This window comes from Pseudoalteromonas shioyasakiensis, assembly GCF_024518675.1.
GTDB classification, from domain to species: Bacteria; Pseudomonadota; Gammaproteobacteria; order Enterobacterales; family Alteromonadaceae; genus Pseudoalteromonas; species Pseudoalteromonas shioyasakiensis_B.
This window is the reverse complement of record NZ_JANIGL010000006.1, coordinates 57672-115342: the sequence shown is the minus strand read 5'-3', so window position 1 is coordinate 115342 and position 57671 is coordinate 57672. Positions and strand designations below refer to the sequence as shown.

The window sequence follows — 57671 nt, the reverse complement described above, 5'->3', positions numbered from 1 at the left end:
GCCTGTGGAGTAAAAAATAAGGGCGTTGGCGCGCTCATCAACCACTAGGCGTATGCCATCCCCTTCGATACTGCTTACCGAGTTAGTTGTACTTTGGTTTGATGCGTTACTGGGTGTTGGTGCATCGGTTGCGGCCTTTTCGGTGGTTTGTTTATTATTAAAACTGCCTCCGCCTAACAAGGGGGCTAAACTTTGCCCTAAATCTGACGCGCGAGCATATTTGGGGTGATATATGTAAAAGCTTTGCTCAGAGCCGGTTGCTGGTTTATCGAGTTGCTGTTGCCAATATTCTACTCGGTCAATAATTTCATCGGCAGTTGCAAATACCACCACCTGGCCTAAATGTTCTATTGGAATAAAATGCACACTAGAGGATGTCGTTCTGCTACTCTGCGCAGAAATTCCTTCCAGTGCTAATAGCTCTTTGGCTTTTTCAATAAATGTTTGTGAGTCGATATAGTTAAACTTCATTAATGCAACTGCTTTTTTGTTCATTGCGGCGCTGTCAATAATATTAATTAAGCTAATTGCTCTAAGTACCTGCTCACGTTTACCTTTAATAGTTACCATGCCTTGTGAGGGGTCAATACTCACTTGCGCATCAACTAACCCGCCAACAGCACTACGTAGCCCTGTGGATACCCCGTATTTAATTGGCACTAATTGTACAATATCACTCGCTACATTAGGCACAGAGCTTTGAGTACGGCCAAAACCAAATGCTACGTCTGACTTACTGCCTTTAGGGTCTGCAGGAAAGATATAATAAATGCCATCATTTAATGTGATACTAACCTTGTTTTGAGCAAAAATTTCTTGCACTAGTTGGAACAACCTTTGTGCGGTTACTTGTTCTTTAAGCTCTAAAGTGATTGGGGTGTTTTTTGCCTTAATCGAAGGTTCTATTAAATAAGACACCTGTAATAGCTCACCTAAGGCATAATGTATAAAGTCATTCAGGGGTAATGCGTTTACTGAAACCTGATATTTTTTACTGTTATCAAACTGCTTTGACAAATCAATTTCTAAGGTCAGTTGTTCGCCACCGTTTAAGCTATTTACCCGTTCAAAACTGGTTTTATTCTCTGACTGGTCTGATGTTTCAACTTTTTGCTCAGCCTGAGTAGTGTCGTTGGCTTGATCACGTAGATATGAATTTGCAATATCGACCTTTTTCGCTTCTACATTATTGCCAGGATCAGTAAGTGACGCACAACCTGTACCTAAAGTTAGAACACCTAAAAGTAAAATAATTGATTTATGAACTTGTTTTATCATTAGACTGCCGTTGAAAAAGTTTAAATTCTTTAGATTGCTCTGTATTAGCAAGCGTTATAGTGTTGCTGGTTACTGCGGTTAATTTTACATCGCCGCCCAGTGTATCACCTATACGGGCTTTTACTAGTTGCTGCTGGCTATTTTTTACTAATACAAATACTTGGTCTGCTTGGTTAAATATGCCTAGTAATAAAAAAACCTGATCTGAAAAAACTAGTTCATTTTGTCCCGCAATAGGTTTTTTAGCTGATTTACTGGCTTTTAACTGCGCTTGTTGTTTTTTAGCTGCTTCGGCTTCATGTTGCAGCCGTGCAAGCAACTTAGACTCTGTTACTTGCTGCTGTGTTGGATTAGTTAATGTTGTAGCACGAATATGGGTGTCGTTTGACTTATCCGTTTGCGACTCGGCTAATAACTCAGGTACAGCTACAAAGGCTACACTAATAAAAGACACCACCATTATTAACCAATTCATGCTTGTGGCTCCTGCTCTGGTGGTTGGGGCTGCTTATTATTCCACATGAGGATATCAATATCACCGGTAAGGCTTTGGTCATGTTTACCTTCCCAACGACGGGCAATGTAATTATATTCGGTAAAACGAACTAGCGGAGTTAGTAGTTCAAGCTGCTTGGTGACGTTAAGAACACATAATGAGCTACCTTTAAAACGGACATTTAAACGCCATTGTACAATTTTATCATTTAATGGCGTTTGGCCTTGCCAACCGAGCCTGTCGATTTCACATTGGGCACTATTAAAGGTTTTTTCTATTAGCTGCTGAGCTGTCAGTTTAAAATCACTCTCTGAGTTTTTAACAAACACATAGTCCAATATTTGCTCGGCATTATTGTGTACAACTTCCAGCTGCTCAATTAAAGTTTGTTGTTGTTTTAATAACTCAGCTAATTTATTCGCACGCTTTTGCTGCATACTGTTTTGTTGCTTTAATTCTTGGTAGCTGATCCATAATGGGTCGGTAACATATAAAGCAAGTAGTAAGGCAGCTACAACTATAAAGTAGTGCTTATACTTTTCTAATTCTTGCATCAGCCGCTTGCTCCATTGCTATTTGTGGAATTAAGAATGATTTCGATCTCAAACCTTTCGCTGCCTCGATATTTGCGCACGCCGCTGGCAAAAATAGCACTTTTCACTTGTGGTAATTTAGATATTTCACTAATTGTTGCATTGGCATTTGCCGACTCACCAGATAGTGTTAGTTGCCCTTGACGAAATGAAAAGCGGTTAATAATCATACCTGTACTCAACGCACTATTGACCACCTCCCAATCTGACAGTACTGATGGGTGTTTAGCTATATGTTGATTAAATAACACAACTTTACTATTTAATTGATCTAGCTGTTGTTTTTGTGAAAGCAACTGATTGGCATTTTCGCTCTGGCTTGCTATTAATTGCTCAGTCTGATTAATACTAAACCATTGCCAACCTGCCGCTACTGCTAAAAACAAGGTAATACTTAGTAACGGGCCCCAATATAGAGCATGTAGCTGCCATGAAGTTATTTTATTTTTTTTATTGATAGTTGCTATTTTAGGCAAGTTAGCAAGGTTCAAAGCATTAAGCTGCTCGGCTAAAAAGTTGAAATAATGTTGCTGAGAGATTTTATTTACGGTTACATTATCTGCTACACCAATACTATGCTTATAGGTTGTAATATTATGTATTAATCCCCCACAGTATGCGCTGTGGCTGGCAAAATCAGACTGACTGTAAAACAACAACCCAGCAGGTGTATGTAACTCATATAATTGTTTATCAGCTAATTGTTGATTAAGTACTTCTGTTTCTGGGATCAGCAGCCAAGCTTTTGATAATTGTTCAACATATTCATTATTAAAAGTAATCGTTTTCACATCAAAGCCATCGATCTCTTTGTTAATCGTGACTTCAATTAACGATTTCAGATCACTTTGATGTTGTTGATTTATCTTTAATAATGATTTGAGTTCAGCCAAACTTAAAGCAGGGTAGCTCTTATACTGTATAGAGTAATGCTTGCGCGCTACAATCAATAACCAAGGTTTAAAGTTATTACTGCTTTCATACAGAGGGGTTACATTACCATTAGCAAAATAACCCAAACCATTCATTAGCTGTTTTTTTAGCAAGCTTGATTTAGTAAGTTGATTTATTTTCACGATTTATTCCAGCTAACCTTATAAAATGACATAGGTTTTCTATATGTGCGAGGTGATGCATCAAGCGTATATTGCTTAGTCAGTTGTGCGCCATTTAATACTGTTCTCAATTGTACTCTGATTTTATTAGCGGTTGCAAAAGTTATAAACTCCCCTTCATCAACCCCTGTTAAACGATAAAAATCAAGACTGTTAAGGGTACCGTTTTTCCTTCGCTCAATCACTTTATTTGTTATTGTATCATCTTTAATAAACGCATGCAGGATAAGCTCTGGCGCATTTAATGGGTTAAAACCACCAACAAAGTCAGTTGTAAAATATTGCTTAAATTGTTTTAAAGCAACCTGTTCAGCTCCACGTATTAACTTGACTTCGTTTATACTTTGTAAGTAATGGTCTCTTGGTTGATAATGCTTACCTTGGCCACTATAATAAGCGGATTCAGCCCCATTCATTAGATGGTTATCGTTTTCATCAATCCAATCTAATAGCGAGCTTACAAATTGCTCAGCTTTAGCTTCATCAACATTTAGCTGTAACAAGGTCTTTTTTACTAAACTGGCATTATTAATATTTAACCCAACCAAAGCTCGAGTGTCTGTAAGCGTTGCATAAGTTGAATCTGTTAACTTAAATTCTTTACCATAAAAATTCCAGTTTTTAACTACTGAATTCTCACTGCTTGTGTTTGGGTACTTATTGTATGCAAGCAATGCTGTAAACAATTGAGTTTCAGCTTCTTCGAGCTCCAAACGCATCGCAAATTTATTTTGAATTTGCTTAGTCACATCGACTTGCTGTTGTACAGATTGATTAATAAAGATTCCTAGCAGCGCTAAAATAAATGAAATAATAAGCACTTGGACTAATGCAATTCCTTGCTGCATAGATGTATTACGCTCCATTACGAAAGTACCTCGCTAATTCACGGTATGAATCAGTTACTAAATCCACTTGTACATGGGTAGTTTGCTGTTGCGGGTTTTCGAAATATAAAGCTAACTTACTTGGTAAAATACGATTTTCTTCTATGCTATGGGAAGTGTACCACCTTCGTTTTGGCTTTTGTTGACCGGGCTCTAAATCGATAGCAGACAAAGTGCTATTACCTGCATTTTCGGTTGTTTGCCAACCATAAAATTGAAAATTCACTTTATTGATATCGGTTAGTAAAATATGCTGGTACTGCCACTGTGGTTCTTGTGGATACTCTAACAACATTGTGTCAATCAATGGCATTTCATTATAGAGCAAACTTTGTAGACCATTATCTTGCTCAATGGTTTGCAATTGGATTAACGCAGTGGTGTTTGAATATAAGCCAGTGTTCGTCACTAAGGTTATGCTAGTTTGTTGCCCTGAAAACAACACTGAAAATTTATTATTTCGATCTTTTACTATATATATACTGGCAGCTTCAAGTGTTCTAATTAAAGCCTCTGTACCAAGCGAGTTTTGATTAAGCTGCCAAAAGTGATCAGCTCGCTTTTGCCATTTATCGGTATACAAACTATACGCAAAATAGCCTGTAAACATCACCATAGACAACAAGGACGTTGCTATCATTAATTCAATTAAGGAAAAGCCTCGCTGAGTTTGGTTTACCATGCAACAACCCTAAATTCAAATGACTTATCCCCTTTAGAGGAGTTAACCGTTACTAAAAACACCGGATACCTAGGTAACTGAGGAACATCATCATCTATTGATGCTGGAGGAGTAATTTTACTTTGTGTAATTGCATGCCATTCATACTGGAATCCAAATACAGTGGTTAAACCGTTATACTCTTCTTGCTTGGTATCTTCAAAACGCTCTCTAAGTTGGGACTTTATATTTGTGATCACCAACTCAGCGCTCTGATAGTATTTTGCTGCATTCGCGGCTTTTTCAGCGGATAAGCTGCTAGCACTATAAAGTTGTGCCGTTATTGCCAATGATGAAAACAAAATAACTGCGGCAATTAACACTTCGATTAATGTAAAACCTTGGTTAGTTTTCATATTTTTTAAACATGCTATCTAGCTGGAATTCTTTAATCGTATCGTTCCAGAGGACTTTATAACTAGTTGGCGATATTTGAGAGTTGGTCGCAATTAAATAATCATTTGGGGAAAAAACCAATTGTTCAAAATCCATTATGGTGACTTGTTCGTTTACTGTCACTTTAATTTGACTACCTTGCATGCGCAACGCAATCGGGTAACCGGAGTAATAAGCTTGGTAACTCAACCGCTTGAATAACTGCCGTACTTTTTGTAACTCAACTTGACGAGTTTGCTGATCAACTGCTTTGGTAACTAAGCCACCGGTCAGCCCCATTACAATAGCCATTATTGCCATAACGACCATTAACTCAATCAGTGAAAAGCCTTTAGCGTTAGAATGGGACATCATTAATCGACACCATACTCATCAACATCGTGATAACGATACCGCCAACAAAGCCGCCCATAAAAATAAGCATGATTGGCTCCAACATGGTTGTGAGCTTTTTTATTACGCTTTCGAGTTCGGCTTTACTACGCTGGGCAACCTCAGAAAACACCCGAGGTAGGCGCCCGGTTTCTTCACCGACTTTAATAATTGATAAAAAGAAGTCTGGAAAAATACGTGTTTTACTCAGCACTTGACTTAATTGCTTACCCGTTTTTAGTTGTTTTAGTGCTAATTTAGCATCGCGCTTGAGTTCTGGGTGTTTTAAGGTATTAGCTGTGAGCTCTAAGGTGGTATCGAGTTGTAGCCCGGCCTCTAGCATCATCGCCATGGATTGCGAAAAACGAATACGCTCTGCAGTTAAAATAACATTGCCAATGCCTGGTAAACGCGAAATTTTTATATAAAACCAGTTTTTTACTTCAGGGCGTTTTAAGGCGTACGTCAACCCTACAACTGCAGTAATAATGGAGCCAATAATCATTACTTGGTAATCAACAAAAAAGTTACTCACTTTAATGATCATTTGCGTATACCAAGGTGCTTGGCTTAGGTCGGTAAAAATACCTGACATTTTTGGTACAATAAATGTTAGTACAAAGTACACAGCCATAATACATACAAAAAAGATCACACTTGGGTATGTTAAAGCAGTGCTTATTTGTGTACGGAGCTCTTTTTGAAACTTTAAATCGCTAGATAACCGCGCAAGTACCTCTGGTAAGTTACCTGAGGTCTCACCTATTTTTAATAAGCTGATATACAAGGGGCCAAATAACTGCTCATGCTCTGAAAATGCTTCACTTAATGAAGACCCCTTTTTTAACGAGGCTGATATTTGACTCAGTAACCGTGTTAATGCAGGGTGACCATTTGCTTTTTTAATGATGTCGATACCGCGGTCAACACGTATTCCGCTTTCTAGTAATAGTGCTAGTTCGCTGGTAAAAAATTCAAGCTGATCAAGGTTTACCTTTTGCGAGAATAAACCGCTCAAACTTGAGGCGTTTGCTATTGGCTTGATCGACAGTGCATTTAGGCCATCAGCAAGAAGCTTTTTTTGCGCATCAGCTTGGTCGCTCGCGTCAATAACTCCTTGATGACGTGCCCCTTGATTATCAATGGCCTTAAACTCAAACTCCATTAGCCTGCTACCCGCAATACTTCATCAATGGTTGTAACGCCAGTAATAACTTTATAAAGGCCATCTTGCATTAGGTTACGACGTTTTAACTGCGCATTATGCGCTTGCGCTTTAGCAATAAATTGATCATTTTTAGGTAACTGTTTTATTTCATCATCACAGCGAAGGTATTCGTTAATTGCGATACGCCCTTTAAAGCCGCTGTGATTACAGTGTTCACACCCTACTGCTTGTTTTATATTAAGTTCAAGGCCTGCATTTTTTGCTACTTGCTCAATTGGGTAATTTGCTAATAGTTCGGCAACATCGTCTGCAGGTGCGGCACAATGTTGGCATAAGCGCCTTGCTAAACGCTGTGCAACAACAGACACTAGAGCGGCATTAAGTAAAAACTCTTCAACGCCTAAATCAAGTAAACGTGTATACGCACTTGCCGCATCATTGGTATGCACGGTACTAAACACTAAGTGACCGGTTAATGCCGACTGTAACGCAATACGCGCGGTTTCAGCATCTCGGATTTCACCAACCATGATAATATCGGGATCTTGTCGTACAATTGAGCGTAAGCCCGCAGCAAAGTTAAAACCAATATCGTTATTAACCTGAACTTGGTTAACCCCTTCGAGCTGGTACTCTACTGGGTCTTCTAAGGTAATAATTTTTACATCAGGGCGATTAAGCTCATTCAAAAACGTATACAGGGTGGTTGTTTTACCTGAACCTGTTGGGCCGGTTAATAAAATAACCCCAGTGGTTTTACGTAAGTCTTGCTGTATCAGTGATTGGGTGTCATTTGATAAACCCAATACAGACATATCGTAACGTATTGAATCTTTGAGTAAGAAGCGCAATACAATACTTTCACCATCATTAAGCGGCAATGCTGATACACGTATATCAAGCTCTTGATTGGCAATACGTAGCTCTATTTTACCATCTTGCGGACGGCGCTTTTCAGCGATATCCATGCCGGATAATATTTTTAGTCGCGTGGTAATAGGTAGTTGCATTTTAGGGGCAAGTTTATCTACTTCATGTAGTACACCGTCTATGCGATATCGCACCCTAAACCGCCCTTGGTGAGGCTCTAAATGCATATCAGATGCACCGCGCGCTAAGGCTTTAGTAATTAAAGAGTTAAGTAAATTAACTGTGGGGGCTTCTGAGGCTAACTCTCTGAGTCGGGCTTCTTCATCACCGGTTAATTCTTCATCTTCAATGTTACTTTCTGAGATGCTTTGAATTTCATAAAAAAACGTTTGTAACTGTGACTCTGTAGCAACCTGTATTTTTACATCAACATCATGCTGTTGTATGTATTGCGCTAGCGCTAATGAAAGTGGATCTTTACAAGCTAGTAACCACTCACTGTCACTTCCGGTTACCAATAAACAATCAAGTGCTTTTAATTCTTGTAAAATAGTAAGCTCGATTGAATCTGGTATTTGCCAGTTGGCGAAGTCATCTGGGGCAAACAAAGGGTAGCCTAAAAGCTGACTATAAAGCGGTGCTAAATCATCTTCAGTTAAGCAGCCCATGTTCACTAAAATTTGCTCTAAGCGACCGTCATAACGGCTTTGATAAGACTTTGCCTTGTCTAAATCCGCTTGAGAAACGTTAAACTCAGTTGCTAATAACTTCGCCAAATCAATCATTTATGAACAACATCCGCATTTTCGTCTTCGCCACCTGGTTGCCCATCTAGGCCGTAACTCATGATGCTATACGGGTTACCTTCTTCACCTGGTACTTTATATATGTACGCTTTTCCCCACGGATCGAGTGGAATATCTTTTGGTAAATATGGGCCATCCCAGCTTGCGCCAGTGCTTTGTCTAAGCGCCTCTAATGTTGGCGGCACAGTGCCCATATCTAAGCGATAGGTATCAATTGCTGTTTCAAACATTTGCATTTGCGCAACAGCTGTTTTGACTTTTGATGAACTTACTTTAGAAAATAGTTTTGGAGCAACAAGCGAACCAAGTAAACCAAGAATAATTAGTACAATCATCAGCTCCATTAAGCTGAAACCTTTATTTCTTTTCATTGTGGACTCCGAATTAAATTAAACAACGCAGTATATCACTACTAAATTTTGTGTCGATAGTGCTAAAGAGGCTCATTCATTAAAACTTACTACTAGCTCATCAGCTGACTTTTTATCTGAAAACGCAATCTGCCCTGTATCATCAGCATAACCGACGGCAATAAACATCACGACACGTTTATATTGCGCTAAGCCTAATAATTGGCTCACCTTTTGGTCTTGAGTATAAAGCTCTGGCCAATTAATTGGACAACTACTTAACCCTAAGGTTTCAAGTGCTAACATAAATTGCATGCTAGCCAAAGAGGCATCGATATAAATAACGTGACGATCACGCGATAAAGGATAATACGACAGGTCGCCAACAACGGCTATCAAGCAGCGGATATTATCAGCAAACCCTGCGGTGCCCCCCGGCAAATTAGCTAATTTCCTTAGCAAAGGCTGTTGGTTAATGACGTAAAATTGATAAGGCTGACGATTACATGCGCTAGGTGCTTGAGACGCAAGCTCAACTGCGGCTTTAATTTTATCTAGTTCAACTGCCTGCTCTGTAAACCAGCGAGTAGAGCGCCGTGACTTAATTAACTCGGCTAGCTGTTCATAATTAATTGAATGAGTGGCTTTAGCTTTTTGTTGGTATGGTTTTTTATTCGATACCAATAGGGTTTTAATCGCCCCGTTAAAAATCTTTTGATTTAATTGTATTTTTTCATGGGTTGAGTCAACCACAGAAAAGTATTCAAACAGTACATCTGTTGCCCATTGTAATTCTGAGCTTGAATAATCAGCGCGCGCAGAGGCTACTTTATAAGCTAAAACTGTTTCAGTTATATAGTCGAGGGCAAAAACACTTCTGCGAGGGCGCATTATGAGCCCCTTTTCTATACGGTGAATGTTCCGTCTTAATAAAGCAGAAGAGCGGCCATGCTGTCCACCTTGCTTTAAATACTGTAAGCGAGCTTTTAAAATTGCTTGATGTTCATAAAAAAAATCACGCGAAAAAACAGTAAAAAATAAGCTGGAAGTAATTGGCGTTGCAGCACATAGCGGTAGCACTATGCGCTGAAACTTACCAACTGCTCGTTTTATAAGCGCTTTGATTTTCATGTAGACCAGTCATGTTTGTAAATTATAATGAACCTATCGCAGCAACGGCTACACCCATTTGATACAGAATTTGTGTTGCTGAACTCCAAAGAGTTAAGTTATCAATATAATCGGTATCTAATGGTACTACGATTGTATCTCCTGGCGATAACTGAGCAGCGTCATTCACGGCAAACCAAGAGCCTGTTTCAGGAATTTCAACTAAACCACTGGCTTTGATGATATAGATGCGGTCTTGATCAGCACGCTGTTTTAAACCACCACTACGAGCAAGGTAATCATCTAAATCTAGCCCTTGATCATACAAGTGTGAGCCCGAGAAGTTTACTTCACCAACAACACTGATACTTGTACGCTTAGACGGAATATAAAGAACATCTTTATTTTCAACTTTTAACTGGCGCTCACCATTTACGATTGAAGGTAAATCAATCACTAATCGCCCTACTGCTTTTACTTGAGCTATATCAGATAATAAGCTGCTCATATCTTGATATGATAGCGACGAATCGGTAATCGAACTATTGAAGCTCTTAGCGGCAATGTCTCGGCGTAAATCTTCTGAGATTTTATTTAACTGCTGCTGTTGCTGCAGACGAATTGCATCACGGGTGAATATAGCCCCTTCAGGGAATGAAAACTCCGTAAACCCACCTGCGCGTTTAATAACACTGGCTAAGTCTTCGCCTTTTTCGATACTGTATACCCCTGGGAACTTCACTTCACCAACGATATTGATTTTTTCATCTTGCTGCCAATTTGGGATCGGGTAAATGTTGATGGTATCTTTACTTTGTAAACTAAACTTGTTGTCTTTTGGCGCATTTAAAGCAGCAGAAATATTCATCGAAAGATGTTCAAGCGATGAGTTATCAGCAAGGCGCGTGACTTCAGCGCTTTCTAAATATGCAGACTCTTTTAACCCTCCGGCAGCTATAATTGCATCTTTCACGGAGCCATTTACTGGTCTTGGGTAAACCCCTTCGAAAAACACTTCGCCACGCACAGCAATGATCTGTAAACCACCATCATTATTCGCTTGCTGATTTAATTTAGCCAAAATTGGGGCTAGTAATTTTTTACGACTAAATATGGCATAGTCGTTTTCACCTAACTCTTCTTTTTGGGTGATTAATTCAGTAATTGATTTTGCGCTTTTCTCTGCTTCTTCTTTTGTTTCTGCCAAGCTGGCATCTAGCGCTTTATTTAAATCAATAAACTCATAAAACTTTCTTTCTTCATATTCACCCCATAGCTTTATTTTTTCTTGCAGCTTTAATTGCTCTTGAGTGAGTGCCATGGTGCCTAGCGCAATTTCTTCGTTTTCTATCGATTGAAAACGGCTGAACACCACCACTTTATCTCGTGGTTGTAAAACTAAGTCATTGTTACCTTGCACAGCTTCAACAAGAGAAAATTGATGAACTTCAATATCGCCACGGACATTTTTTTCTCGAATAATGAGTGAGTAGTCGTAATCGGCAATCGGGAGTAGATCAGTTTTTAATGAACTAAATAACTGACTTACAGATTTTCCTTCGTACCATGAGTAATTGCCTGGGTGGGCCACAGCACCAATTAACGTTACCGCATTATCTAGCTGCTTACTTGAAGATGGTACTTTTACTGTATCGCCATTTTTTGGGTTATAGGCATTTTCATTTAACAAGTTAAGCTGCAATACCGTTTTTGAGCTGTTGCCAGTATAACGTTCTACCACTGATTTCTGTGGGAATGCTGCGGCGGTAAAACCTCCAGCCATAGCAATGAGGTCTTGACTTGTTTCTTTACTTTTTAGTTCAAAAATTGCAGGACGACGCACTTCACCTTGCACTTTAACTTGCAGTCCAACAGGAGGAACAAATACAACGTCGCCTGGCTTTAAGATGACATCATTACGGCTATCACCTTTAATAAGTAAGCTGTATAGGTCTAACGTGGTCACTGTTTTACCAGCGCGTTTTAGTTGAATATTACGTAAAGAGCCAATGTCAGAAATCCCGCCACTGGCAAATAATGCATGGGTAATTGACGATAAAGACGGCACAGTATAAGTACCAGGCTTATACGCTTCACCAAGTACCATAACTCTAATAGAGCGCGTTTTACCCATTGATACAAACACTTCTGTACCAATTACTTCTTGCTCTACTTTTGCTTTGATTAGTTTTACTACATCTATGTACGGCATACCGGCAACAGTAACAGGCTTGAGATTACTTATGGTTAAGCGACCTTCTCTGTCTACTGTAACTTCTTCTGTAGAGGTCTCTTTACCAAACAGGTTTACGCTTAGCGTATCACCAGGGCCTACAATGTAGCTGTCTGGAACAAGTGCATTTTCTGAAGGGGTAAATGTTGTTGGCTCACCTGAGAATAGCTCATAGCCAAATGGTGTTAACTCATCTTCTTTTGGTTTAAATTTTTCTTCTTCGGTTAATGATTCATTTTCACTCTGATCACTAAACGGGTCTCTTGGCAGAACTGATTGTGTATTTTCATCTTCAAGCTCATTACTATTTTGCCCGCTTTTATTGAGCATGCTCATGTCTAAGCCATACTTTTTAGCTAACGCTTCTTGCTGGGCTTTAGGTAGCTTTTTAAATTGCGCGATTTGCTGCGATGTAGGAGTAGCCGATTGTGCCATCGCGGCTGTTGATAATACAATTGAGATAAAAAAAGCAGATATAAGCTTCATGAAATTCACAAATTTTCCCTTCTAAGAAAACAAAGATAACCGCGGCATACTACATCATTTTTTATGCAAAAAAAATGGGTAAACATTGTTTACCCATTCTTATGAATCATTTAATTAGTTAAAAACTGTAAACCAATGTCAATGAGGTTTCTGTATCCGTGTTTTCTTTATCATCGGCAACATCAGAGTTATGCGTAATGTTGTAAGCCACCTTCATTTGCAGTGAGCCATTAATTTTAGCTAGTAATGCCGTTTCAGAACGCGTTTTGGTGTTAGTATCACCATACTCTACTGCAACTAGTTGCGTAAATTTAGCGTTATCAGAAATCTGCCAATTATAATCAAGCTTGCCTAAGGCAATGATTTCACTGTCAGTCTCACCTGCATTTGGAATGCCATCTTCATCTACGCTACCTTCAGGGAACTCAAAGTATTTGTAACCTGGACCAATTTCAGCGTTTAACCACATATTTTCGCTATCAAGTAAGCGTCGGCCGTAACCAGCTGATATTACCGCTTCGTTACGGTATGCACCAAAGTAATCTGATACATATGAACCATAAATATATAAATGAGAGTGTTCTTCATTTAATTTGTAGTTACCTTGAGCAGATAAAGAGTATTTTTCGTTAGTACGCTGAGTTTCTTTTTCACCTGCAGCGTTCTCAACTTCATCTTCTTTATAAAGCCCGTCGATTTTGTATTCATTGTTCCAGTTTTCTAGGTTATGTAACGCTTTAATACCACCTTTTAAAGTGGTTGTTTCAGTGTTACCGCTGGTGATAATAGCACCTAGCTCACTAGTAACTTCCCATGTTTGAGTTTCTTCTGCGAATGCGTTAGTTGTCGCTGATGCTGCAACTAAAATTGATAAAAGCTTTAATTTCATTTAAAAAATAACCTTTGCTACTTTGAGTTGAATTAGCACGCACTAAAAGGTGGCATAGCCACCTTTTAGCTTAAAATCGTCCTAGATATTAGTCTTGCTTGTGAAAATGCACATCCATTTGTGGGAATGGGATGTTGATGTTTGCATCATCAAGTGCGATTTTAATGTTTTCCATTAAATCGAAATATGTTGGCCAGTAATCTGCTGAGTTAACCCAAGGGCGCACAACAAAGTTAACACTCGAATCACCTAATTCATTAACAGCTACTGTATAAGCAGGGTCTTTAAGTAGGCGCGGTTCTTTATCTAATACAGATTTCAATACTGCTTTTGCTTCACGCAGATCTGCGTCATAACCAACACCAATGACTAAATCGATACGGCGTGTTTTTTCACGAGAAAAGTTAACAATTGGGCCTGACATAATTGCTGAGTTAGGCATGATAATAACTTTGTTGTCTGGAGTACGTAATTCAGTAGAGAAGATTTCAATTTTATCAACACTACCCATTTTGCCACCAGCTTCGATGAAATCACCTGATTTGAATGGACGAAGAAGGATAATTAAAACGCCTGACGCAAAGTTTGATAAAGAACCTTGTAACGCTAAACCGACAGCTAAGCCTGCAGCACCAAGAATTGCGATAAATGAGGTGGTTTCGATACCTATTTGCGATAGTGCCATCAGGATCGTTGCCATAAATACGATGGCATAAACAATACTTGCTACAAAAGAGCCAACAGCTTTGTCTACTTTCTTTTTAGCAAATGCTTTTTCAGTTAATCCGCCGCAAAACTTGGCGATACGACCACCTAGTAAAAAAATGACCAGCGCAATAACAGCTTGAATGCCGTAATGTATAATTAAGCCTGAGTTCTCGTTTATCCAATTTATGATTGTATCCATATTCACTCCTGATGTGGTATTAAGCAGTTTGCTGGTTAAATTATATCTGATTTAAAAGTATTATTTTATAAATTTATCTCATTATATATAGCACAGGTTCAGAAATACGAAATTTCTGAGGCTCGTAAGTCTATTTTACTTGTATGAACCCAGTATGAAAGATTGTTTTTCAAACAAAAAAGCCTGTTATATACTTTTTTTAAGTTTTTTTTCAATTTCCCCTTCACAACATTTATAAAGTTATGTATTATCCGCGCCACACCAAACAAGGTGTGTTGTGGCGGTTGTAGCTCAGTTGGTAGAGCCCCGGATTGTGATTCCGGTTGTCGCGGGTTCAAGCCCCGTCAATCGCCCCATTTTTTCTCTTCTTTTAATATCGTTTCTTTTTTAATATCCCATTTTAATTTTTATATAGCAAATCCCAACATTAAAACATCACGGCTAAAGCCTGTTCCTACGCTATATTTACCCGTAGGAGAGCGCTTTAGCGCCGAATGGATTTGACATAGATCGCAAACCTAAACAGCATCACGGCTGAAGCCTGTTCCTACGATATACCTACACGTAGGAGAGCGCTTTAGCGCCGATTGGATTTGACATAGATCGCAAACCCAACAAAATCACGGCTGAAGCCTGTTCCCACGTTATGTTTACACGTAGGAGAGCGCTTTAGCGTCGATAGATTTTACACATATCGCAAACCTAAACACCATCACGGCTGAAGCCTGTTCCTACGTTATATTTACACGTAGGAGAGCGCTTTAGCGCCGATTGGCTATTTAAGCTACACTTTCATTCACCCGTTTTATATTTAAAGGATTAAAAATGAAACCTCATTCGTACAAATTACGCCAACATCGCTACTCGAACATTAACCATTATTACTCTGTTACCGCATGTACATTTAATAGAATTAAACTCTTTGAAGATTTTTGCAATGCACGTATTTTAATAAACTCGCTAAAGCACTCAGATTTAAATGGCCTCTCTAAAACTGTCTGCTTTGTCATAATGCCTGATCATATGCATTGGCTATTCCAGCTTAAAACGAAAAGTTCGCTATCTTCAGTTGTTGGCAAGGTAAAAGGACGGGCTTCATTTTTAATAAACAAAACTAAAAAAGAGCAAATTTGGCAAGCTGGCTTCTATGATTCATTAATTAGAAATGAAGAACACTTAATGCGTCAAGCAAGGTACATAGCAGCAAATCCGCTTAGGGCTGGTATCGTCGATGAATTAAGGAAATACCCCCATTGGGATTGTATTTATTTAAATTAGTAAAATCACGGCTAAAGCCTGTTCCTACAATATATTTACACGTAGGAGAGCGCTTTAGCGCCGATTGGATATACAAATATCGCAAATCTAAACATCATCACGGCTAAAGCCTGTTCCTACGATATACCTACACGTAGGAGAGCGCTTTAGCGCCGATAGGTTTTTGCATATATCACAAATCTAAACACCATCACGGCTGAAGCCTGTTCCTACGATATACCTACACGTAGGAGAGCGCTTTAGCGCCGATAGGTTTTTGCATATATCACAAATCTAAACACCATCACGGCTGAAGCCTGTTCCTACGCTATACCTACACGTAGGAGAGCGCTTTAGCGCCGATTGGATTTACAAATATCGCAAATCTAAACATCATCACGGCTGAAGCCTGTTCCTACAGACAAAAAAATGCCACCTTTCGGTGGCATTACACACGGGATTATTTCTACATGATAGAAATTCTTTTCAAATATTAGATGTTATATGTTGCTTAAGGCTTTTATCTTTCGTTTTAACCTTATTTTTGCAACTTTTATCTTGAACCTTAAATTTACTTCCAGCTTTTCATTTTATGGCCTTTAACAGCATAGAAAAGAATAAATAAATAACAAGGTAACATAACTATATAAGCTGTTTGCTGCGCATCAGCTGAGTCAACACCGCCACTGGCAAGACCCCAGAATAATGGGCCAAATGCACCACCGGCAATACCCATCACTAACAGGCCTGAACCTACGCTGGTTAATTTACCTAAACCTGAAAGCGCTAATGGCCATACAGCAGGCCAAACAATTGCATTGGCGAATCCTAACACAGCAATCATCAATAGTGTATCAGGTAATTGCACTTCTAAACCTAACATAGTTGCAATAACAACAGAACTTGAATCGCTTAATACAATCGCTAGCGTTAACACGCTTCCTAAGATTGCTGACACGCTAAGTGCCGCTTGTTGAGAGATAACACGCGGAATTAATAAAATACCAATGATGTAACCAAGCACCATACAGGCCATGGTATACGATGTCATTACGCTATATTTTTCAACACCGAGCGATAGTGCAAACGTACCAATTGTATCACCTGCAATAACCTCTACCGCAACATATACAAACAAAGCGACTACACCAAGCGCTAAACTTGGGTGTGCTAATGCGGCTTTAACTTGGCCTTGTTGGCCTTGTTCTTCTTCGTCAAGTAATTCAGGAAGTGGCATCTTAGTAACGGCAAAACCAAGTGCCCCAATGAACAGTGCCATACCTAAATACGGGTAAATTAGGCTATTTGCCATTGCATCGATTTCTAATTGTGTTAACTCTTTGCCAACAAAACCGGTGAAGTCACTTAAAATAAGCGCCGTAAATACGATAGGTGCAATAACTCCGGCACCCTTGTTTAAAATCCCCATTACACTAACACGCGCTGCGGCGGATTCTTCAGGGCCAATACGAACAACATATGGATTAACTGCCGTTTGCAATAACGTTTGACCAGCCCCCATCACTAATTGGGCGAATAAAAACAAAGCAAACACTTGGGTTTTCGCTGCGGGTATAAATAATAAACCGGCAACCATCATGGTTGCCATGCCCAGTGCCATCCCGTTTTTATAACCCACCTTGCGAATGATCATCGCCGATGGCACTGCGGTAAATGTCACTGCAATATAAAAAGAGAATAAAATCAGCGATGCTTGAAATGGAGTGAGTTGCAATACCTGTTTTAAGTAAGGCATTAATGACCCATTTAACCAGGTCGCAAAACCGAGTATAAAAAATAGAGTGGCAACAATGGCCATGGGTATAAAATTACTTTGCTTCTTTGACACGGTGGCTTCCATAAAACGTTCTTCTTGTTGTGTGCTTTGATAATAATTATTGATATTGCCTTGGCGTTTCAGCCAAGATTACAATCGCCGCTTTGTTCAGGTCATTTTATAACATTACCATAACAAAAATGACAGCGCTGCCATAAAACTTTACGTTAATTACAGGCATATTACTAGTAACGATTTATTTTACAACAGACGATAAAAAAGGGCCTTATGGCCCTTTCGTTAATATATTAATTGCTAATACATTAATTTATATACGTAATTCTGCTGTTAATTTGTTCGTTCAAGTGGCTACGCAGAGCAATAGCTTGGTTTTCAGAAACACTGATCGGAGCTGTATAAAGCTGCCAAGTGTTGCCATTGTCTAAACTATACTCAATATCCAAATAAGCAAATGGTGTATTTACATGTAATTTGCCATTTTCAATAACGCCGCCAGGTACGGGTAAGTTTATACTTACACCCGCATTCGCAAGCTTTATTAGCTCTTTAAGACCAACAGCCGCAGCAAACTCTGACCAATCTTTAGCACGGGATTTAGTATCAACTTGTTCCCCTTCCCATGGTGCTTTATGCCATGCTCGCTCTGCTACTGATAAAATACGCGGGAAGATCATCGCCAGTACTTGCTCTTCGGTACGAATAGTTTCAGACCAAACCTGACCTTGCATACCTAAAATATTCTCAGGCTTTTCTAGCTGCGGTAATGGGCGACCAACAAGTGCTTCTAAGTTTTCAATTGGCTCGCGGGTGCGGGTGTAGTCAGCATTAGCGTATACGTCATCCGGCATATAATTAAATGCTTTTGCGGTATCGGTATAACGCGTTGCCCAATAATAGCCACGCTCTTGTGGATGAGCTTCGTAAGGGTGATCAAAATACAAATGTGTACCATGAGATAGCACTACTTGATAACCAGCATTCGCTAAGCGATACGCTCTATCTGCCACTCCCCATTCCCAAATATTATCCCACACATTTGCGGTAAAAGTTTTATTTGGAAATTCATCACGCTTGAATGGGTTGGTGCGGTCATACATTAGGCCGTCTTCCCATGCACCTGGTGAAATACCACGTTTTTCAAGTAGTTTAGCGACTCGCTGGGTAAAGTAAGGCTTTAAATCTGCAGCGCCCGCAACACCATTATTTGGATCAGCAAACATCGCTTGGCAGATTGGTGAACCAACCCAAGAGCCGGCCCCGACTTCATCACCACCAAAGTGTAAGTTAGTCAGCTGAACACCGGCTTCACGGTACATTTGTTGTAGCTCGTAGGTCACTTTATCTAAAAATGCGTAGGTTGAATCCATACACACATTCATTGAGTTATCTTTATAGTTTTGTACCGTCATGTACACTGAAGTGTCATTTGGATCACTCAATAAGTATTGGGTTGCCGCGCTGATATCAACTTGTTGGATTTCTTTATCTGTTTGCTTAGTGTTAACTAAATTGTTTTTAGCGGCTTGTTTCGCTTCATCACTTAGCTTGTGATAGCGCGCTTCCATTGCTTTTATTGAGGCACGTGCATGGCCTGGGCCTTCAATTTCAGGAATGATTTGAATGTGACGATCTTTTGCAAACTTTAATAATTCAACGAATTCACTACGGGTAAGGTAGCCATTACCTGAGCCTGATTTAAATGGACCTGTACCAAGCTGCGTTAATAAACACTCGCGTTCTTGCAAGTCAAAACAACGGTAACCACCAATATCTGTCAGTTCAGGTAAACCTGGTATTTCTAAACGCCAGCCTTCATCTTCTGAAAAGTGCCAATGAAGTTTGTTCATTTTATAGCGAGCCATTTGTTCAACTAGTTTGAACATCGCCTCTTTACCATGGTAGTTACGGCCATTATCGTAATGCATACCACGCCAGCCATAACGCGGGCTGTCTTCAAGCTCTAACTGTGGTACTTCAATCGACCCTTTGCTGTTAGCGGGTAATAAATTGAGTAAGCTTTGCATGGCGTAAAATACCCCTGCGTTATCACTGCCAACAATCTCAATGCGGTCATCATCGATTTCTAATGTGTAACTTTCGCTCTTACCATCGGCTAAATTTGGATTTACTTTTAGGCTGATCAGTTTTTCTTTATTGGCTTTTATATGATCAGGTTGTGCTTTAAGTTTTAGGCCGTAGTCATCTTGCAAGTCTTGCATGAAAACCATGACTTCACTTTTTAACTGCCCTTGAAAACGAATTTGCCAGCTACTATCAAGTTTGGCGACACCGCGATTAAACTCGATGTTTTGCGGTTTTGGAATAATACGCTTTAGTGCATCTTCTTTAGAAACTTGAGTTGTTGCCGCTTGGTTACGCTCGTAGCGCACTTGCGGGGTGATCAATACAGTGCGGTCTTTAGGTTCGTTATAACGACGTAACTGATTTTCACGCTCAAACGGGGCGACAAATTGGCTCATATCTTCGCTATCTGTGTTAGCAAAAATAGCAGGTTTATTATCACCCGAGACAAAAAATGCGCGAGGCATAAAGTCGGTATAAGCAACCACCCACACTTGGGCATCAAATTCGATATCTAAGCTTTTACCTGCGGCCAACCCTTTAAATTCTTTGGTTGGTACAATGCGGTGTAAATCACCATTAACATGCTCGATATTCAAACCTTTAACATGCTCAGTATTAATTTTACGAACAGAGTGAATATAAAGCTGCCAATCACTTTCACCAGCAGGTAATGCAACATCTGATTGGTTATTTAAGGTAATTTTGCCTAAAAACCCAGAATCTTTATTATGAAAGTTATCGACAACTGCAAATGTAAGTGTGGTCTGCTTTGCAAAACTATTTACATCATTTTGCGAAAATTGCGCTTGCGCCATCAAAGGCATAGCGGCTATTAAACCTGCTAAAGCGTGCTTTTTAAAATCCATTATTCTCTCCTCGTTTATACCCTAAGACTACGCATTTCCCCCCGCATAATCTCTTATTATTATTTATTTGCTCCTGTCCATCATATAAAAACTAAAATGACAGCGCTATCATTATTTAAAAAATAAGCGGTAAGCGGTAAGCGGTAAGCGGTAAGCGGTAAGCGGTAAGCGGTAAGCGGTAAGCGGTAAGCGGTAAGCGGTAAGCGGTAAGCGGTAAGCGGTAAGCGGTAAGCGGTAAGCGGTAAGCGGTAAGCCAAAAAGTTTGAGTATAACAAGTTACTATGTCAATACTTAAAAATTCTCGGGCTGCTTAAAACTTATAGCTTACCGCCCTACAGCTAGACTTTCATACACACATATTTTTCTTCTAGATATTCGTCAAGGCCTTGGTGGCCGCCTTCTCGTCCTAGGCCTGATTGTTTTACACCACCAAAAGGAGCAACGGGGTTGGAGATCAGCCCTTCGTTGATCCCTACCATGCCGTACTCGAGTGCCTCGCTTACGCGGTAGATTTGTTTTATATCTTGGCTATAAAAATAAGCAGCAAGACCGTACGGTACGTCGTTAGCCAGAGCAAGTGCTTCGGCTTCTTCATCAAATGCGATAATGCTGACCACAGGGCCAAATACTTCTTGATGGTAAATGTCCATTTTAGGGGTAACGCCAGTTAAAATAACAGGTGCTTGAAAGTTACCGCCTAATTCTTTGACAGCATTTATTTGAACTGCGCCTTTTTGTTTAGCATCGGTGAGTAGTTCTTGAACTTTTTGTTTGGCTTTGCCATAAATCAACGGGCCAATATCGCTATCTTCTTCAAAGCCATGAGCAACTTTTAACAAACCTACTTTTTCATTTAACTTTTTAACGACTTCATCTAACACGCTGCGCTGTACGAATATACGGTTTGCTGCCACACAGGTTTGCCCTGCGTTTCTAAATTTAGCGCCCATTAAACCTGTAACGGCTTCATCTAAATCAGCATTATCAAAAATAATAAACGGCGCATTGCCACCGAGCTCCATTGAGGTACGCTTAATTGTGGACGCACATTGTGTTAGTAATTGCTTACCTACACCGGTTGAACCGGTAAACGTGAACTTACGAACAAGCTCAGATTCTGTTAGCAGTTCACCGACCATTTTCGCGTTCTCAGATACCAATACATTAAATGCCCCTTTTTCAAAACCTGCCTGATCAGCTAAATAAGCCAGTGCAAGCGCACAAAGCGGCGTATGTTCTGATGGTTTTAATACAAAACTACAGCCTGCGGCATAAGCCGGGGCTACTTTACGAGTCACCATGGCTATAGGGAAGTTCCAAGGAGTAATGCCAGCTACTACGCCAATTGGTTGCTTAAAGCTAGTTAAACGGTGTTGATTGTCTGTCGGTGGGATCACATCGCCATAACTACGCTTAGCTTGCTCGCTATACCATTTTATAAAACCAGCACCATATTCTACTTCACCGAGGGATTCTTTGAGTGGCTTACCCTGCTCTTTAGTCATCAGCCCGGCAAGGGTTTGTTTGTGCTCTATAACTAATTCGTACCAACGCATTAATACTTCACTACGCGATGAAGCATTAGTAGATTTAAGTTTTACAAATGCGCCGTGAGCGGCTTTGATGGCTTTATGAACTCCATCATCATCAATATCACTGACTTCTACTATACTTTTTTCGGTAGCTGGATCATCTACGCTAAATCGCGAATCGGTTTTATAAAACTCACCATTTATAAACGAATCAGTAAAAACTAAATGTGACATGAGGCCTCCGTTAGTAGCTATCAGACTTGAGCCCTAAGCTGTAAGTTTTAAGTTATAAGTAATTAAACGCCCCGCCTACAATTTCTCTCTAAACGCAGCGCCTCTTAACTTCTTTGTCAGTAAATCTGTTATATCTTTCGTGGCTAAAGCCGACTCCTACCAAAAAACTATAAACACGTGGGAAATGACTTTAGCCATGAACTTTTCAACCGCTCGGCGTAAAACTCCGGCTACGCAAAATTACACACCAATGCCAGTCAGTTGACGAGAGCTGAGTTGTCTTGAGCAGATTTTTCATAGCAGAAACAAAAACACCGCGTTCACATTGAGCGCGGTGTTTTCTTTAAAGCTTACAGCTTACGGCTTATAGCTCTTATCTTACAGCTACACTTTAACTCAATGCTCTTCATTAACGATATTGAGATTATACTTTGGTATTTCAACCACGAGATCTTCATCTTTAATGATTGCTTGGCAGCCAAGGCGTGACTCAGACTCTAAGCCCCAGGCTTTATCTAGCATGTCATCTTCTAGTTCGTCGCTTTCATCTAGTGAATCAAAACCTTCACGAATTACTAAGTGGCAAGTAGTACACGCACATGATTTTTCACAGGCGTGTGGAATACTAATACCGTTTTTTAAAGCAACATCTAAAACTGTTTCACCTGTTGGTGCTTCGATTGCGGCGCCGTCAGGACATAATTCCGGATGGGGAAGAAAAATAATTTGTGGCATTCTAACCTCTTTAAACGTTGTCTACTGACTGCCCTTGCAGTGCTTTTTTAATCGATGCATCCATTCTACGCTCAGCGAATACGCTGCTGGCGTTGTCTACTTTTTCAATGGCTGCTTTTATATCACTTGGCTCAATGGCTGATTCTCTAACTGCTGCAAGCTCTGCAATTTCAGCTTTTAAATTATTTAGCTCTGCTTCATCTAGCAATTGACTATCGCTAGCAAGTGATGCTTCCAGCGCTTCAATCACGCGTAACGCTTCTACTTGCTGCTCTTTGAGCATACGCGCTTGCATATCGTCTTTCGCGTTTGTCATTGACTCTTTAAGCATGTTTGCAACTTGGTCGTCTGATAAACCAAATGACGGTTTTACTTGAATATCCGCTTTTACACCCGTTGATTTTTCCATTGCTGACACACTCAATAAACCATCCGCATCCACTTTAAAGGTGACGCGAATATGTGCAGCACCAGCGGCCATAGCTGGAATACCTTTTAAGCTAAATTTAGCTAATGAACGGCAGTCGTCAACCAATTCACGCTCACCTTGCAGTACATGCAATGACATAGCTGTTTGGCCATCTTTAAAGGTGGTGAATTCTTGTGCGCGTGCAACAGGGATTGTGGTGTTACGCGGAATGATTTTCTCAACCAAACCACCCATGGTTTCAAGGCCTAACGACAACGGTAGTACATCAAGTAATAGCATGTCTGAGTCAGGCTTATTGCCTACCAGCACGTCGGCTTGCAATGCTGCACCTAAGGCTACAACGCGATCAGGGTCAATCGATGTTAATGGCTCTTTATTAAAGAACTCAGCTACTTGGTTACGTACAATCGGCATGCGGGTCGAGCCGCCTACCATTACCACTTGCAATACTTCGTCATTTTCAATGCCAGCATCTTTTACTGCACGACGACATGAACGCAGTGTTTTTTTCACTAGCGTCATTGCCAGCTCTTCAAACTTTTCGCGGGTGACTTCAACCATGTACTTTTCATCGTCAAATTCAAGGCCAACGTTCACTTTTGCGTATTGGCTCAATGCTTCTTTGCAAGCTTTAGCTTTATTGATGAATAAACGAAGTACCGAAGGCGATAGGTTCATTACCCCAGTTTCACGCTTAAAGTGATCCACTAATAATGAGTCAAAGTCATCACCACCTAAGCTTGAATCACCACCGGTTGCTAATACTTCAAATACACCTTGGTTTAAACGTAGTATAGAGATATCAAAGGTACCGCCACCTAAGTCATAAACCGCGATAATGCCTTCTTGGCCTGAGTCTAAACCGTAAGCAACTGCCGCTGCTGTTGGCTCATTTAATAAACGCAGTACATTGATCCCAACAAGCTCTGCTGCATCTTTCGTGCTTTGGCGCTGAGCGTCATCAAAATAAGCGGGAACGGTGATCACGGCACCTAAAATGTCTTGCCCTGCAAAGCTCTCTTCTGCACGTTGTTTAAGTGCTTTCAAAATATCGCTTGAAGCTGTGATTGGGCTGATATTGCCCGCAGCTGTGCTGATTGCTAAGGCACCATCATGCTGACAAAAGTCATAAGGCAATTGGCCATAGCTTTGTTGTATTTCTGTTTGAGTTTTACCTAAAAAGCGTTTTACAGAGATAAGCGTATTTGCAGGGTCTTGAGTCGCCGCTTGCACTGCTTGCTCGCCCACAGTAACGCTATCGGCTTGATAACGAACCACTGACGGTAACATAGCTGCACCACTTACATCAGTTAGTGTGCGTGCTTCGCCGCTTTGAACAGTTGCTACTAATGAGTTGGTTGTGCCAAGGTCGATACCTATGGCTAACTTATGTTCATGTGGTGCCGCGCTCTGCCCCGGCTCAGCAATTTGCAATAATGCCATAATGCTCTTTTAACTCGCTTTGACTTACTATTATGAGTAAGTTAAAAAATTAATCGTCGAATAAACTGTCTTCAATACGTTCTAGTTCATCACGTAATTTATAAACAAACTTAAGCTTACGAATGTTATCTGCCGCTAGCTGCCATTGCTGTTCATCTTTACTTGCTAGTTGCTCTGCAAGCTGTGCGCTGTATTGGCTATCGAGTTGTTTTATTTGCTGTTCAAACTGCGCAATCGCTGCATCTGGATCTTGGCTAGAGCTTAACTCTTCAAGCTCTTCGCGTAGTTCCATTTGCTGCATTAAGAATAGCGGATCTTGCAAGGTTTGCTGTTCAGCACGAATATCAACACCGAGCTCACTTAGCATGTATTCGGCACGTTTTACCGGGTGCTTAAGTGTTTGTAGTGCGTCATTAATTTCAGCGGCATTCTGCACTGCTAATAATTTGTCACGGCTACTGCTGTTAGCGTGGCGATCTGGATGCACAGCACGTTGTAGCTCTAGGTAGTTTTTATTTACTGTTGCCAAGTCAACTTGGTAATCAACGGGTATTGCAAACAACTCAAAATAGCGCATTATCAAACCATATAAATATCAGATAGAACAAAGCCCTACAGGTGCAGGGCTTAATAAAACAATTGCGTTGCCTAGTTATACTGTGAAGCTTTCGCCACAACCACACTCATCCGCTTGATTTGGGTTAATAAACTTAAACCCTTCATTCAAACCTTCTTTCGTGTAATCCAGCTCAGTGCCGTCAATGTATACTAAACTTTTAGCATCAACGATTACCTTAACCCCTTGGGATTCAAATACTTCGTCGCCTTCAGATAAATCGTCTACAAACTCAAGAACATAAGCAAGACCTGAACAGCCCGTCGTTTTAATGCCAACGCGCAGGCCTAAGCCTTTTCCGCGATTTGCTAAAAATGATTCTACACGGTTTGCAGCCGCGTCTGTCAATGTCACTGCCATGATTATCTCTTACTTCGCTTGTTTACTTTTGTAATCTGCAATTGCTGCTTGGATTGCGTCTTCCGCTAAAATAGAACAGTGAATTTTCACTGGCGGTAACTCAAGCTCAGCACTGATATCAGTATTTTTGATCGTTGCAGCTTCGTCTAAGGTTTTGCCTTTCACCCACTCTGTAACAAGTGATGAAGACGCAATTGCGCTACCACAACCATATGTTTTGAACTTAGCATCTTCAATAACACCAGTATCAGATACTTTGATTTGCAGTTTCATTACGTCACCACATGCTGGTGCGCCAACCATACCAGTTGCTACTGATGGATCGTTTTTGTCTAAAACACCTACGTTACGTGGGTTTTCAACATGATCAATTACTTTATCACTATACGCCATAATACTATCCTCACTACCTGCTAGTGGGTGTGCCCATCAATTAATGATGTGCCCACTCAACTGAATCTAAATCAACACCTTCTTGATGCATTTCCCATAAAGGAGACATCTCACGTAAGCGACCGATAGAGTTTTTCATTAAATTGACGGTATAATCAATCTCTTCTTCGGTGGTAAAACGACCAATGCTGAAACGAATTGAGCTATGTGCTAGTTCGTCATTGCGGCCGAGCGCACGTAATACATAAGAAGGCTCTAAGCTTGCTGATGTACAGGCAGAACCTGATGATACAGCAATATCTTTAACAGCCATTAATAACGATTCACCTTCAACAAAGTTGAAGCTGATGTTAACAATTCCTGGTACTGATTGGTCTTGCGCACCGTTGAAGTACACTTCGTCCATATCAGCCATAATGCCATCAATTAAACGCTTACGAAGCGCACTGATGTGAGCATGATCTTTTTCAAAATCTTGTTTTGCAATTCTAAACGCTGCACCCATACCAACTAGTTGATGAGTTGCAAGGGTACCAGAACGCATACCACGTTCATGGCCACCACCGTGCATTTGTGCTTCAAGGCGAGCACGCGGCTTACGACGTACGTAAAGTGCACCAATACCTTTAGGACCATAAACCTTATGAGCAGAGAACGACATAAAATCAACTTTAAGCTGTTGGATGTCGATTAATACTTTACCTGCACTTTGCGCTGCATCAACATGGAACATGATTTTGCGCTCGCGGCACATTTCGCCAATTGTCGCGATATCTTGAATCACACCTAGCTCGTTATTCACGTGCATGATGCTTACTAACACGGTGTCTTCACGCATTGTTTGCTCAAGCTTTTTAAGATCAAGTAGGCCGTTTTCTTCAACGTCCATATAGGTTACTTCAAAACCTTGACGTTCAAGCTCACGACACGTATCGATAACAGCTTTGTGCTCAGTTTTAGCGGTAATTACATGCTTACCTTTCTTTTTGTAAAACTGTGCTGCACCTTTAATTGCAAGGTTGTTTGATTCTGTTGCACCCGAGGTGAAAACGATTTCACGTGGGTCTGCATTAATTAGATCAGCAATATCAGTACGAGCCTGATCAATCGCTTCTTCAGCTTGCCAACCAAAACGGTGTGAACGTGATGCAGGGTTACCAAAATTGCCGTCCATTGTTAGGCATTGCATCATTTCTTTTGCAACACGCTCGTCAACTGGCGTGGTTGCTGCGTAATCTAAATAAATCGGTAACTTCATTTCTATCTCCGCTGGCGCCAACTTATAGTTGACAGCTTACTTGAATATTTTCCAATTGCTTAATTGCATTATTAACACTGTTATCTTGGCGAGATGCGACTTCTTTCACGTCGGACTTCTCAACCAATTCAGCAAGGGTAATACCATTTAAAAAGTCTTCAATTCGTGCACTTAGGTCTGACCATAATGTGTGGGTCAGACAACGCATGCCGCTTTGGCATCCGCCTGTTGCGCCATGACAGCGCGTTGCATCAACTGATTCATCAACGGCGCTTATTACATCGCCGACTGAAATTGTGCTTGAGTCGCGACCAAGTAAATAACCCCCACCTGGACCACGCACTGAGCTTACTAAACCATTTTTACGTAAACGGGCAAATAATTGCTCAAGGTATGACAAAGAAATTTCTTGTCGTTCTGAAATATCGGCAAGGGGCACGGCACCTACATTTGCATGTAGTGCAACATCGAGCATAGCTGTAACGGCATACCTGCCTTTTGATGTTAACTTCATGAAGCCCCCGCACAAAAGAGTGCAAATTTTAATTACCAGAGTAAAATAGTCAAGTATTATATTGAAACGGCTTTAGAGCTTAGAGCTTAGAGCTTAGAGCTTAGAGCTTTCAATATACTTCAATACCCGACCTTTTTGGTCAAGTATTGTGTTCATTGTAATTACCTGAGTAATTTAGTCAAGTATTAGTCAGTAAAAGTGCTTATAACTTTCGCTTATTTTATAGACTTGTTTATTGACGTTAGAATGCCGCGTAAAATATTCATTTCAGCGTCTTCTGGGCGTGCGCGGTTAAATAAACGACGCAACTTGGTCATAACTAAACCTGGGTGCTGTTTAATAATAAAGCCGGTGTTATGGAGTGTTTCTTCTAAGTGGTCGTAAAATAGCTCGGTTTGTTTTGAGCTTGGGTATACCGCTTCGTCTTCTTCAACTTTTTTAGGTTGTTGATTTAAAAAAGCCATGCGCGTTTCGTAACACAACGTTTGTACTGCCATGGCTAAGTTTAACGAGCTGTACTCTGGGTTAGCAGGAATACATACATGATAGTTACAAAGCTGTAATTCTTCGTTAGTTAGGCCACTGTTTTCACGGCCAAACACCAACGCAACAGGACCATTTACAGCTTCATCGACAAGTTTTTCACCACATTCACGGGGCTCAACCATAGGCCAAGACAAAGTACGTGAACGAGCACTGGTACCAATAGTAAGCGCACAATCAGCAATAGCATCTGCAACGGTATCAACAATCACCGCATTACCTAGTACATCGGTCGCACCCGCAGCCAACGCACTAGCATGACTATCAACTTCACATGCTGGGTCAACCAAATAAAGCTTTGATAAGCCCATGGTTTTCATTGCACGTGCTGCAGAACCAATATTACCTGAATGCGAGGTGTTTACTAAAACAATACGGATGTCATCTAAGATCATTGCGGTGTTACTTAACTCATACAAAAAATTGGTGGGGATTGTAGCACGTATATTAGCTCTAAGCGATAAGCTGCAAGCTTTAAGCTACCCGTTCAAACACACTTAAAGTTCTAATAATCTCGACTTTTAATTTGACCATAGACTCAAATCTAAGCTATATAATTAAGTACCTAAAAAGGAATTACATGATGAATTTTGAAAAACTAGAAGTATGGAAACGTTCAGCAAGATTAAGTGCTGATATTTATATTCACACAAAACAAATTACAGACTTTGGCTTTCGTGACCAGTTAACTCGCTCAGGCTTATCTGTTCCTAGTATTATCGCTGAAGGGATGAGTAGATATATACCCAAACCACCTCAAGATGCGAGTTTCAGTTGGAATTAAAAGCGATTTAGGCAAGGCATTGATTGCAAGTAATAGTGGTTCTATTGCTAAAATCAATAACGCAGAATAAATCGCTTTTAAACCAACCCTTCGGGCGTTTCACAGGTGCTTACTCTCATCGTTGTTACTTCTTAAAAGGGATGACCATTCTTGCAAAGTAACGCCTTGATATTAAGCGCCTGTGAAACGCTGAATTCTGTATATTGAGGTAGCTTGGGTATAATAGTAGAGAAAAGAAACGCTTTCTTGATATTGCAAGATCATCACTTTCTGAGGCTCGTACTCAAATATATATTGGAATTGAAATTGAATTCATAAATAAAGAGCAGGGCGCAGTTGGTTACAGGAAACAAAAGAGCTATCTGCGATGTTAAACAGCCTAAAAAACAAATTAAGCGCCAATGATTAGTAGCACTGGATATTACTTATGACTTAAAGCTTAAAACTCTACAGCTTTTTTCCTTCCCAAACAAAGATGTACAAAAAACACTCAAAACTATTTAGGGTTTATTGTTTACTTTGTGGCAAAAGTCGCTAAAATACGCCGGCTTAAAATATATAAACGTTCTTTTACAACCCAAAGGTAAAACCATGCATCCAATGTTAAACATTGCGGTTCGCGCTGCGCGTAACGCAGGCAAACTTTTACTTCGCGCGAGTGAAGATTTATCAAAAGTTGAAGTGCAACAAAAAGGCACTAACGATTTAGTAACGAATATTGATAAAGAAGCTGAAGCCGCAATCCGCGACACTATTTTACAGTCTTACCCTACTCACTCTATTGTGGGCGAAGAATTAGGTGAGCACAAAGGCAAGGATGCAGATTACCAATGGATTGTCGATCCTATCGATGGCACAACTAACTTCATCAAAGGTCTTCCTCATTTCGCGATTTCTATCGCATTAAAAGTTAAAGGTCGTTTAGACCAAGCTGTAATTTATGACCCTATTCGTGGTGAGCTTTTCACAGCATCACGTGGTCAAGGCGCACAGCTAAACAGTAAACGTCTTCGCGTTAGCAAAACCACCGTTCTTGCAGGCACTGTACTTGCTACAGGTTTCCCGTATAAAAACAAACACCACATGGATGCATACACTGAAGCATTCAAAGCATTGTTTGTTCACACTGCTGATATTCGTCGTGCAGGTTGTACAGCGTTAGATATGGCGTATGTTGCAGCGGGCCGTGTTGATGGTTTCTTTGAAATTGGTTTAAAACCTTGGCACAGTGCTGCGGGTGAGTTAATGGTTAAAGAAGCAGGCGGCATGATTGTAGATTTCGCTGGCGGTAATAACTATAACCAAAGCGGCAACCTTATCTGTGGTGCACCAAAACTGACACAAGCGATTATTCGTGAGATCCGTCCAGTTTTAACTGAGTCACTACAGCGCTAAAGCGCTAGTTAATTAAAAAAGGAGCTTTGGCTCCTTTTTTAATTTTCAAAATAAGGGTTTACTAATTCAAGCTCGGTTGTTTTCGTTGTAGCATAAGGGAGAGATTCTAAATCCTGCAAAAAATAACTTTCGAATAGCGCCTTAAACTCCCCTGTTTGCTCCAGTTTAATTAACCCCTTTTCAATCGCATCGGCAAGCTCTGGCTTTTCTTTTGATACAAAATAATAAAATGCAGCTGGGTAACTAATAAACAGATTAGGCACTATAGCTAACTCGGGATTATCAATCTCTTTAAGCTCAGACGCTACCTCAATAAATGAGCGAGGAAAATAATCAACTTGGCCTTTTGCAGTTAAGCTAAACATCGCGTCGTAATTGGCAAGCGGCCTAACAGTTAAGCCATTGTGTGCCAATATTTTTGTATCTGGCCAATCATGCCCTTGGACAGCGCTGAGCTGTTTGAATTGCTCAATTGTAGTGACTTTTTCAAATAGCGGCAATAATTGCCGACTAGTTACTAATGCTCGTTTGCCAATATAACCACGATAAAGTGGGATCTTAATTGCTATAGCCAGTGTTTCTCGTTCTGGGCTGGTCATACTCCAGTACAAGTCGACATTGCTATCTTCTAGCGTGATCAGCGCACGTTGCTGATGTGGATGCACAATAACGTGATTTAACTGAACGGGGTATTGAGCAACATGCAGCGCTTGCTTGAGTAGCTCACTTAAGTACTCATCACGCTTATATTGTGCTCTTGGCTCTTGAGCTACATTAATGGTTTGTGCAGTGAGCGTAGCGCAATAAAACAATATCGCGTGTAAGGGAAAATAAAAAAAGGCTCGTTTCATTAGGGCTAATACAGAGTGTTTTTTCTACGCTACACCTTGATGAGTAAATACTCAAGTCTTAAATTAGAGTGCTTTTTTTTCTGGCGTTAACCTAACCACAGCGGGGGTTGGGCTGCGGCGCTTACAAATAAACAAGTGACTTTCTTTATATCGCTTCGCTTCTTTTTTTGCATCGGTTGCTAAGGCGGCAACTTGATGACTGTTATTACACAGTGCTAAGTCGGGCTCAACCAGACCAATCGATAACGTTAATAAAGGCACAAATTGCTTTTGCCCCTCTCGGTTACTTGCCCAATAGCCGCCACTGGCAATATGCTCAGGGGTAAAAAATGCCCTAGCTTTGCTTTCAAAGTCACTGATTATATAATTACACACGAGAGCCGCTTCATCACTGTCGAACACAACCATAAAATCATCACCGCCAATGTGACCAACAAAGCTTGGAATATTCGCGCATGCTTGCACTGTGACATCGGCCAGTAACTTGATCACACTATCACCACTGGCGTAGCCGTATAAGTCATTAAATTGCTTAAAGTGATTTAAGTCTATGTAAGCAAGCGAAAACCCATTTTTACCGCGTAAGCGATGCTCAATGGCTTCATTTATTGCCACATTACCTGGTAGCATCGTTAGTGGGTTAGCATGTTGCGCATGACGAATTTTTTCATCAGTAATATGTTTAAGAATATCGCGCAATGGTGCTAACCCTAAATACTGGCCTTCGCGAGTAATAATAATATGACGACGAATATCAAAATCATTTTCAGTGATTTGCTGGCTTACCGTATCAAGCAATTGGTTTTCATCTACAATCAACGGCTGTTTATGCATTAATGCCGTGACCGGTTGCTTATCGTATAGTGCATGGCCATATGGGGCGGCAAAAACTTCGGTCAGTTGGTCTTTATGTAGAAGACCTACAGGTTGCTGTTGCTCGTTTAACACTGCGATGCTGATTATCGTTTTATCTTGCTCAAATATTTTATGAGCATCTTTACAACGAGTTTCACTTTCAATGGCGTCCTGCTCTATAGCTAACCAACCGATGGCCATTGATTGTTCAAACTGGTTATTTGCTGGAATGAAGTTAAGCCGTTCAACTTGTTGGCTATTAAACTCAGCACTTGGAGTGGTGGTTGGTCGCTCCAGCAAAAAACCTTGAGCGTTTACAATACCAAGGCTTTCTAATAAATAAAGCTCTTCGATACGCTCTATGCCCTCAGCGATCACCTGTGTTTTGGTGACTTTAGCAAGCTCTATAATTGATTTTAAGAACTCTTTTTTCACCACACTATGGTCACAATGATCAATAAAGTAACGGTCGATTTTGACAAAGTCAGGGCATAACTCAGACCACTGTTTTAAACCCGAGTAACCCGCACCTAAATCATCGATGGCGATAGAAAAGCCAAGCTTACGATAGTGTGCGATTGTTTTTAATAATAAGAAGCCATCATCAACTTTTTCTTGTTCAGTTACTTCAATAACAACTCGACTAGCGGCTAAGCCAAACTGTTCGATTAGATGTAAAGTTTCACCTTTTGGGTGACAAGGATCTAACAGTGTTTTCGGGCTAACGTTTAAAAATAACTTACCTTTTAAATTGAGATTGACAAAGTTTTCAATCGCTTTAGAGCGACATAGTAACTCTAATTCTGAAATTTTATCGTAATGAATAGCAGCTTTAAAAAGTTCATAGGGCATTTCGAGCACACTATTTTTAGGCCCGCGACTTAATGCTTCATAGCCTAAAATTTGTTTACCTGAAATATCAAAAATAGGTTGGAATAGGGTTGTTATATCACTGTTATGTAGTATATTTTCTAATGAAACTCGCTGAATACTCACCTATCACCAAACCAATTACTATTAAGAAGAGGCGGTTAAAGTAGCAAGTATGTATGACAAATTTATGTCACTTATATTGCTCAATCAGTAAGCTCGGCCTCTACTTGATCAAAGTGAGCAATGGCTTCAATTATATCAAGCTCTGCCGTTTTGTATTCGAGCTTGTTATTAAGCCCTTGCCGTGCAATAGCTTGCACCGTAGCACCATGTACTAAGACTTCTTTAATGTGATAGCAAATAGGCTTATTAAAGTTAGGCAATTTGTGGCCATTAAGGTAATCGCTTGCAATTTTTTCAACTGATAAATTGACCATCTCGCTTGCAGCAGCGTTTAAACTTGTTAAATAGCGTTTACATTGCGGGACCTCAGCAGCTAACTCATTTAATAATAACTGCGACAACTCAACTAATTTAGCAGACTCTTGCTCTAGCTTTTCAGCGCCTTCGTTAGCGTAAATAATCGTTAATACATTAGCCGCTTGATTACGATACTGCTCAAGCAAAGTCACTTGCACTGGCTCAACTGTTAACTCAGGTTGCTGAGATTGAGTATTATCACCACACGCACTCACTGTGATTGAAAGGCAAATCAGAAGAAATAGCTTAAGCATAGATTGATTACTTGCATAAAAAACAACGAATAGCGCCCATTATATGAAAATTCACCTTATAGAAACAGCAATAATTAAATTAGTCGCAGACGATGGCAGCTTGAGCCTCGGGCTTTGGCAACGGGTTATTAATGCATCTTGTAGGAGAGCGCTTTAGCGCCGATTGGTTTTACATAGAGCGCAAACCTAAACACCATCACGGCTGAAGCCTGTTCCCACGATATATTTACCCGTAGGAGAGCGCTTTAGCGCCGATAGATTTTACATAGATCGCAAACCTAAACATCATCACGGCTGAAGCCTGTTCCTACGATATACCTAATCGTAGGAGAGCGCTTTAGCGCCGATAGGTTTTACATAGATCGTGAACCTAAACAGCATCACGGCTGAAGCCTGTTCCCACGATATATTTACGCGTAGGAGAGCGTTTATCGCCGATTGGTTTTACATAGAGCGCAAACCTAAACACCATCACGGCTGAAGCCTGTTTCCACGGTATATTTACACGTAGGAGAGCGCTTTAGCTCCGATTGGATTTTACATAGTTCGCAAACCTAAGCACCATCACGGCTGAAGCCTGTTCCTACGGTATATTTACACGTAGGAGAGCGCTTTAGCGCCGATAGATTTTACATAGATTGCAAACCTAAACACCATCACGGCTGAAGCCTATTCCTACGGTATATTTACACGTAGGAGAGCGCTTTAGCGCCGATTGGTTTTACATAGTTCGCAAACCCAACAGCATCACGGCTAAACCCTGTTCCTACAATAAAAAAACCGCTCAAAGAGCGGTTTTTAAAGATACATTTAGTTCTACTGCTTTGATTAATATCTAAGGCATTGGATCTAAATCTGCACCTTCTTTTTCAATCACTTCTGGGATCAAGTCTTCTTTACTTACACCCATTGTAATAGCGACAGCACTGGCAACATATATTGATGAATAGGTACCAATAAACACACCAAACAGTAAAGCTGTGGCAAAACCGTGGATTGTTTGACCACCCCATACAAACAGTGCAACCAATACCAAGATTGTGGTAATTGATGTCACTAATGTGCGGTTAAGGGTTTGCGTAAGTGAGATGTCGATGATCTCAATCGTGTCGTCGATACGCACCTTGCGGAAGTTCTCACGAATACGGTCAGATACAACAATGGTATCGTTAAGTGAGTAACCTATTACTGCAAGTATTGCAGCAAGAATGGTTAAATCGAACTCTAACCCTAGTACTGAGAACAAGCCTAAAGTAATGATCACATCATGCAGAAGTGCTGAAACTGCACCCAATGCAAAACGCCACTCAAAGCGAAATGCAACGTAAATTAAGATACAGATAAGTGCAGTTAACATGGCTAGGCCACCCTGCTCTTTTAAGTCTTCACCTACACTTGGGCCAACAAACTCAATACGGCGCATTACTACACTGTCGTCAGCTTGTTTAAGTGCCGCAATAACTTGGTTACCAATAACTTCTGCTTTTACGTCATCGCCACGCGGTGCTAAACGTACTAAGATTTCTTGGCTAGAACCAAACAACTGCACCGATGCATCTGCAAAATTATTCTCAGCAAGAACCGCACGTACTTTTTTCAAGTCTGCAGGTTGCGAGAAGCCGACTTCAACGGCTGTACCACCGGTAAAGTCTAAACCAAAGTTTAAGCCCTTTACAAAGATTGACGCTAGTGAAGCCAGAATAAGCAAGGTTGAAATACCCATTGCAACTTTTCGTAACGACATGAACTTTAACGTTCGGCCGCCTAATTTTAAAATTTGCATTATCGCTCCTTAAATTGACAGCTTATCGACACGTTTACCGCCGATAAATAAGTTGATCACGGCACGCGTACCAACAATTGCTGTAAACATTGAAGTCAAAATACCAATCGCTAATGTTACGGCAAAGCCTGCAATTGGACCGGTACCCACAGCAAACAAAATAATCGCTGCAATTAAGGTAGTGATATTTGCATCAAAGATAGTACTAAATGCACTGTCGTAACCATGATGAACCGCTTGTTGAGGACTACGGCCATCAGCAAGTTCTTCACGAATACGTTCAAAAATAAGTACGTTGGCATCAACGGCCATACCTACAGTTAGTACAATACCCGCAATACCTGGTAACGTTAGTGTCGCGCCCGGAATAAGAGACATAACACCCACTATCAACACTAGGTTCGCAGCGAGTGCAATGTTTGCTACTAAGCCAAAACCTTTGTAATAAACCAACATAAATATCAGTACGAATAAGAAGCCTAATGCGACTGCGGTCATACCTGCTTCGATATTTTCTTGGCCTAGGCTTGGACCAACAGTACGTTCTTCAACAATTTGAATTGGCGCAACAAGTGCACCTGCACGAAGCAGTAAGCTTAAGTTATGCGCTTCAGCAGGGTTATCAATCCCCGTTATACGGAATGAACGGTCAAGACGGGCTTGAATAGTCGCAACGTTTATTACTTCTTCCACTTTAATTGGCGGAAGTGCTTTACCGTTGGCATCTTTTTTACCTGATGGTTTATATTCAATGAATACCGTCGCCATACGTTTACCAATGGCACGTTTAGTGAACGCATTCATTTTCGCGCCACCTTTGCTATCAAGGCTGATACTTACTTGTGGACGTTGATATTCATCGGCACCTGATTGTGCACCTGTAATATGGCTTCCTTCAAGAATAATGCGCTTTTTAAGCACCACAGGGTAACCATCACGGCTCATGATCATCTCTGTGCCAGCTGGAATACGCCCTTGTGCTGCAGCCGTTGGATCGGCATTTTCGTCTACTTCACGAAATTCAAGGGTTGCAGTTGCACCGAGTATTTCTTTCGCGCGAGCTGTGTCTTGTACACCTGGTAATTGCACAATAATACGCTCAGCACCTTGGCGCTGTACGTTTGGCTCTGCAACACCAATTTGGTTAATACGGTTACGAATAATCGTTTCGTTTTGCTTGATAGCATAATCGCGAATTTCTTTTAGCTTTAGCTCACTAAGGTTGGCATAAAACGCATTGTCATTTGAGCTATCATCAATGAAGGTATGTAACGGGTAGCGAGACTGTAAAAAACGCTCTGCTGCCTCTTTATCTTCTTCGCTGCGCATTTCAACGCGCATACGCTCGCTATTAGCAACACGACGCACTGAACGATAGCGAAGTTTTTCACCACGCAAATCACTCTTATAGTCTTGCTCCATTTGTTCCAGCGCGTTATCAACGGCTGTCACCATGTCGATTTCCATTGTAAAGTGAACGCCGCCACTCAGATCCAAGCCCAACTTCATTGGGTTACCACCAAGGCTTTTCAGCCAATGAGGTTGCGCCGGGGCCATATTAATGGCTGAAATGTAATCTTCGCTTAGTGAATTACGCAGTAAATCTTGTGCTTTTAGCTGCTCTTCTACATTTTTGAAACGAACTAAGATTTGTCCGTTTTCAAGCTTGGTAGATTTCACTGTAACGTTATTGTCTTTGAGGATGCCATTTACTGTATCTAATACGCTGAGCTCAACATCTGCACCTTTTGCCCCTGAAACTTGTATAGCCGGATCACGGCCATACAAGTTAGGTGAAGCATATAAAAGGCCAATTGCTATCACAGCGAGAACAAGTAAATACTTCCATAATGGAAACTTGTTTAACACGTGCCTGTCCTTATGATTTTAATTATAGCGACTTCATTGTGCCTTTAGGCAATACTGCAGATACAGCAGATTTTTGTACTGTTACTTCAGCTTGATCGTTTAATGAAATAACGATGAAGTCTTTATCTTCAGCGATTTTAGCAATTTTACCCACTAAACCACCTTGTGTTAGTACTTCATCACCTTTTGCCATCGCATTCATAAGTGCTTTATGCTCTTTAACACGCTTAGCTTGTGGGCGATAAATCAAAAAGTAAAACACTAAACCAAAAATGGCTAACATAATTAGCATTTCATAACCGCCACCTGCTGGTGCTGCACCTGCCGCACTCGCGTGGGCGTTTGAAATAAATAAACTCATAACACTTCCTCTTTAATTTTTATAAAATTTAATCGTTTATATCTGCAAGCTCTGGCACTTCTTGGCCACGGCGAGCATAAAAATCATTAACAAATTCATCTAACTTGCCTTCGCTAATCGCGTTGCGTAGGCCTTCCATTACACGCTGATAGTAACGTAAATTATGGATTGTGTTTAGTCGCGCACCTAAAATTTCATTACATTTATCAAGGTGATGCAAGTAAGCACGTGAATAGTTTTTACAAGTATGGCAATCACACTCAGGATCCAGTGGGCCCGTATCTGTTTTATGCACTGCGTTACGGATTTTAACAATACCACCGGTGACAAATAAGTGGCCATTACGCGCGTTACGGGTTGGCATTACACAGTCAAACATATCGATGCCGCGGCGTACCGCTTCAACTAAGTCTTCTGGTTTACCTACGCCCATTAAGTAACGCGGTTTGTTCTCTGGCATTTTATATGCGCAGTGATCCAGAATGTTGATCATCTCATTTTTAGGCTCACCAACAGATAAACCACCTAATGCATAACCATCAAAGCCTATTTCTTCAAGGCCTTGTTGCGACTGAGCGCGAAGCTCAGGGTACATACCACCTTGAATAATACCAAATAAAGCTGATGGATTATCACCGTGACCTTCTTTCGAACGCTTAGCCCAACGAAGTGATAACTCCATTGAGTCTTTAGCTTCTTTTTCAGTGGCAGGGTATGGCGTACATTCGTCAAAAATCATTACGATGTCTGAGCCTAAGTCACGCTGTACTTGCATGGCTTTTTCTGGCGAAAGCATGATTTTTTCACCGTTTACTGGTGAGCTAAACAATACACCTTCTTCAGTGATTTTACGCATTGCGCCAAGGCTAAAAACTTGGAAGCCGCCTGAATCGGTTAGGATAGGACGATCCCAATTCATAAAGTCATGTAAGTCACCATGTTGTTTGATGATCTCAGTTCCTGGGCGAAGCATTAAATGAAATGTATTACCTAAGCAAATTTGCGCGCCAGTATCTTTTACTTCATCTGGGGTCATGCCCTTAACAGTACCGTAGGTACCTACAGGCATAAATGCAGGTGTTTCGACTACACCTCGATCAAAAATCAAGCGGCCGCGGCGCGCTTTACCGTCAGTACGGTCTAATTCAAATTTCATATCATCCTCAATGTCGGAAAAACAGTCCAACTACTGATGTCGGTAAAACATACCAACAAGCTATAATTTAACCGCTCGATTCTACCATTAGTTACTATGGCATTACTATTAATTGGGGTAAAAGCTGAAGATTAAAAGTAAAAAAGCCCAGCATTTTGCCGGGCTTTTAGAATCATCAAATAAATTTCTATTTACGGGTCAAAAACATCGCATCACCGTAGCTAAAAAAGCGATACTTTTGTTCTATTGCTATTTGGTATGCATGCATGATGTTCTGTTGACCTGAGAAAGCACTTACTAACATGATAAGCGTTGATTCTGATAAGTGAAAGTTAGTCACCATGGCATCAACAACATTAAATTGATAACCCGGATAAATAAAAATATCGGTATCACCAAAGTAACTATCCAGTTCACCACCATTCATTTTAGCGGCAGATTCTAACGAACGTACAGAAGTCGTTCCCACGGCAATGACGCGTCCGCCATTGGCTTTAGTTTTGGCTACAGCAGCCACTACGTCTTGTGGAACTTCGATATATTCTGAATGCATAATATGGTCATCGACCGAGTCTACCCGCACCGGTTGAAAAGTGCCCGCACCAACGTGCAAGGTAACAAAGGCCATATTCACACCTTTATCTTTAAGCGCGGCCATTAATGCGTCATCAAAATGTAAACCAGCTGTAGGGGCCGCGACGGCTCCTGGCTTTTCACCGTACACTGTTTGATAGCGCTTGCGGTCATCTTCTGTGTCTGGACGGTCAATATATGGCGGTAATGGCATATGGCCAATGTCGTTTAAAATTTCTAACACATTGTCGCTATCTGTAAACTCTAATTCAAATAACTCACCTTGGCGCCCCACCATAGTCGCTTTTGCTTTACCTTCAAGAGTTAAGGTGGTGCCTTCTTTTGGTGATTTGCTAGCGCGTACATGAGCAAGTACTCTGTGTTCATCAAGCACGCGCTCAACTAACACTTCAACTTTACCGCCTGACTCTTTTTGCCCGTACATACGCGCAGGAATCACTTTAGTATTATTAAATACCAGTAAATCATTTTCCTTCACTAACGCTAAAATATCGCTAAATACCTTATGTTCAAGTGCACCTGACGGGCCATCTAGCGTGAGTAGGCGACTACTTGTTCTATCTTCTTTCGGAAAACGAGCTATCAGTTCATCAGGGAGGTCAAAGCTAAAGTCAGCAACGCGCATATCAAATATATCCAGATCAAAAAAGTCGCACCAAGTTTAACTGTATCAACCCTATTGCTCAACTAAGATTGGTGACAGGTTAATGTTTTCTTGTGATTCGGGACAAATGGCATTATCCTAATCCATCAAATTAAGCATGGGTTAATAAGAGGTAATGACTACATGGCTAAGCAGCTAAAGTTGCTGATTTTAAACGCCAGTGTGACTGAGCGTCAGACTATTAGGTCAACTCTTACTAAACTAAATGTGTTTACTTTTATCGAAGCGGCTGACACCACTCAAGCGCTCGACTTTTTAAAGCATCAAGCTGTCGATATTGTTATTACAGGTCTCGATGTGGGGAAAATAGATGGTTGGCGATTTTCTCGGATGATTCGCTCGGGGTTATTAAAAACGCCAAAAAACACTCCCATAGTGCTGACTCCGCCAATTTATTGTGAGCGTATTGCTGAAACAACGGCACGCAGCTACGGAATTGACGCGGTATTACCTTTTGAACGCCAAGATATGCTACCGCAGGTATTGGCCAATGTATTATCAACACAGTTAGAAAAAAGCAGCCGCTTAAACTTGCTGTTAGTCGAAGTTGATGATGGCAAAGCTGCTGAAATTGAACAAACCTTAGCGCTGAATTTTACATGCACGCGCGCGACCACAAATAAACAAGCTCTAGCAATTTATTTGCAGCAGGCATTTTCGATTGTGTTGCTTGACGCAACGGCTGCTCATGCAGGCCCTGCCAGTGAACTTGTTAAAAACATTTTACAGCATAACCCTAAGCAAGCCATTGTTACAATAATTGAAACAAACGATGCTGATTACACTGAACAGTTACTGCTCTCTGGTATCACTGACTTTATCCGCGCGCCTTATGAACAACCCTTTTTAAGTAAGGTTTGCGATCATGCAGCTCGTCGCGAAGACTTTATGGTCAGTTATGCTGAATTTGCACAGAAAGTTGAACAATTAAGCCAAAGTCAAAGCCGCTATAAGGAGTTATTTTCTGCTCACCAACGTATTTTATTACACTTAAATACCGTTGTGCTTGAGTTTGATCAGCAAGGACTTATTCGCTTTATTAACCCAGCTTGGGAATCATTAAGCGGCTATGGCATAAAGCACACCTTAACTAAATCCCTAACTGATTTTTGTGTTGATGAATGCAAGGTAAAACTATTAAGTACTATCAGTACAATTTTACAAGATGGTATCGAACAACAAAAAGTTGAAATTCAGATCATCCATAAGGATGGCCGAGCAATATGGGTTGAGTGTCGCTTACAACTAATAAAAAATAGTAGCAGTGCGGCAACGATTACTGCCACCATTGATAACATTCATGAGCGTAAACAAGCTGAACTGCAACTGCGCCACCTTGCACTACACGATACCTTAACAGGACTGCATAACCGCTATTATTTTGACCAACAATTAAATCGTATTTGCCAAACAAGCAATACCTATGCTGATGTTGAGCATGCACTTATCTACATTGATTTAGATCACTTTAAAATTATCAATGACAGTAAAGGACATCAACAAGGTGACATCGTTTTAAAAGAGGTGGCCCAGTTATTTACCGCCAATATAAGTGATGAACATCTTGTTTGTAGAATTGGTGGTGATGAATTTGCTGTCATTTTGAAAAATATCAATTTATTAGATGCTCACTTGGTTGCCGAAAGTATCTGTATGGCCATTGAAGGGCATCAGTTTAAATCACAAGAGCAAGTATATTCGATTAGCTGCTCTATCGGATTAACTCAGATCACCGCAGCCAATAACGACCCGAGTGAGTGTTTAAAACAAGCTGATATCGCCTTATATATTGCCAAAAATTTAGGCCGAAACCTGGTCCATTGCTACTCAAAAGACGATGCGAGTCATAATACCTTACAAGCCGGACTTGAGTGGGGTCACAGTATTCGTCAAGCTTTACAGCAAGATCACGTTGAGTTGCATTACCAAGCTATTTGGGACTTTAAAAAAGGTGAAATAGCTTATTTTGAAACTCTACTGAGATTAAAGCTCGATGGTGAACTTGTTTATCCAAACCAATTTATACCTTCTCTTGAATTACTCAATGACACCTATTTAATGGATCAATGTGTTATTCGTAATGCAATTGCGGCGATTGCAGCGAACCCAGAGCTCAATCAAATAGCCATTAACCTTTCTGCCCAGTCATTTTTAGATGAACGGTTACTTCCGCATATTGAGTCGACTCTTGAGGCGTTTAACTTACCCGCAACACGCGTTATTTTTGAAATAACCGAGTCAGCAAGTATTAATAACTTGACCGCGACCAGAGCCATGATTGAAAAACTTAACCGCCTTGGCTGTCACTTTTCAATCGACGATTTTGGCACCGGGTTTAGCACCTTTAACTACCTTAAACAGTTGCCCGCACAACATGTAAAAATTGATGGCTCATTTGTACGTGACATGCTCAATGATCCTATCGATCTGGCCTTAGTAAAAGCAATTAATGATATTAGCCGCTCTTTAGATAAGCGTTCGGTTGCAGAATATGTTGAAAATGAAGACATATTTTTAGCGCTTAAAGAAATAGGCGTTGATTACGGTCAAGGCTACTTTATTTCACGCCCTGTACCAGTAGAAAAAATAAAAACTGAGCTTGAAAAAATATCGCAAAACAAAACTTTTTACGAACAATAACCTAGCTCATAAAACAAGCTACACAGCCAATTTTAGCTATTTTTTTACTTCCATCTAGCCGTAACTCATCTATACTTTGTACACGGTGTTGTTAAATGTCTTGTTTTTATGATGATAAACAAAAATATACATGACATCACCAATTAGCTAGAACATACTACTGATCAATTAACATTTTGTTAGTAGTATTGTCGAATTTAAGGAGTTAAATTATGGCGCAATTGATCGTATTACTACTACTGATAAATTTAGGGATTACCTATCAGTGTTACCGCTATGCCTGTTTAAAAGGCTACCCAGTTTTTACCTTTACATGCTTAGGTTTGGTGCCTTACTTTAATTTAGTGGTATGGATGTATTTATTATTTTTACCGGATATTACCCCATTCAATAAGCAGTTTGAGTATGAAGGACACAATGAAAAGCAGCCTTTATAAATAAGGCTGCTTTTTTTGCCCAGGGATAGCATAATCAAAATTGGTAACTAACAGCTTTAAGTGCTAACTCGGCAGCCTTAATATCACCTATAACACATTTTTTTATGTCTGCTTTATTAAATACTTTAATCACATTTTTGTTTTCTTCACCTAAGCCTTTGAGCACAAAGCTGACATGTTCATTGTTTGGTAAGCTACGTAAACCACTGCCATAATCACACAAAGTTAAACTAATGCTGTTATTTACCTGTGTGAGCAACTTTTGTTGCTCTGCGGCTTGCTGCTTGACACGCTCGGCTTGCTTTTCAGTGATATCTTGACGCAGCTTTTGCTGCTGTTTAGTGAGCTTAACTTGTTGTTTTTCAAGTGCCGATATTTCTTTTTCAAGGCTCTTTTTGCGCTGTGCTAACTTTTTAGCTTCTGCGCTATTATCATGGCGGCTAGCAAACTCTAAATCACGCTTTTCACGCTCTAAATCGCGTAGCTCACGACTTATATCACGCTCTTGCTCTGCAACCTCCCTGACACGCTCAGCCCCTTCTCGCATTACCTCCATCGCTTGTTGGTATGCTTCGCGCGATGATTCAACAGCCTGTTCACTAATAACTTCAACATGGTCACTAATAAACTCAATATTTACCTCAGAAAAATCTATCTCAGGCATTGGCGGTAATGGCGCGCTTGGTACACTGCTAAAGATACTTTGCCAACGGCTAGCACCGCGGATCTCAAGCTCAAACACCACACCTTGGTTAACTAAATAAGTAGCAGTCATCGCGCGCACTCGTTTGTCGATATCTTGCTTGAGTGCTGTGCTTATAATATTTTCCATAATGCCGACTTCTCGTTGAATCGATGCCAGCTCGGCCGGGGTTTGTGCGATTAACTTGCCGCTTGTACAAGCTATAATCGCGGCCATAGCGCTGCTAATAAGTTTTCTATTCATGCTCTTACTCCTAATTTCTTGCAATAGCAGTCATTGGCTGCTCTTGTACTTGTTCTGCTAAATCATTCAGTTGCATACGAAGATATGCTTGATCTTGGGCGCGCTGTGTTTTGATATAGGTAATTAAATTAGTGATATCTTCTTGGCGCTCAACTCGCCCTGTGGTTATCGCCTCTTTGGTTAATTGATACATCTGTTGCTGCTGCAATTCATTTTGCGCAGTAATAATATTCTGCAGTTGATCAATCTGCTTTTGCTGTGATTGCAATAACTGAGTTTGTTTGGCTAATTGTGCCATTAATGCACTATCTCGGGTGTTGTCTGGTACTAGCAGCACGGCTAAGCTACACACCACAACAGAGGCAGCAATAGCCCAAGCGGCAAAGTTATTGCGTTTACTAAACCGTGGCTGCGGCTCCAATGTCGACTCACGATCCCACTTAGGCACTGGCGCCTGCTGATGCTCACGGCTTTGCATTTGCCAATGCTGCGCTTGTACCATCATGACTGCGTATTCGGGATCCGCATTCAGTTGCTGACGTTGCGCGTCAGATAAAGGTTTTCCCTCTAACCATTGCTCAAAAAGCATATCTAAATTAGCCATCAACGGCCTCCAAATGAACTTTTAATTTACCTAATGCACTATATAAACGTGATTTAGCTGTATTGGTCGAAATGTCCAATTGCAGTGCGATTTCTTCAAATGTGCAATGCTGAAAAAACTTTAATTCCACTACTAAACGCTGCTCCCAAGGCAGGGAGAGCATCATCTGTGTTAGCTGCTGGTGTTCTAAATGCGCTAATTGATTACCTTCAATATCACTGTTTTCGCATGCAGGCTCTGGCGCTTCACCTAACGGTTGATACAATTTTCGCCGACGATAAAACTCAACCCCTCGACGGTGAACTATTTGAAATAACCAAGTATTAAAACTTGATTCACCGCGAAATTTAGGCAGGCTTTTATACACAGAAATAAACACTTCCTGCATTAAATCCATAGCATCGTCAGGGTTACTGAGCATCCGCAAGCAATGGTTATAAACTTGGCTTTCATGCTGTTTTACCAACTTTAGCCAAGCACGTTTATTGCCTTGTTGCGCCTTTGCGATTAATGTTTCTAGTGACTGAAAAAACACAATTCTCAATGTTTATTTAATTTACTTATAAGGTTAGTCGAGGGCGGATAAAAGATAGTTTGAAAAGATCATAAAAAAAGCTCAAATAAATTGAGCTTTTTACGGTAAAACCATTTTCTGTTGGCTATCAAGCCTTATTCACTTGGCACTGTTTATGTAAAAACTCTTTCAGTGCTTGGCTAAATAACCTAAAGTCTCTAATTCGGCCTGTGGTTTTACGCCATAGAATGCCGATATCGCGGTAGGCATCCCCTTTAGATGGCGTAGCCAACATATTTTTATTGGCAAGAATGCCTGCGTTAATGGCCATTTGCGGTAAAAAAGTCACCCCAAGTTGATGCTCTACCATACTTAACAATGTATGTAGGCTTGCGGCTTCAAACGGGTTAATACAGCTGGAGCGATTTAAATGACAAGCGCTTAATGCGTGCCCTGTCATGCAATGTTCACGCTCTAATAAAAATACACTCGCATCAGGTAATAAATTAAAGTCTTCAATACCTGCAGCAGGTTTGTAATCTGAATGATGTACTAAACTAAAATGATCTTGAGCCAATATTTGCGTATGAAACTTATCGGTATCGTAGGGTAATGCCAACAACGCCATATCAATGTGCCCATGCTCGAGCTTATCCAGTAATTTATCACTGGTATCTTCGACCAAAATCAACTCTAATTCGATGAAGTTTTGTTGGCAAAAATGGTATAAAGGCGCAGCTATAAAGCTGGCTATAGTCGGAATAACCCCTAAAGTTAGCTTCCCGCTCAGAGGGTTTAAATGGCTTTTTGTCAGCTCTTTTACACTTAGTGTATCATCTATTATTTTACGTGCGCGCTCTACAACCTCTTCACCTATTGCAGTAAACATTAAACTACGGTTTTCCCGCTCAATTAACTGACAACCGAGCGTTTCTTCTAAAGTTTGAATAGCGCTACTCAAGGTGGACTGGCCGATAAAACAAGCACTGGCAGCACGGCCAAAGTGTTGATGTTGATGCACAGCTAATAAATATTGCAGCTGTTTGATACTGGGTAAATTAGTCATTACTTTTGTTACCTACAAATAAAAAGACCCCAATACCTAGGGCATTGAGATCTTTTCAAGCTAAAAGTCTGTGCTACTTAAAAGCTGCGGGAATTAGACTCCAAACGCAGTTCTTAGTATGTAGAAAATAACAATAGCAAGACCTGCACCAACTGGCAATGTTATTACCCAAGAAACCACAATGTTTCTTACAACACCCATATTAAGTGCAGCAATACCACGTGCCATACCTACACCCAATACCGCACCCACTAAAGTTTGCGTTGTTGAGATTGGTAGACCAGTGCCTGATGCAATAACAACTGTCGATGCTGCTGCCAGCTCTGCAGCAAAACCACGGCTTGGTGTTAAGTGTGTGATACCTTCACCAATGGTTTTGATTACTTTCTTACCTAAAATGGCAAGACCTGCAACAATACCAATACCGCCTAGTGGTAATATCCACCAAGCTAGAGCCGCTTTTTTAGCAATCTCACCGTTATTTTCAACGATATTAACAACAGCAGCTAGTGGTCCAATCGCATTTGCAACATCATTTGAACCATGGGCAAATGCCATACAACACGCAGTTAAGACCATTAAGATAGCAAATACTTTTTCAACATTGTTGAATTGCATTTTCTTATCCGCTTGTGGGTCTATCTTTAAGCGAGAAATAGCGATTTTACCAATAATACCTACGATTACCGCAATACCAATAGCGAGCGCATAACCTTCAACAGCTCCCATATTAATACCAATATGCTTTAGGCCTTTTTTAATGGTGACTAAAGACATAATAAAGCCAGCTAAGCCCATATAAATTGGCACAAAGCGTTTAGCGTTTTTAAGTGGTGCGTCTGTATCAAAGATGAGTTTTTGTGCACTCATAAATATCAGGTAAGCAATAAAGCCAGAAATCGCAGGGGTTACAACCCAACTACCAACAATACCTGCAACTTTACCCCATTGAATAGCTTCACTACCTACTGCTACAAGGGCAAAACCAATAATTGCACCAATGATAGAGTGTGTTGTAGAAACCGGCCAACCCAAAAATGAAGCGATAAGTAGCCAGCTACCTGCAGCAAACAGTGCTGAGATCATACCTAATACCATCAATTCAGGAATATCCAAAAATGGAGTTGAATCGATAATACCTTTACGAATCGTCGATGTTACCTCGCCGCCTGCGAGATAGGCGCCTGCAAATTCAAAAATCATCGCAATAAAAATTGCTTGCTTGATAGTTAATGCTTTTGAACCTACTGAGGTACCCATAGCATTAGCAACGTCATTCGCGCCAATACCATAAGCCATAAAAAAACCGACTGCTGCGGCAATTAAAATTAATACCGTGCCATAAGATGCAATGATATCCATTGTGTAACCTTAATCTTTCGTTATTGAACTGAGTGTAAATTAACGAGCTAACATCAGCTCAAGACGTGAACCTACGCGTTCTGCGATATCCGCAAGTTCGCCAACCCATTCGATGATTTTATATAAAAACATTACATCAACTGGATTTAGTTCATCTTCAACGGCGCGTAATTGGCGACGTATTTTGATTTGCATGTCATCCGTGTCTTGTTCTATTGCATCCAATTCAACGAGCATTTTTTCCACTAAGGTTACTTCGCGACCTTTAAAACCAGTTTCGAGTAACTCATCTAACTCATTAATCGCATTGGATGCTTGTTTAGTGGCATCAACACAACGAGTTACATAAGCGAGGAAATCAGCTTGAATTTCTTTCGGAATGGTCATTTCACGACCAATTACACGACCAGCAATGTCTTTTGCTTTGTTGGCAATTTTATCTTGCTGGGTGACGAGTTCGAGCAGATCAGTACGCTCCACCGGCATGAATAAGCCACGCGGTAGTTGTAAACGTATATTTCGTTTCATATCGTCGGCTTCACGCTCTAAATTACGAATGTTCAAGCGAATTTCTTCTGCTTGAGTCCACTCTTCTTTAAAAACGTGATTGAAAAAAGGGATCAAAGCTTTACTTGCTTGATGTACCTTCTTGATGTGATCTTCCATTGGCTTGATAGGAGATTTTGCGAATACTCCTAAAAATGCGTTTGTAGGCATAACTGACCCTTAAATCAAATTAGTATGCTTTGCGGCGTGAATTTTACAGCATTCACAACGATTGTGAACGCTTTTTATTACTTCACAGCCCCCTGAATACAATATTAATTGTGGCTCTCATAGAAAAAGCGACCTTTGGCCGCTTTTAAGAATAAATTATTAATGTCATTATTATAATGACTTTTCTATATCATCTTGAGATATATGACGAATATCTTTACCGTTAACAAAGTATATGATGTATTCAGCAATATTCTGGCAACGATCGCCGATACGCTCTAATGAACGAACAGACCATACTAAATCCATAATTTTTGGAATTGAGCGCGGGTCTTCCATCATGTAGGTCATTATTTGACGAGTTATCGCCTCATACTCACGGTCAACTTTTGCATCTTCTTTATGTACTTCAAATGCCCTTTGTACGTCCATGCGTGCAAATGCATCTAAAACATCATGTAGCATTTTAGAAACTTGACGACCCATGTTTTCAATATTCACTAATAAATCTTGCTGATCTTTAGTAAATGAATCTAATGCCACCTTTGCAATACGCTCAGCTTCATCACCAATTCGCTCAAGATCGGCAATAGTTTTAGCTATCGCCACGACTAAACGTAAATCGCTCGCAGCGGGTTGACGACGAGCGATAATACGCGTGCATTCATCATCAATATTCACTTCCATCGCATTGACTTTATAGTCATTTTCACGAACTTTGCGTGCAAGCTCTGCATCGCCGTTGCTGACGGCATCAAGTGCGCTATTTAGTTGCTGTTCAACTAAACCACCCATGCTCAATACATGGTTACGTACATTCTCAAGCTCTTGATTAAAACGGCCAGAGATATGCTTATTGATATTGTGTTCCATTGTTTACCTTCTTATCAAATTCGTAATAACACAACAAAAAAGGGTCGCTATCCCCTAACCGTAACGACCAGTAATGTAGTCTTCGGTTTTCTTTTTGCTCGGCGTGGTAAATAGAGTATTCGTATCTGCATACTCGATTAATTCGCCCATGTACATAAATGCTGTTTGATCAGATACACGTGCTGCTTGTTGCATGTTATGAGTAACAATTACAACGGTAAACTTATTTTTTAAATCATTGATCAATTCTTCAATAACCAATGTAGAAATTGGATCAAGTGCTGATGTTGGTTCATCCAGTAATAATACTTCTGGTTCAATCGCAATTGAACGCGCAATAACTAAACGTTGTTGCTGACCGCCTGATAAACCAAACGCACTATCATGAAGTCTATCTTTTACTTCATCCCATAATGCAGCGCCACGAAGGGACTGCTCTACCACTTCATCTAACTTACGTTTTTCTTTGATCCCTTGTAAGCGTAGGCCATAAACCACATTTTCGTAAATTGATTTAGGAAATGGGTTTGGACGCTGAAACACCATGCCAACGTTACGACGAAGCGCAGCAACGTCAACGCTTTTATCGTATATATTTTGTCCGTGTAGCAGTATTTCACCTTCAATACGGCAAATATCAACTAAGTCATTCATACGGTTAATACAACGTAATAGCGTTGATTTACCACAACCTGACGGACCGATAAAAGCAGTTACTTGGCCTTTAGGGATTTTCATATTCACTGAGCTTAGTGCTTGTTTGTCACCATAGTAAAGATCTAAGTCTTTGATCTCGAGTGCTGTTTGCTCAGAGGCTAAATTATCTAAGTCCAATTTCAAGCTGCTGCCTGATTGGTTAACTTGTGGAGCGACTGTAATCATGTCTTTTTACCTTTACTAATTAATGCTCAAGCGATCTGTATTTTTCACGTAAATGATTACGTATGCCGATTGCTGTGATATTCAATGTAATAATCACCGATACTAACAAGAATGCCGTGGCATATACTAGCGGACGGGCCGCTTCTACGTTAGGGCTTTGGAAGCCTACGTCATATATATGAAAACCTAAGTGCATAAACTTTCTATCTAAGTGAAAATATGGGAAGTTTCCATCAAGCGGTAATGTAGGTGCCATTTTTACTACACCTACCAACATTAATGGTGCTACTTCACCCGCTGCGCGAGCAACGGCTAATATTAAACCTGTCATGATGGCTGGGCTTGCCATTGGCACTATGATACGCCACAGTGTTTCGGCCTTTGTGGCCCCAAGAGCTAACGAACCATGACGAACGGTACTTGGAATACGTGATAAACCTTCTTCAGTAGAAACGATAACCACTGGCAGCGTTAAAATAGCCAAGGTTAATGCAGACCACATCACACCAGGGGTACCAAATACAGGGCTTGGCGCCGCTTCAGGGTAGAACAATTGGTCTAAACTACCACCGAGCATGTAAACAAAGAAACCTAAACCAAATACACCATACACGATAGAAGGAACACCAGCTAAGTTGATTACGGCGATTCGGATCATTTTTGTGACGGCATTTTTAGACGCATATTCATGAAGATAAATTGCGGCAACAACACCAAATGGAGTCACAATCACCGCCATCAGCATAACCATAAATACGGTACCAAAGATTGCCGGGAACACCCCACCTTCGGTATTCGCTTCACGCGGGTCATCGGCAACAAATTTGCCTAACTGCACAAAGTAATGGCCTAGTTTCGAGAAGAAGCCCATTTGGTTTGGCTGCCAAAAATCCAATACTTGATAAAGCGGAAGCGTCACCACTTCACCACGCATGTCTTTAACCATCACTTGGTCACGTTTTGCTTTATCACGTAAAGCAAACAACTGTTTTTCATATACTAAATATTCAGCTCTAAGCTCTGCTCGTCTTTGTGCCAACTCTGCAACACGTTCATCAGTTAGTGCATCATCGAGTAAATAAGCTTTCTCTTGTAGGCGCAAACGCTCCAGCTCATAGTTAATATGACCAATGTCACCGTTTTGTAAGTCTAGCGCTTCTTCGTTTAACTCAACGGCACGCTCTACAAGCTCTTCTAAAAGTTCTGTTTTATTTTCAGTGATGACTTGCCCGTCTTTAATCACCTGTTCAACATAACCATAGAAGTTACCATTTTTACTACGCTCAAAAACGGCTAAATCTTCAGGCATTGATTTTGATTTAATGTCAGTTTCTAAAACCCAACGGAAATCCAAATCAACATATTCACGGTTACCTGTTTTGATCAGTAAACGTTCTAGGTGTTCTTTATCAAAACCAGTTAGATCAATACCCATTGCTTCTAAACGCGTTTTAGGCACCATTTCTCTATCGTAAATTTCACCGATAACAGTTTGCTTTGCAACTGAGCCATCTAGCTCAAACTGTACGACTTCTGACGGCCAGAAAAAGCTCAAGCCTTTCCAAGCAATCATAGCTAACAATCCTAGTACGGATATTAAGCTGATACTTACTGCACCACCTGTCATCCATATCCAAGGAGAACCTGACTTAAACCACTGCTTTACCATGTCGTGTTTCTCCACTTACATTGAGCTATATTTATCACGCAGCTGCTGACGAACAAACTCAGCCACTGTGTTGAAAATAAATGTGAATATGAATAATACAAATGCTGCTAAGAAGAGTATTCGATAGTGAGAGCTGCCCACTTCCGACTCAGGCATTTCTACTGCTATATTAGCGGCTAAAGTACGCATACCTTGGAAAATACTCCAATCCATAATCGGCGTGTTACCCGTTGCCATAAGTACAATCATGGTTTCACCTACCGCACGACCTAAGCCCATCATCACGGCAGAGAAAATACCAGGACTTGCCGTTAGTAGCACAACGCTTACTAAGGTTTGCCATTGCGTTGCACCAAGAGCCAAAGAACCATTGGAAAGATGTTTTGGCACGCTAAATACCGCATCTTCTGCGATAGAGAAAATAGTTGGGATAACCGCAAAGCCCATCGCAATACCCACAACCAATGAGTTACGTTGGTCGAACGTCATGCCAAGCTCGTTGGTCAGGTATTGACGTACATTGCCATCAAACATCCACAGCTCGATTGCACCGCTCATGGCAAAAGCTAACCAACCAATAAACAACACCACAGGGATCAACAAAATAGAATGTGAGCCTTCAGGAATGCGATGGCGTATATTTGCTGGTAATTTAGTCCATGCAAACGCAGTCGCTAAAATTCCTAGTGGTAGCATAAATAGCAAACCGACAATCGCGGGTAAATGCTCTTCAATTAATGGTGCAAGCCATAAACCTGCTAAGAAACCAAGGATTACCGTTGGTAAAGCTTCCATAATTTCAACAGTTGGCTTAACCACTTTACGCAACTCACTAGACATAAAGTAAGCGGTGTAAATGGCTGCTGATAAAGCAATTGGCACTGCAAATAGCATTGCGTACATCGCTGCTTTAATCGTACCAAATGAAATCGGCACTAATGAGAATTTTGATTCAAAGTCATCACTGGCTGATGTTGACTGCCAAATATAACCAGGCTCAGGATAACCTTCGTACCATACTTCTTGCCAAAGTGCTGACCAAGTAACTTCAGGGTGCTCGTTTTCAATCTCAAGCACTGTTAATTTGTCATCAGCAATAATTAACGCGGCATTTGAACGTGGTGAAATTGCAAAGTTTTCAATTGGGCCATCACTGACTTTACCTTGCCATAGCTTTGCTTCACTCGTGGTGTAATACACACCTAACTCGCCATTAGCGCTAGTGGTGAAAAACGTACGACGATAAAACTCAGTAAAAACATCCAATTTGTTCTGTTTTGATGTCTCAAATGAGCGAATTTTTTGATACTCGCGACCAGTATCGGTGTTAACTTCAAACCATTGTGAAACTTCGCCATTATCATTAGCCAGCATCAATGAGTTTGCACCCGCAAGTAATGTAGCTGATACTAAGTTGGCATTTTCTTCGTTTGCCGCCAGTACTTGAATTAATTCAACTTCGCTTGGGTAGCGAGTATCATAAATATAAATTTGATTCACAGTTCGAACAAATGTACGAGTGGTGTCTGGTGACATCAACAACTGATCTACACGCCCTTCGATATCTAATTCCGTGCGTTCAACCTGCCATTCTACTTCACCTGTAAACATGTTTTCTTCGGCAACAAAACTACTAAACATAACGCGTTTATCAGCCGTTTGGGCAACCACTGCGGTTTTTTCTTCATAGTGGCTAAAAGCAAATTGCGTAAGCGCTGCGCCTTGATCATCAACAATTAATGACATTTCACCCAGCGGATAATCTAAACGCGGTTTTAATTGTCGCGTGTTATTTGGAAAGGTCACTAAAAATTTCGGTGCGACAATGTTAACTGCGCCGTTTTCTAATCCGTATGCATACATGCCTTGAAACGGTGCACTGCTAGCAAAGCTGGTTACATCAGCCTCTAGCGACACATTAAGCGTTTCTAGCTTATCGCCAAACGTTGCTTTTTCTACACTGTAAAAGTCCACATTACCTTGCTTAGAAAGTAAAAAAGCGACTTCTGTTTGCTCTTCCACACCCAAGCCGACGACTTGCTCTGTATTGTTTAGAGCAAAGCTATTTCTTGTTTCTACTTTAGCTGATTCGAAAATAGGTTGGACAACATATAACAGGTAAAAGAATATTAATAACAAAGCTATCAATACCATTATACCGCCAGCAGTAATGCTAAATTGGGCAAACCGGTCTTTAAATAGACGGCTTCTATCCGTATTAAAAGACGGCTTATTCGGATTGGAAGTCATCGAAACACCTTTAAAACTTAACGTAGGGTGATTATATTTCACCAAGATGACAGTAATGTTACAAACGTCATAATAGTGATGTTTTGTTTTTACTATTGCTACAGCCAAGCGACAGCATTAATTTTTAAATAACGTCTTCAATAACTTGAGAAAAATTCAACTTTAGTTTTTCTATTAGTTTACAAATATTTATCTAATACAGGTAAAATCCTTGCTCACTATTTAAGCTTAACTATTGAACCAAAAGTAAAAAAATTGGACAAACCCAATAACTGAGTCAATACTCAATCTGACTTTTAAGTATAATAATCATTCAACTATTTATATTATGCCGATGCATTCTACCTTTTATAACGGCACTTTTTAGGAACCTACTTATGAAGCAATTAGTTATCACCATTTTGGGTCAGGACCGACCAGGTCTAGTCGAGGATATCTCATCAGCTGTTTTAAACCATCATGGTAATTGGTTAACAAGTAATTTAAGCCACCTTGCAGGCCACTTTGCGGGGATCCTTGAAATCACAGTGCCTGAGGAGCATTTACAAGAGTTGCAAGATGCTCTCTACGCACTATCAAAGCTCGAAGTGCGAATTGAAACCGGTGTTGAGTCTTTAGCTGACAACCCGGCCGAAAAACTTAACTTTGTGATCACCGGAAATGACCGCCCAGGTATAGTACAAGAACTTGCAGGCGTAATAAGGCACAAAGGAGCTAATATCACTCATTTAAACTCTAAACAGCAAAGCGCACCTAATTGGGGAGTGCCTATTTTTAGCGCTGTTGCAACCGTAGAGTTACCAGCAGGAATGAATAAAGATGAAGTGGTTAGCTCACTAGAAGCGATCACTGCCGACTTAATTGTAGACATTGAAGATGCCTAAGATCTAAAAGCCAAAACCTCACCATGGCAAGCATGTAATAAAAATGACATGTTTGTCATGTTTATGTCATCTTTTTGTTCTATCTTTTATATAGCAATAAATAAAGGAATAGAACATGAATGCTTGCACTGACTTGCCGCAAACCATTAATTACTTTGCCCCCGAACTAAGTTGGCTTTCATTTAACGACCGCGTCCTGCAAGAAGCAAAAGATAAGAATAACCCAATTATTGAGCGAATGCGCTTTCTGGGAATTTTTTCTAACAATTTAGATGAGTTTTTTAGAGTTCGTGTTGCTGATGTAAAACGCCGCATTTTACTCAATAAATTGCCTGATACTAACTTTGACGAAGACGAAATTTTACTGACGCAGATTCAGCAAAAAGTTTTGCAACTAGGTAAAAAGTTTAATCAAATCCATCAGCAAATCCTTGAAGATTTAACTGAGCACAATATTCATGTGAGCCGCCCTGAAGAGCTAACTGAATTTCATATCAATTGGTTAAGAACATTTTTCTTCGATAAGGTATTACAGCATATCGCGCCTATCATGCTGAACGAAAGTAAAGATTACTCTGACCATATCAACGATACAATGACTTATTTGTTTGTCGAAATGCTCGGTGATAAAAGTCATTATGCTATGTTGGAAGTACCCACTGATCGAGTGCCGCGATTTGTTATTTTACCCCCAGAAAAAACACGCAGGCATAAAACTATTGTTTTGCTTGATGACATTATTTTGTTTTTTATCCGCGACGTGTTCAGTAGCTTTTTTAGTTTTAACGAAATTCAAGCTCATGCGATAAAACTGACCCGTGACGCTGAATACAACCTTGATGACGAACTTGAAGAAGGCATTTTGGATAAAATGTCAAAAGGTCTAAAACAACGCATATACGCTGAGCCTGTGCGACTGGTTTATGATCAAACAATGCCAGATTCAATGCTCAAAGTGATGAAAAAGCGTTTAGGTGTTACCCACCATGATGCCTTGATCCCTGGCGGTCGCTACCGCAATTTCCGCGACTTTATTGGCTTTCCCAATATTGGCCGACAATATCTTGAGAATAAAAAGCTACCGGCGTTACAAAGCAGTGCTTTTAATAATCATGCCAGTGTATTTGATGCAATCACTCAGCAAGATATTTTACTTTACTATCCATATCATACATTTAATCACCTGCTTGAATATGTTCGCCAAGCGGCGTTTGACCCTAAAGTCACGCAAATAAAAGTAAACATCTACCGAGTTGCAAGTAAATCACGGTTAATCTCAGCATTAATAAACGCGGCGAAAAACGGCAAAAAAATCACCGTTATGGTAGAGCTAAAAGCTCGTTTTGATGAACAAAATAATATTGAATGGGCCAAGGTACTCAGCGCCGCGGGGATCAAAGTTATTTTTGGTATTCCGGCATTAAAAGTACACAGTAAGCTATGTATTATTCACCGACGTGAAAAAGGCCAAATAGTCAAATACGCGCATATTGGCACTGGCAACTTTCATGAGAAAACAGCAAAAATATACACAGATTTCAGCTTGTTTACCAAGCACACAGGGATTTGTGATGAGAGTGACAACGTATTTAAGTTTATAGAAAGTAGTTACAAGCCTTTTGTATTTGATCATTTAATGATTTCACCTGTTAATGCGCGTGAGGTACTTAAAAACTTAATCAATCAAGAGATTACCCATGTCGAAAATGGTCACAGTGGAAAAATCACCGTTAAGATAAATAACCTGGTGGATAAAGAGCTGGTTGATTGCTTGTACCTAGCCGCGAGAAAAGGTGTTAAAATACGTATTATTGTCCGGGGCATGTGCTCTTTGGTTCCGGGTTTGAGCAATTTCAGTGATAACATTCGTGTGATAAGTATTGTTGACCGCTTTTTAGAGCACCCTAGGGTGATGATATTTGGCAATAACGGCGAAGAAAAAGTGTATATTTCATCAGCTGATTGGATGACTCGTAACTTAGACCATCGAGTTGAAGTAGGTGTACCGATTTACGACGAAAAACTGAAACAACTCATTATTGATATAATTGAGCTACAATTTAAAGACCGCACTAAAGCCCGAATAATTGATAGCGAACAAAAGAACAATTACGTTAAACGTGGTAATCGTAAAAAAATACGTTCGCAAATAGCGATTTATGATCAC

General features: G+C 40.5%; 50 protein-coding genes, 1 tRNA gene and 2 pseudogenes (2 of these 53 cut by a window edge). 9 read left to right on the top strand and 44 right to left on the bottom strand.

The features are described from left to right. The 15 genes from NQT69_RS15780 to NQT69_RS15710 all read right to left on the bottom strand — a co-directional run. Positions 1 to 1278, bottom strand: partial view of a secretin N-terminal domain-containing protein gene (locus NQT69_RS15780; protein WP_256828640.1) — the 5' portion only. It extends 795 nt beyond the left edge of the window; 1278 of the gene's 2073 nt are visible here — the first part of the coding sequence; its start codon is at positions 1276 to 1278; its stop codon lies off the left edge, out of view. Beyond that, positions 1259 to 1753, bottom strand: a complete 495-nt coding sequence (locus NQT69_RS15775) for a hypothetical protein (RefSeq protein WP_256828639.1) — start codon at positions 1751 to 1753, stop codon at positions 1259 to 1261. The genes NQT69_RS15780 and NQT69_RS15775 overlap by 20 nt, the downstream gene beginning before the upstream one ends. Further along, the gene (locus tag NQT69_RS15770) at positions 1750 to 2328 is read right to left on the bottom strand and encodes a hypothetical protein (protein WP_256828638.1); all 579 of its coding nucleotides are present in this window, start codon (positions 2326 to 2328) and stop codon (positions 1750 to 1752) included. The genes NQT69_RS15775 and NQT69_RS15770 overlap by 4 nt, the downstream gene beginning before the upstream one ends. Then, positions 2328 to 3443 (bottom strand): hypothetical protein, encoded by a 1116-nt coding sequence (locus NQT69_RS15765; protein WP_256828637.1) that lies wholly within the window; start codon positions 3441 to 3443, stop codon positions 2328 to 2330. Before NQT69_RS15765 ends, NQT69_RS15770 begins: the two co-directional genes overlap by 1 nt. After that, positions 3440 to 4348: a general secretion pathway protein GspK gene (locus NQT69_RS15760; protein WP_256828636.1), complete on the bottom strand. Its 909-nt coding sequence runs from the start codon at positions 4346 to 4348 to the stop codon at positions 3440 to 3442. The genes NQT69_RS15765 and NQT69_RS15760 overlap by 4 nt, the downstream gene beginning before the upstream one ends. After that, the gene (locus NQT69_RS15755; RefSeq protein ID WP_256828635.1) at positions 4338 to 5051 is read right to left on the bottom strand and encodes a prepilin-type N-terminal cleavage/methylation domain-containing protein; all 714 of its coding nucleotides are present in this window, start codon (positions 5049 to 5051) and stop codon (positions 4338 to 4340) included. The genes NQT69_RS15760 and NQT69_RS15755 overlap by 11 nt, the downstream gene beginning before the upstream one ends. Then, a complete protein-coding gene (locus NQT69_RS15750; RefSeq protein WP_256828634.1) occupies positions 5045 to 5446 on the bottom strand; it encodes a PulJ/GspJ family protein in 402 nt (133 codons plus the stop codon). Before NQT69_RS15750 ends, NQT69_RS15755 begins: the two co-directional genes overlap by 7 nt. Next, the gene (locus tag NQT69_RS15745) at positions 5436 to 5840 is read right to left on the bottom strand and encodes a type II secretion system protein (protein WP_256828633.1); all 405 of its coding nucleotides are present in this window, start codon (positions 5838 to 5840) and stop codon (positions 5436 to 5438) included. Before NQT69_RS15745 ends, NQT69_RS15750 begins: the two co-directional genes overlap by 11 nt. Then, complete coding sequence (locus NQT69_RS15740; protein WP_256828632.1) at positions 5824 to 7023, bottom strand: type II secretion system F family protein; 1200 nt, start codon at positions 7021 to 7023, stop codon at positions 5824 to 5826. The genes NQT69_RS15745 and NQT69_RS15740 overlap by 17 nt, the downstream gene beginning before the upstream one ends. After that, positions 7023 to 8681, bottom strand: coding sequence for a GspE/PulE family protein (locus NQT69_RS15735; protein WP_256828631.1), 1659 nt, complete (start codon positions 8679 to 8681; stop codon positions 7023 to 7025). The genes NQT69_RS15740 and NQT69_RS15735 overlap by 1 nt, the downstream gene beginning before the upstream one ends. Continuing rightward, positions 8678 to 9073, bottom strand: coding sequence for a type II secretion system major pseudopilin GspG (gene gspG, locus NQT69_RS15730; RefSeq protein WP_256828630.1), 396 nt, complete (start codon positions 9071 to 9073; stop codon positions 8678 to 8680). Before gspG ends, NQT69_RS15735 begins: the two co-directional genes overlap by 4 nt. Positions 9074 to 9145: 72 nt before the next feature. Next, positions 9146 to 10183 (bottom strand): nitroreductase family protein, encoded by a 1038-nt coding sequence (locus NQT69_RS15725; RefSeq protein WP_256828629.1) that lies wholly within the window; start codon positions 10181 to 10183, stop codon positions 9146 to 9148. Between the two features lie 22 nt (positions 10184 to 10205). Continuing rightward, positions 10206 to 12881 (bottom strand): SLBB domain-containing protein, encoded by a 2676-nt coding sequence (locus NQT69_RS15720; RefSeq protein WP_256828628.1) that lies wholly within the window; start codon positions 12879 to 12881, stop codon positions 10206 to 10208. A gap of 118 nt (positions 12882 to 12999) precedes the next feature. Next, on the bottom strand, positions 13000 to 13770 hold the full coding sequence (locus NQT69_RS15715) for a DUF481 domain-containing protein (RefSeq protein ID WP_256828627.1): 771 nt from the start codon (positions 13768 to 13770) through the stop codon (positions 13000 to 13002). Between the two features lie 88 nt (positions 13771 to 13858). Continuing rightward, positions 13859 to 14677, bottom strand: coding sequence for a mechanosensitive ion channel family protein (locus NQT69_RS15710; RefSeq protein ID WP_256828626.1), 819 nt, complete (start codon positions 14675 to 14677; stop codon positions 13859 to 13861). Positions 14678 to 14957: 280 nt separating this feature from the next. Here NQT69_RS15710 and NQT69_RS15705 point away from each other — a divergent pair. Continuing rightward, a tRNA-His gene (locus NQT69_RS15705) sits at positions 14958 to 15033 on the top strand. A 469-nt stretch (positions 15034 to 15502) separates the two neighbouring features. Beyond that, positions 15503 to 15955: an REP-associated tyrosine transposase gene (locus NQT69_RS15700; RefSeq protein ID WP_256828625.1), complete on the top strand. Its 453-nt coding sequence runs from the start codon at positions 15503 to 15505 to the stop codon at positions 15953 to 15955. A gap of 550 nt (positions 15956 to 16505) precedes the next feature. Here the strand turns inward: NQT69_RS15700 and nagP are convergent. The 11 genes from nagP to trmJ all read right to left on the bottom strand — a co-directional run bounded on the left by nagP (position 16506) and on the right by trmJ (position 29136). After that, complete coding sequence (gene nagP, locus NQT69_RS15695; RefSeq protein ID WP_256828624.1) at positions 16506 to 17795, bottom strand: N-acetylglucosamine MFS transporter NagP; 1290 nt, start codon at positions 17793 to 17795, stop codon at positions 16506 to 16508. A 239-nt stretch (positions 17796 to 18034) separates the two neighbouring features. Beyond that, entirely contained in the window at positions 18035 to 20683 is a 2649-nt protein-coding gene (locus NQT69_RS15690) for a family 20 glycosylhydrolase (protein WP_256828623.1), read from the bottom strand. 338 nt (positions 20684 to 21021) lie between these two features. Further along, positions 21022 to 22449: an NAD-dependent succinate-semialdehyde dehydrogenase gene (locus tag NQT69_RS15685; RefSeq protein WP_256828622.1), complete on the bottom strand. Its 1428-nt coding sequence runs from the start codon at positions 22447 to 22449 to the stop codon at positions 21022 to 21024. 396 nt (positions 22450 to 22845) lie between these two features. Next, on the bottom strand, positions 22846 to 23184 hold the full coding sequence (gene fdx, locus NQT69_RS15680; protein WP_087533302.1) for an ISC system 2Fe-2S type ferredoxin: 339 nt from the start codon (positions 23182 to 23184) through the stop codon (positions 22846 to 22848). 10 nt (positions 23185 to 23194) lie between these two features. Continuing rightward, a complete protein-coding gene (hscA, locus tag NQT69_RS15675; protein ID WP_256828621.1) occupies positions 23195 to 25057 on the bottom strand; it encodes a Fe-S protein assembly chaperone HscA in 1863 nt (620 codons plus the stop codon). 49 nt (positions 25058 to 25106) lie between these two features. Beyond that, positions 25107 to 25634: a co-chaperone HscB gene (gene hscB / locus NQT69_RS15670; protein WP_256828620.1), complete on the bottom strand. Its 528-nt coding sequence runs from the start codon at positions 25632 to 25634 to the stop codon at positions 25107 to 25109. 75 nt (positions 25635 to 25709) lie between these two features. After that, complete coding sequence (gene iscA, locus NQT69_RS15665; RefSeq protein ID WP_058560437.1) at positions 25710 to 26033, bottom strand: iron-sulfur cluster assembly protein IscA; 324 nt, start codon at positions 26031 to 26033, stop codon at positions 25710 to 25712. 9 nt (positions 26034 to 26042) lie between these two features. Next, positions 26043 to 26426 (bottom strand): Fe-S cluster assembly scaffold IscU, encoded by a 384-nt coding sequence (iscU, locus tag NQT69_RS15660; protein ID WP_087533305.1) that lies wholly within the window; start codon positions 26424 to 26426, stop codon positions 26043 to 26045. Between the two features lie 40 nt (positions 26427 to 26466). Continuing rightward, positions 26467 to 27684: an IscS subfamily cysteine desulfurase gene (locus tag NQT69_RS15655; RefSeq protein WP_087533306.1), complete on the bottom strand. Its 1218-nt coding sequence runs from the start codon at positions 27682 to 27684 to the stop codon at positions 26467 to 26469. 22 nt (positions 27685 to 27706) lie between these two features. Then, positions 27707 to 28198, bottom strand: a complete 492-nt coding sequence (iscR, locus tag NQT69_RS15650) for a Fe-S cluster assembly transcriptional regulator IscR (RefSeq protein WP_256828619.1) — start codon at positions 28196 to 28198, stop codon at positions 27707 to 27709. 215 nt (positions 28199 to 28413) lie between these two features. Then, on the bottom strand, positions 28414 to 29136 hold the full coding sequence (gene trmJ / locus NQT69_RS15645; RefSeq protein ID WP_099296829.1) for a tRNA (cytosine(32)/uridine(32)-2'-O)-methyltransferase TrmJ: 723 nt from the start codon (positions 29134 to 29136) through the stop codon (positions 28414 to 28416). A 188-nt stretch (positions 29137 to 29324) separates the two neighbouring features. Between trmJ and NQT69_RS15640 the strand changes: the two are divergent. From NQT69_RS15640 to suhB, 3 genes and pseudogenes are all read left to right on the top strand, one after another. Beyond that, positions 29325 to 29480 (top strand): annotated as a pseudogene (locus NQT69_RS15640) (four helix bundle protein); the annotation flags it as partial. A 281-nt stretch (positions 29481 to 29761) separates the two neighbouring features. After that, a pseudogene (locus NQT69_RS15635) lies at positions 29762 to 29899 on the top strand (hypothetical protein); the annotation flags it as partial. A 217-nt stretch (positions 29900 to 30116) separates the two neighbouring features. Beyond that, positions 30117 to 30920, top strand: coding sequence for an inositol-1-monophosphatase (gene suhB / locus NQT69_RS15630; protein WP_256828618.1), 804 nt, complete (start codon positions 30117 to 30119; stop codon positions 30918 to 30920). Positions 30921 to 30958: 38 nt separating this feature from the next. Here the strand turns inward: suhB and NQT69_RS15625 are convergent, their stop codons facing one another. From NQT69_RS15625 to queA, 8 genes are all read right to left on the bottom strand, one after another. Next, the gene (locus NQT69_RS15625; protein WP_256828617.1) at positions 30959 to 31771 is read right to left on the bottom strand and encodes a substrate-binding periplasmic protein; all 813 of its coding nucleotides are present in this window, start codon (positions 31769 to 31771) and stop codon (positions 30959 to 30961) included. A gap of 63 nt (positions 31772 to 31834) precedes the next feature. Further along, entirely contained in the window at positions 31835 to 33622 is a 1788-nt protein-coding gene (locus tag NQT69_RS15620; RefSeq protein ID WP_256828616.1) for a GGDEF domain-containing protein, read from the bottom strand. Positions 33623 to 33702: 80 nt separating this feature from the next. Continuing rightward, positions 33703 to 34233 (bottom strand): hypothetical protein, encoded by a 531-nt coding sequence (locus tag NQT69_RS15615; protein WP_256828615.1) that lies wholly within the window; start codon positions 34231 to 34233, stop codon positions 33703 to 33705. A gap of 835 nt (positions 34234 to 35068) precedes the next feature. Further along, entirely contained in the window at positions 35069 to 36016 is a 948-nt protein-coding gene (gene secF / locus NQT69_RS15610) for a protein translocase subunit SecF (protein WP_256828614.1), read from the bottom strand. Positions 36017 to 36025: 9 nt separating this feature from the next. Next, a complete protein-coding gene (secD, locus tag NQT69_RS15605; RefSeq protein WP_256828613.1) occupies positions 36026 to 37885 on the bottom strand; it encodes a protein translocase subunit SecD in 1860 nt (619 codons plus the stop codon). A gap of 22 nt (positions 37886 to 37907) precedes the next feature. Then, positions 37908 to 38246, bottom strand: coding sequence for a preprotein translocase subunit YajC (gene yajC, locus NQT69_RS15600; protein WP_256828612.1), 339 nt, complete (start codon positions 38244 to 38246; stop codon positions 37908 to 37910). Between the two features lie 28 nt (positions 38247 to 38274). Beyond that, positions 38275 to 39402 (bottom strand): tRNA guanosine(34) transglycosylase Tgt, encoded by a 1128-nt coding sequence (gene tgt / locus NQT69_RS15595; protein WP_256828611.1) that lies wholly within the window; start codon positions 39400 to 39402, stop codon positions 38275 to 38277. 187 nt (positions 39403 to 39589) lie between these two features. Further along, a complete protein-coding gene (gene queA / locus NQT69_RS15590) occupies positions 39590 to 40621 on the bottom strand; it encodes a tRNA preQ1(34) S-adenosylmethionine ribosyltransferase-isomerase QueA (RefSeq protein WP_256828610.1) in 1032 nt (343 codons plus the stop codon). Between the two features lie 162 nt (positions 40622 to 40783). On the opposite strand from queA, the gene NQT69_RS15585 reads away from it, so the two are divergent. Together NQT69_RS15585 and NQT69_RS15580 are read left to right on the top strand one after the other, a co-directional pair. Next, positions 40784 to 43300, top strand: coding sequence for an EAL domain-containing protein (locus tag NQT69_RS15585; RefSeq protein ID WP_256828609.1), 2517 nt, complete (start codon positions 40784 to 40786; stop codon positions 43298 to 43300). 212 nt (positions 43301 to 43512) lie between these two features. Next, a complete protein-coding gene (locus tag NQT69_RS15580) occupies positions 43513 to 43737 on the top strand; it encodes a hypothetical protein (protein WP_256828608.1) in 225 nt (74 codons plus the stop codon). A 34-nt stretch (positions 43738 to 43771) separates the two neighbouring features. On the opposite strand, the gene NQT69_RS15575 is transcribed toward NQT69_RS15580, so the two are convergent. The 10 genes from NQT69_RS15575 to NQT69_RS15530 all read right to left on the bottom strand — a co-directional run bounded on the left by NQT69_RS15575 (position 43772) and on the right by NQT69_RS15530 (position 54620). Then, positions 43772 to 44683: a hypothetical protein gene (locus NQT69_RS15575; protein WP_256828607.1), complete on the bottom strand. Its 912-nt coding sequence runs from the start codon at positions 44681 to 44683 to the stop codon at positions 43772 to 43774. A 10-nt stretch (positions 44684 to 44693) separates the two neighbouring features. Beyond that, entirely contained in the window at positions 44694 to 45287 is a 594-nt protein-coding gene (locus NQT69_RS15570) for a hypothetical protein (protein ID WP_256828606.1), read from the bottom strand. Next, complete coding sequence (locus NQT69_RS15565) at positions 45280 to 45822, bottom strand: RNA polymerase sigma factor (RefSeq protein WP_256828605.1); 543 nt, start codon at positions 45820 to 45822, stop codon at positions 45280 to 45282. Before NQT69_RS15565 ends, NQT69_RS15570 begins: the two co-directional genes overlap by 8 nt. Positions 45823 to 45949: 127 nt before the next feature. Then, a complete protein-coding gene (locus NQT69_RS15560) occupies positions 45950 to 46867 on the bottom strand; it encodes a hydrogen peroxide-inducible genes activator (protein ID WP_256828604.1) in 918 nt (305 codons plus the stop codon). 93 nt (positions 46868 to 46960) lie between these two features. Further along, a complete protein-coding gene (locus tag NQT69_RS15555; RefSeq protein WP_256828603.1) occupies positions 46961 to 48229 on the bottom strand; it encodes an inorganic phosphate transporter in 1269 nt (422 codons plus the stop codon). 39 nt (positions 48230 to 48268) lie between these two features. After that, positions 48269 to 48946 (bottom strand): TIGR00153 family protein, encoded by a 678-nt coding sequence (locus NQT69_RS15550; RefSeq protein ID WP_256828602.1) that lies wholly within the window; start codon positions 48944 to 48946, stop codon positions 48269 to 48271. Between the two features lie 171 nt (positions 48947 to 49117). Further along, positions 49118 to 49819 carry a phosphate signaling complex protein PhoU gene (gene phoU / locus NQT69_RS15545; protein WP_256828601.1) on the bottom strand — a complete coding sequence of 234 codons (702 nt, stop codon included), beginning with the start codon at positions 49817 to 49819 and terminating at the stop codon, positions 49118 to 49120. A gap of 54 nt (positions 49820 to 49873) precedes the next feature. Beyond that, the gene (gene pstB, locus NQT69_RS15540; RefSeq protein ID WP_256828600.1) at positions 49874 to 50701 is read right to left on the bottom strand and encodes a phosphate ABC transporter ATP-binding protein PstB; all 828 of its coding nucleotides are present in this window, start codon (positions 50699 to 50701) and stop codon (positions 49874 to 49876) included. A 19-nt stretch (positions 50702 to 50720) separates the two neighbouring features. After that, a complete protein-coding gene (gene pstA, locus NQT69_RS15535; RefSeq protein ID WP_256828599.1) occupies positions 50721 to 52370 on the bottom strand; it encodes a phosphate ABC transporter permease PstA in 1650 nt (549 codons plus the stop codon). A 15-nt stretch (positions 52371 to 52385) separates the two neighbouring features. Next, positions 52386 to 54620 (bottom strand): ABC transporter permease subunit, encoded by a 2235-nt coding sequence (locus tag NQT69_RS15530; RefSeq protein ID WP_256828598.1) that lies wholly within the window; start codon positions 54618 to 54620, stop codon positions 52386 to 52388. 377 nt (positions 54621 to 54997) lie between these two features. On the opposite strand from NQT69_RS15530, the gene NQT69_RS15525 reads away from it, so the two are divergent. After that, on the top strand, positions 54998 to 55504 hold the full coding sequence (locus NQT69_RS15525; protein ID WP_256828597.1) for a glycine cleavage system protein R: 507 nt from the start codon (positions 54998 to 55000) through the stop codon (positions 55502 to 55504). Between the two features lie 115 nt (positions 55505 to 55619). Beyond that, positions 55620 to 57671: the 5' portion of a polyphosphate kinase 1 gene (gene ppk1 / locus NQT69_RS15520; protein WP_256828596.1), read on the top strand. 36 nt of this gene lie beyond the right edge of the window; the window shows 2052 of its 2088 coding nt (coding positions 1-2052); its start codon is at positions 55620 to 55622; its stop codon lies off the right edge, out of view.

Coding starts and splice junctions, on each gene's coding strand:
- suhB (WP_256828618.1), top strand. CDS start 30,117: ATGCATCCAATGTTAAACATTGCGGTTCGCGCTGCGCGTAACGCAGGC.
- trmJ (WP_099296829.1), bottom strand. CDS start 29,136: ATGATCTTAGATGACATCCGTATTGTTTTAGTAAACACCTCGCATTCA.
- NQT69_RS15710 (WP_256828626.1), bottom strand. CDS start 14,677: ATGGATACAATCATAAATTGGATAAACGAGAACTCAGGCTTAATTATA.
- NQT69_RS15755 (WP_256828635.1), bottom strand. CDS start 5,051: ATGGTAAACCAAACTCAGCGAGGCTTTTCCTTAATTGAATTAATGATA.
- NQT69_RS15525 (WP_256828597.1), top strand. CDS start 54,998: ATGAAGCAATTAGTTATCACCATTTTGGGTCAGGACCGACCAGGTCTA.
- NQT69_RS15725 (WP_256828629.1), bottom strand. CDS start 10,183: ATGAAAATCAAAGCGCTTATAAAACGAGCAGTTGGTAAGTTTCAGCGC.
- phoU (WP_256828601.1), bottom strand. CDS start 49,819: ATGGAACACAATATCAATAAGCATATCTCTGGCCGTTTTAATCAAGAG.
- NQT69_RS15745 (WP_256828633.1), bottom strand. CDS start 5,840: ATGATGTCCCATTCTAACGCTAAAGGCTTTTCACTGATTGAGTTAATG.
- NQT69_RS15735 (WP_256828631.1), bottom strand. CDS start 8,681: ATGATTGATTTGGCGAAGTTATTAGCAACTGAGTTTAACGTTTCTCAA.
- pstB (WP_256828600.1), bottom strand. CDS start 50,701: ATGATTACAGTCGCTCCACAAGTTAACCAATCAGGCAGCAGCTTGAAA.
- NQT69_RS15585 (WP_256828609.1), top strand. CDS start 40,784: ATGGCTAAGCAGCTAAAGTTGCTGATTTTAAACGCCAGTGTGACTGAG.
- queA (WP_256828610.1), bottom strand. CDS start 40,621: ATGCGCGTTGCTGACTTTAGCTTTGACCTCCCTGATGAACTGATAGCT.
- NQT69_RS15570 (WP_256828606.1), bottom strand. CDS start 45,287: ATGGCTAATTTAGATATGCTTTTTGAGCAATGGTTAGAGGGAAAACCT.
- tgt (WP_256828611.1), bottom strand. CDS start 39,402: ATGAAATTTGAATTAGACCGTACTGACGGTAAAGCGCGCCGCGGCCGC.
- NQT69_RS15700 (WP_256828625.1), top strand. CDS start 15,503: ATGAAACCTCATTCGTACAAATTACGCCAACATCGCTACTCGAACATT.
- NQT69_RS15625 (WP_256828617.1), bottom strand. CDS start 31,771: ATGAAACGAGCCTTTTTTTATTTTCCCTTACACGCGATATTGTTTTAT.
- NQT69_RS15740 (WP_256828632.1), bottom strand. CDS start 7,023: ATGGAGTTTGAGTTTAAGGCCATTGATAATCAAGGGGCACGTCATCAA.
- nagP (WP_256828624.1), bottom strand. CDS start 17,795: ATGGAAGCCACCGTGTCAAAGAAGCAAAGTAATTTTATACCCATGGCC.
- gspG (WP_256828630.1), bottom strand. CDS start 9,073: ATGAAAAGAAATAAAGGTTTCAGCTTAATGGAGCTGATGATTGTACTA.
- hscA (WP_256828621.1), bottom strand. CDS start 25,057: ATGGCATTATTGCAAATTGCTGAGCCGGGGCAGAGCGCGGCACCACAT.
- fdx (WP_087533302.1), bottom strand. CDS start 23,184: ATGCCACAAATTATTTTTCTTCCCCATCCGGAATTATGTCCTGACGGC.
- NQT69_RS15715 (WP_256828627.1), bottom strand. CDS start 13,770: ATGAAATTAAAGCTTTTATCAATTTTAGTTGCAGCATCAGCGACAACT.
- NQT69_RS15760 (WP_256828636.1), bottom strand. CDS start 4,348: ATGGAGCGTAATACATCTATGCAGCAAGGAATTGCATTAGTCCAAGTG.
- NQT69_RS15690 (WP_256828623.1), bottom strand. CDS start 20,683: ATGGATTTTAAAAAGCACGCTTTAGCAGGTTTAATAGCCGCTATGCCT.
- NQT69_RS15775 (WP_256828639.1), bottom strand. CDS start 1,753: ATGAATTGGTTAATAATGGTGGTGTCTTTTATTAGTGTAGCCTTTGTA.
- pstA (WP_256828599.1), bottom strand. CDS start 52,370: ATGGTAAAGCAGTGGTTTAAGTCAGGTTCTCCTTGGATATGGATGACA.
- hscB (WP_256828620.1), bottom strand. CDS start 25,634: ATGCGCTATTTTGAGTTGTTTGCAATACCCGTTGATTACCAAGTTGAC.
- iscA (WP_058560437.1), bottom strand. CDS start 26,033: ATGGCAGTGACATTGACAGACGCGGCTGCAAACCGTGTAGAATCATTT.
- NQT69_RS15720 (WP_256828628.1), bottom strand. CDS start 12,881: ATGAAGCTTATATCTGCTTTTTTTATCTCAATTGTATTATCAACAGCC.
- yajC (WP_256828612.1), bottom strand. CDS start 38,246: ATGAGTTTATTTATTTCAAACGCCCACGCGAGTGCGGCAGGTGCAGCA.
- NQT69_RS15550 (WP_256828602.1), bottom strand. CDS start 48,946: ATGCCTACAAACGCATTTTTAGGAGTATTCGCAAAATCTCCTATCAAG.
- iscR (WP_256828619.1), bottom strand. CDS start 28,198: ATGAAGTTAACATCAAAAGGCAGGTATGCCGTTACAGCTATGCTCGAT.
- NQT69_RS15615 (WP_256828615.1), bottom strand. CDS start 34,233: ATGCTTAAGCTATTTCTTCTGATTTGCCTTTCAATCACAGTGAGTGCG.
- NQT69_RS15530 (WP_256828598.1), bottom strand. CDS start 54,620: ATGACTTCCAATCCGAATAAGCCGTCTTTTAATACGGATAGAAGCCGT.
- NQT69_RS15555 (WP_256828603.1), bottom strand. CDS start 48,229: ATGGATATCATTGCATCTTATGGCACGGTATTAATTTTAATTGCCGCA.
- NQT69_RS15750 (WP_256828634.1), bottom strand. CDS start 5,446: ATGAAAACTAACCAAGGTTTTACATTAATCGAAGTGTTAATTGCCGCA.
- secF (WP_256828614.1), bottom strand. CDS start 36,016: ATGCAAATTTTAAAATTAGGCGGCCGAACGTTAAAGTTCATGTCGTTA.
- NQT69_RS15770 (WP_256828638.1), bottom strand. CDS start 2,328: ATGCAAGAATTAGAAAAGTATAAGCACTACTTTATAGTTGTAGCTGCC.
- NQT69_RS15580 (WP_256828608.1), top strand. CDS start 43,513: ATGGCGCAATTGATCGTATTACTACTACTGATAAATTTAGGGATTACC.
- NQT69_RS15655 (WP_087533306.1), bottom strand. CDS start 27,684: ATGAAGTTACCGATTTATTTAGATTACGCAGCAACCACGCCAGTTGAC.
- NQT69_RS15560 (WP_256828604.1), bottom strand. CDS start 46,867: ATGACTAATTTACCCAGTATCAAACAGCTGCAATATTTATTAGCTGTG.
- iscU (WP_087533305.1), bottom strand. CDS start 26,426: ATGGCGTATAGTGATAAAGTAATTGATCATGTTGAAAACCCACGTAAC.
- NQT69_RS15575 (WP_256828607.1), bottom strand. CDS start 44,683: ATGAATAGAAAACTTATTAGCAGCGCTATGGCCGCGATTATAGCTTGT.
- NQT69_RS15685 (WP_256828622.1), bottom strand. CDS start 22,449: ATGTCACATTTAGTTTTTACTGATTCGTTTATAAATGGTGAGTTTTAT.